49 protein-coding genes and 1 pseudogene (2 of these 50 running past the window's edge) are annotated in these 57,671 nt (G+C 67.3%); 27 read left to right on the forward strand and 23 right to left on the reverse strand.

Features of this window, described 5'->3' with window-relative positions:
• The 6 genes and pseudogenes from ABZ016_RS13575 to ABZ016_RS13600 all read left to right on the forward strand — a co-directional run.
• Positions 1-1,069, forward strand: partial view of a MerR family transcriptional regulator gene (locus ABZ016_RS13575; protein ID WP_356916832.1) — the 3' portion only. It extends 5 nt beyond the left edge of the window; 1,069 of the gene's 1,074 nt are visible here — the last part of the coding sequence; the start codon falls outside the window, past its left edge; the stop codon is at positions 1,067-1,069.
• A gap of 22 nt (positions 1,070-1,091) precedes the next feature.
• Entirely contained in the window at positions 1,092-1,601 is a 510-nt protein-coding gene (locus ABZ016_RS13580) for a hypothetical protein (protein ID WP_356916737.1), read from the forward strand.
• Positions 1,598-2,595: pseudogene (locus ABZ016_RS13585) on the forward strand (IS481 family transposase). Before ABZ016_RS13580 ends, ABZ016_RS13585 begins: the two are co-directional and overlap by 4 nt.
• Positions 2,596-2,982: 387 nt before the next feature.
• The gene (locus ABZ016_RS13590) at positions 2,983-3,708 is read left to right on the forward strand and encodes a hypothetical protein (RefSeq protein WP_356916738.1); all 726 of its coding nucleotides are present in this window, start codon (positions 2,983-2,985) and stop codon (positions 3,706-3,708) included.
• The gene (locus tag ABZ016_RS13595; protein WP_356916739.1) at positions 3,678-4,061 is read left to right on the forward strand and encodes a hypothetical protein; all 384 of its coding nucleotides are present in this window, start codon (positions 3,678-3,680) and stop codon (positions 4,059-4,061) included. Before ABZ016_RS13590 ends, ABZ016_RS13595 begins: the two co-directional genes overlap by 31 nt.
• A gap of 6 nt (positions 4,062-4,067) precedes the next feature.
• A complete protein-coding gene (locus tag ABZ016_RS13600; protein WP_356916740.1) occupies positions 4,068-4,667 on the forward strand; it encodes an XRE family transcriptional regulator in 600 nt (199 codons plus the stop codon).
• Positions 4,668-4,803: 136 nt separating this feature from the next.
• Here the strand turns inward: ABZ016_RS13600 and ABZ016_RS13605 are convergent, their stop codons facing one another.
• From ABZ016_RS13605 to ABZ016_RS13615, 3 genes are all read right to left on the reverse strand, one after another.
• Positions 4,804-5,196, reverse strand: coding sequence for a DUF6281 family protein (locus tag ABZ016_RS13605; protein WP_356916741.1), 393 nt, complete (start codon positions 5,194-5,196; stop codon positions 4,804-4,806).
• An 11-nt stretch (positions 5,197-5,207) separates the two neighbouring features.
• On the reverse strand, positions 5,208-5,408 hold the full coding sequence (locus ABZ016_RS13610) for a matrixin family metalloprotease (protein WP_356916833.1): 201 nt from the start codon (positions 5,406-5,408) through the stop codon (positions 5,208-5,210).
• Between the two features lie 64 nt (positions 5,409-5,472).
• Complete coding sequence (locus tag ABZ016_RS13615; protein WP_356916742.1) at positions 5,473-5,616, reverse strand: hypothetical protein; 144 nt, start codon at positions 5,614-5,616, stop codon at positions 5,473-5,475.
• A 226-nt stretch (positions 5,617-5,842) separates the two neighbouring features.
• On the opposite strand from ABZ016_RS13615, the gene ABZ016_RS13620 reads away from it, so the two are divergent.
• From ABZ016_RS13620 to ABZ016_RS13635, 4 genes are all read left to right on the forward strand, one after another.
• Positions 5,843-6,100: a hypothetical protein gene (locus ABZ016_RS13620; RefSeq protein WP_356916743.1), complete on the forward strand. Its 258-nt coding sequence runs from the start codon at positions 5,843-5,845 to the stop codon at positions 6,098-6,100.
• Entirely contained in the window at positions 6,097-6,468 is a 372-nt protein-coding gene (locus tag ABZ016_RS13625) for a fic family toxin-antitoxin system, toxin component (protein ID WP_356916744.1), read from the forward strand. Before ABZ016_RS13620 ends, ABZ016_RS13625 begins: the two co-directional genes overlap by 4 nt.
• A 252-nt stretch (positions 6,469-6,720) precedes the next feature.
• Positions 6,721-6,963: a hypothetical protein gene (locus tag ABZ016_RS13630; RefSeq protein ID WP_356916745.1), complete on the forward strand. Its 243-nt coding sequence runs from the start codon at positions 6,721-6,723 to the stop codon at positions 6,961-6,963.
• Positions 6,964-8,229: 1,266 nt separating this feature from the next.
• On the forward strand, positions 8,230-9,288 hold the full coding sequence (locus ABZ016_RS13635; RefSeq protein ID WP_356916746.1) for a cytochrome P450: 1,059 nt from the start codon (positions 8,230-8,232) through the stop codon (positions 9,286-9,288).
• 265 nt (positions 9,289-9,553) lie between these two features.
• Here the strand turns inward: ABZ016_RS13635 and ABZ016_RS13640 are convergent, their stop codons facing one another.
• Together ABZ016_RS13640 and ABZ016_RS13645 are read right to left on the reverse strand one after the other, a co-directional pair.
• Positions 9,554-10,882 (reverse strand): hypothetical protein, encoded by a 1,329-nt coding sequence (locus tag ABZ016_RS13640; RefSeq protein WP_356916747.1) that lies wholly within the window; start codon positions 10,880-10,882, stop codon positions 9,554-9,556.
• 338 nt (positions 10,883-11,220) lie between these two features.
• Positions 11,221-11,829, reverse strand: coding sequence for a hypothetical protein (locus ABZ016_RS13645; protein WP_356916748.1), 609 nt, complete (start codon positions 11,827-11,829; stop codon positions 11,221-11,223).
• A 607-nt stretch (positions 11,830-12,436) separates the two neighbouring features.
• Between ABZ016_RS13645 and ABZ016_RS13650 the strand changes: the two genes are divergently transcribed.
• The 3 genes from ABZ016_RS13650 (at position 12,437) to ABZ016_RS13660 (ending at position 15,658) form a co-directional block, all read left to right on the forward strand.
• The gene (locus tag ABZ016_RS13650) at positions 12,437-12,967 is read left to right on the forward strand and encodes a hypothetical protein (RefSeq protein ID WP_356916749.1); all 531 of its coding nucleotides are present in this window, start codon (positions 12,437-12,439) and stop codon (positions 12,965-12,967) included.
• A gap of 5 nt (positions 12,968-12,972) precedes the next feature.
• On the forward strand, positions 12,973-14,157 hold the full coding sequence (locus ABZ016_RS13655; protein ID WP_356916750.1) for a hypothetical protein: 1,185 nt from the start codon (positions 12,973-12,975) through the stop codon (positions 14,155-14,157).
• Between the two features lie 133 nt (positions 14,158-14,290).
• Positions 14,291-15,658: a cytochrome P450 gene (locus tag ABZ016_RS13660; RefSeq protein ID WP_356916751.1), complete on the forward strand. Its 1,368-nt coding sequence runs from the start codon at positions 14,291-14,293 to the stop codon at positions 15,656-15,658.
• Between the two features lie 265 nt (positions 15,659-15,923).
• On the opposite strand, the gene ABZ016_RS13665 is transcribed toward ABZ016_RS13660, so the two are convergent.
• The gene (locus ABZ016_RS13665; RefSeq protein WP_356916752.1) at positions 15,924-16,640 is read right to left on the reverse strand and encodes a hypothetical protein; all 717 of its coding nucleotides are present in this window, start codon (positions 16,638-16,640) and stop codon (positions 15,924-15,926) included.
• Positions 16,641-17,125: 485 nt separating this feature from the next.
• Between ABZ016_RS13665 and ABZ016_RS13670 the strand changes: the two genes are divergently transcribed.
• The 4 genes from ABZ016_RS13670 to ABZ016_RS13685 all read left to right on the forward strand — a co-directional run bounded on the left by ABZ016_RS13670 (position 17,126) and on the right by ABZ016_RS13685 (position 21,014).
• Positions 17,126-17,404 carry a hypothetical protein gene (locus tag ABZ016_RS13670; protein ID WP_356916753.1) on the forward strand — a complete coding sequence of 93 codons (279 nt, stop codon included), beginning with the start codon at positions 17,126-17,128 and terminating at the stop codon, positions 17,402-17,404.
• A 582-nt stretch (positions 17,405-17,986) separates the two neighbouring features.
• Positions 17,987-19,099 (forward strand): bifunctional DNA primase/polymerase, encoded by a 1,113-nt coding sequence (locus ABZ016_RS13675; protein ID WP_356916754.1) that lies wholly within the window; start codon positions 17,987-17,989, stop codon positions 19,097-19,099.
• On the forward strand, positions 19,096-20,616 hold the full coding sequence (locus tag ABZ016_RS13680) for a phage/plasmid primase, P4 family (RefSeq protein ID WP_356916755.1): 1,521 nt from the start codon (positions 19,096-19,098) through the stop codon (positions 20,614-20,616). Before ABZ016_RS13675 ends, ABZ016_RS13680 begins: the two co-directional genes overlap by 4 nt.
• A complete protein-coding gene (locus ABZ016_RS13685) occupies positions 20,613-21,014 on the forward strand; it encodes a DUF6009 family protein (RefSeq protein ID WP_356916756.1) in 402 nt (133 codons plus the stop codon). Before ABZ016_RS13680 ends, ABZ016_RS13685 begins: the two co-directional genes overlap by 4 nt.
• 659 nt (positions 21,015-21,673) lie before the next feature.
• Here the strand turns inward: ABZ016_RS13685 and ABZ016_RS13690 are convergent.
• From ABZ016_RS13690 to ABZ016_RS13705, 4 genes are all read right to left on the reverse strand, one after another.
• On the reverse strand, positions 21,674-22,282 hold the full coding sequence (locus ABZ016_RS13690) for a response regulator transcription factor (protein WP_356916834.1): 609 nt from the start codon (positions 22,280-22,282) through the stop codon (positions 21,674-21,676).
• Positions 22,276-23,313, reverse strand: coding sequence for a histidine kinase (locus ABZ016_RS13695; protein WP_356916757.1), 1,038 nt, complete (start codon positions 23,311-23,313; stop codon positions 22,276-22,278). Before ABZ016_RS13695 ends, ABZ016_RS13690 begins: the two co-directional genes overlap by 7 nt.
• A gap of 249 nt (positions 23,314-23,562) precedes the next feature.
• Complete coding sequence (locus ABZ016_RS13700) at positions 23,563-24,327, reverse strand: ABC transporter permease (protein ID WP_356916758.1); 765 nt, start codon at positions 24,325-24,327, stop codon at positions 23,563-23,565.
• Positions 24,324-25,283 (reverse strand): ABC transporter ATP-binding protein, encoded by a 960-nt coding sequence (locus ABZ016_RS13705; RefSeq protein ID WP_356916759.1) that lies wholly within the window; start codon positions 25,281-25,283, stop codon positions 24,324-24,326. The genes ABZ016_RS13700 and ABZ016_RS13705 overlap by 4 nt, the downstream gene beginning before the upstream one ends.
• 240 nt (positions 25,284-25,523) lie before the next feature.
• Here ABZ016_RS13705 and ABZ016_RS13710 point away from each other — a divergent pair, with 240 nt between their 5' ends.
• The 10 genes from ABZ016_RS13710 (at position 25,524) to ABZ016_RS13755 (ending at position 33,584) form a co-directional block, all read left to right on the forward strand.
• Positions 25,524-25,697, forward strand: coding sequence for a hypothetical protein (locus ABZ016_RS13710; protein WP_356916760.1), 174 nt, complete (start codon positions 25,524-25,526; stop codon positions 25,695-25,697).
• Between the two features lie 45 nt (positions 25,698-25,742).
• Positions 25,743-25,913, forward strand: coding sequence for a hypothetical protein (locus ABZ016_RS13715; RefSeq protein WP_356916761.1), 171 nt, complete (start codon positions 25,743-25,745; stop codon positions 25,911-25,913).
• 85 nt (positions 25,914-25,998) lie between these two features.
• A complete protein-coding gene (locus ABZ016_RS13720) occupies positions 25,999-26,169 on the forward strand; it encodes a hypothetical protein (RefSeq protein ID WP_356916762.1) in 171 nt (56 codons plus the stop codon).
• 55 nt (positions 26,170-26,224) lie between these two features.
• Positions 26,225-26,398 carry a hypothetical protein gene (locus ABZ016_RS13725; protein WP_356916763.1) on the forward strand — a complete coding sequence of 58 codons (174 nt, stop codon included), beginning with the start codon at positions 26,225-26,227 and terminating at the stop codon, positions 26,396-26,398.
• Positions 26,399-26,576: 178 nt separating this feature from the next.
• Positions 26,577-26,756, forward strand: a complete 180-nt coding sequence (locus ABZ016_RS13730; RefSeq protein WP_356916764.1) for a hypothetical protein — start codon at positions 26,577-26,579, stop codon at positions 26,754-26,756.
• Positions 26,757-27,142: 386 nt separating this feature from the next.
• On the forward strand, positions 27,143-28,777 hold the full coding sequence (locus ABZ016_RS13735; protein ID WP_356916765.1) for an alpha/beta fold hydrolase: 1,635 nt from the start codon (positions 27,143-27,145) through the stop codon (positions 28,775-28,777).
• Positions 28,774-29,391, forward strand: coding sequence for a hypothetical protein (locus ABZ016_RS13740; RefSeq protein WP_356916766.1), 618 nt, complete (start codon positions 28,774-28,776; stop codon positions 29,389-29,391). The genes ABZ016_RS13735 and ABZ016_RS13740 overlap by 4 nt, the downstream gene beginning before the upstream one ends.
• 130 nt (positions 29,392-29,521) lie before the next feature.
• Positions 29,522-30,286 carry a class I SAM-dependent methyltransferase gene (locus tag ABZ016_RS13745; protein ID WP_356916767.1) on the forward strand — a complete coding sequence of 255 codons (765 nt, stop codon included), beginning with the start codon at positions 29,522-29,524 and terminating at the stop codon, positions 30,284-30,286.
• A gap of 101 nt (positions 30,287-30,387) precedes the next feature.
• The gene (locus ABZ016_RS13750) at positions 30,388-32,109 is read left to right on the forward strand and encodes an ABC transporter ATP-binding protein (RefSeq protein ID WP_356916768.1); all 1,722 of its coding nucleotides are present in this window, start codon (positions 30,388-30,390) and stop codon (positions 32,107-32,109) included.
• The gene (locus tag ABZ016_RS13755; RefSeq protein ID WP_356916769.1) at positions 32,106-33,584 is read left to right on the forward strand and encodes an NAD(P)/FAD-dependent oxidoreductase; all 1,479 of its coding nucleotides are present in this window, start codon (positions 32,106-32,108) and stop codon (positions 33,582-33,584) included. The genes ABZ016_RS13750 and ABZ016_RS13755 overlap by 4 nt, the downstream gene beginning before the upstream one ends.
• 490 nt (positions 33,585-34,074) lie before the next feature.
• Here ABZ016_RS13755 and ABZ016_RS13760 read toward each other — a convergent pair whose 3' ends face one another.
• From ABZ016_RS13760 to ABZ016_RS13820, 13 genes are all read right to left on the reverse strand, one after another.
• Positions 34,075-34,821, reverse strand: a complete 747-nt coding sequence (locus ABZ016_RS13760) for a nucleotidyltransferase domain-containing protein (protein WP_356916770.1) — start codon at positions 34,819-34,821, stop codon at positions 34,075-34,077.
• Positions 34,822-34,887: 66 nt separating this feature from the next.
• On the reverse strand, positions 34,888-36,144 hold the full coding sequence (locus tag ABZ016_RS13765; RefSeq protein ID WP_356916771.1) for a hypothetical protein: 1,257 nt from the start codon (positions 36,142-36,144) through the stop codon (positions 34,888-34,890).
• Complete coding sequence (locus tag ABZ016_RS13770; protein WP_356916772.1) at positions 36,141-37,205, reverse strand: S66 peptidase family protein; 1,065 nt, start codon at positions 37,203-37,205, stop codon at positions 36,141-36,143. The genes ABZ016_RS13765 and ABZ016_RS13770 overlap by 4 nt, the downstream gene beginning before the upstream one ends.
• A 1-nt stretch (position 37,206) precedes the next feature.
• On the reverse strand, positions 37,207-39,216 hold the full coding sequence (gene thrS / locus ABZ016_RS13775) for a threonine--tRNA ligase (RefSeq protein WP_356916773.1): 2,010 nt from the start codon (positions 39,214-39,216) through the stop codon (positions 37,207-37,209).
• 35 nt (positions 39,217-39,251) lie between these two features.
• Positions 39,252-40,019 (reverse strand): class I SAM-dependent methyltransferase, encoded by a 768-nt coding sequence (locus ABZ016_RS13780; protein WP_356916774.1) that lies wholly within the window; start codon positions 40,017-40,019, stop codon positions 39,252-39,254.
• Positions 40,010-40,801, reverse strand: a complete 792-nt coding sequence (locus ABZ016_RS13785; protein ID WP_356916775.1) for a hypothetical protein — start codon at positions 40,799-40,801, stop codon at positions 40,010-40,012. Before ABZ016_RS13785 ends, ABZ016_RS13780 begins: the two co-directional genes overlap by 10 nt.
• A gap of 295 nt (positions 40,802-41,096) precedes the next feature.
• Entirely contained in the window at positions 41,097-42,098 is a 1,002-nt protein-coding gene (locus ABZ016_RS13790; protein WP_356916776.1) for an amino acid--tRNA ligase-related protein, read from the reverse strand.
• A gap of 150 nt (positions 42,099-42,248) precedes the next feature.
• Complete coding sequence (locus tag ABZ016_RS13795) at positions 42,249-44,471, reverse strand: lantibiotic dehydratase (RefSeq protein ID WP_356916835.1); 2,223 nt, start codon at positions 44,469-44,471, stop codon at positions 42,249-42,251.
• A gap of 137 nt (positions 44,472-44,608) precedes the next feature.
• Positions 44,609-45,400, reverse strand: a complete 792-nt coding sequence (locus tag ABZ016_RS13800; RefSeq protein ID WP_356916777.1) for an alpha/beta fold hydrolase — start codon at positions 45,398-45,400, stop codon at positions 44,609-44,611.
• 70 nt (positions 45,401-45,470) lie between these two features.
• Positions 45,471-50,927: an SDR family NAD(P)-dependent oxidoreductase gene (locus ABZ016_RS13805; RefSeq protein WP_356916778.1), complete on the reverse strand. Its 5,457-nt coding sequence runs from the start codon at positions 50,925-50,927 to the stop codon at positions 45,471-45,473.
• Complete coding sequence (locus tag ABZ016_RS13810) at positions 50,924-56,227, reverse strand: amino acid adenylation domain-containing protein (RefSeq protein WP_356916779.1); 5,304 nt, start codon at positions 56,225-56,227, stop codon at positions 50,924-50,926. Before ABZ016_RS13810 ends, ABZ016_RS13805 begins: the two co-directional genes overlap by 4 nt.
• A 58-nt stretch (positions 56,228-56,285) precedes the next feature.
• Positions 56,286-57,068 (reverse strand): ABC transporter permease, encoded by a 783-nt coding sequence (locus ABZ016_RS13815; protein ID WP_356916780.1) that lies wholly within the window; start codon positions 57,066-57,068, stop codon positions 56,286-56,288.
• Positions 57,055-57,671, reverse strand: the 3' portion of a protein-coding gene (locus ABZ016_RS13820) for an ABC transporter permease (RefSeq protein WP_356916781.1). It continues 175 nt past the right edge of the window; the window shows 617 of its 792 coding nt (coding positions 176-792); its start codon lies beyond the right edge, outside the window; the stop codon is at positions 57,055-57,057. Before ABZ016_RS13820 ends, ABZ016_RS13815 begins: the two co-directional genes overlap by 14 nt.

Here is a 57,671-nt window from a genome sequence, read left to right on the forward strand (position 1 = left end):
AAATTCTGAGCTGATGCCCATCGGAGTCTTTGCCCAGCGCAGTGGTCTGACCTCCAGCGCGTTGCGGTTCTACGCCGACTCCGGGCTGCTGCCCCCTGCCGAAGTAGACCCGGTCTCGGGCTACCGCTACTACGGCGCTGACCAGGTGGCGCGGGCCACCGCGCTGCGTCAGCTTCGTGAGATCGCCATGCCCCTCGCTGAGGTAGAGGCGGTTCTCGACGCCGGGACCGACGAGGCGGCACTGCTGGTTGACCAGCATGTTGCCAAGATCGTCGGGGATGCGGCGGTTGCACGGCAGAAGGCTGCTGTCATCAAGTCCGCGATCGGCGGCGACATGCCCGGTCTGCTGATCGCCACGTTGAAGGGGCCCGTGCTGGCGGATGCGGTCGATCAGGTCTTGACCACGACCGCGTACGAGCCGGGGATGGCGGTGCTTGCTGGCTTGCACATCGAGGCGAGTCATGAGGCGATCATCCTGACGGCAACCGACCGCTACCGGCTCTCCACCCGGACCCTGGTGCCCGCACGGCCGGCGGAGCAGACGTGGGTCGGCACGGTCGACGGCGACGACCTGCGGGTCGCGGTCTCCGAGATCCGACACAGTGCGCTGGTCCGCATCGAAGCGGTACCGCACGGGATCCGGCTGCGCATGGCCGAGCGGGAGGACCGGCACTGCCGGTTGCTGTCCGAGGAGTTCCCCGATCACCGGCTGATGCTCGCGTCCCTGGGTGAGGTCACCACCCGCGCAACGGTCTCGAAGGAGTTGCTGCTGCGCGCCCTGGAAGAACACCCCGGCGAACGCGTCGCGCTGCACATCTCCAGCCACGGAGTGAACGTCCGGCCTCCGAACGACGAACACCCCGGCATCCCGTTCCCCGCCAGCGTGACAGGCGAGGCCCTCCAGATCCAGTTCGAGATGACCACGCTCTATCCCGCAGTAAGCACGGCCATCGGCCCTGACGTGATGCTCGACCTAAGGGGACACGACCGGCCCGTCACGATCCGCTCCGCCGACCGCGGCGATCTCACCACCCTGGCCATGCCCGTCAAGATCGACCGCTCATCCTGAGAACGACAACGAGGAACACTTCATGCCTACCGCACCCGCCAGCTCCGACCCGACCATGGAAGCCATCGGCCAAGCCGTCACCGAAGGCCGAACGGGCAATACTCTTTCTGCCCGCCGCAAGCTCCTGAACCTGTGGTCGGCGATCGGCGCCACCGGCGACCCGCTGCACCGTTGCTCACTCGCCCACTACCTGGCGGACCTCTACGAAGACCCCGCCCAAGCCCTCGCCTGGGACGTCCGGGCCCTGGACGCTGCCGACGCCGTGACCGAGCAGCGCGTCCAGGAGCACCACGCCAGCCTCCACATCGCCGGGTTCTACCCCTCCCTCCACCTCAACCTGGCCGACAACTACCGCCGACTCGGGTCCTTCGATGCAGCCACCGAGCACATCAACGCGGCCAAAGAGCACGCCCCCAACCTCCCACAGGACGCATACGGTGCCCTCCTGCGCACCGCCCTCGACGAGGTGGCAGAGGCCATCGCCCGGCGGGACACCACCAAGCGACCCTCCGCACCTGGTCACACTGCATGACGCACCGGAACGCGCCCCTCACCGTCGAGGGGCGCCGTCGACTGGTCGAGCGTTGCCGGACGAGGCCGATTGCGCACGTCGCAGCCGAGATGGGGGTGTCCCGCGCGTGCGCATCGAAGTGGGTCAATCGCTATCGGAGCAACGGCGAACTCGGGCTGTAGGACCGCTCGTCCTCGCCGCACCACCAGCCGACCACGACACCGCCCGAGGTCCTCGTACTCGTAGAAGAGCTGCGCCGGACCCACAAGTGGTCCGCTGCCAGGATCGCCTTCGAGCTGGCCCAGTCCGGGACGCCCATCAGTCGAAGGACCGTGAACAGGCACTTGGCTGAGATCGGCATCAACCGACGCCGGTTCATCGACCCCAATGGTGAATCCAACCGACAGCCGCGGAAAATCCATGCCCGACGGCCCGGCCACATGATCCACCTCGATGTGAAGAAGGTAGGCCGCATCCCCGACGGCGGCGGCTGGCGTGCACACAGACGCGGCAGCGACCAGGCCAAAGCCGTCAACCGGAGAAAGAAGGCTGAGCGCGGCGGCTACGTCTATCTGCACCGGCCATAGACGGGTACAGCCGTCTCGCCTACACCGAAGCACTGCCTGACGAGAAGGCCACCACCGCGATCGCCTTCCTCCACCGTGCCCGCGTCTGGCTGGCCGCACACGGGACCACCCGCATCGAACGGATCGTGACAGACAACGGCGCCTGCTATCGGGCCGAGATCTTCACCCGGGCCCTCCTCGGCGCCAGGCACCAGCGCATCGCGCCCTACACCCCTCGCCACAACGGCAAAGTCGAGCGATACAACCGCATCCTGGCCGAAGAGTTCCTCTATGCCCGGACGTGGACGTCGGAAGCCCAACGTGCCCACCTCCTGGGCCGCTGGATCGTCCACTACAACTACCACCGCCCGCACACCGCGCTCGGAGACCAACCACCCGCAGCACGACTACCAGGCGGCGTCACCAACGTCATGACCTCCTACACTTAGGCACCGTTTCCTTTGGTGCCGGTGATGGCTTGAGTCCTCTGCCAGCGTTCGGGGCCAACCAGGGAGGGCAAGGCTCCCCGCCTGGCGGCGGCTCAGGTAATCGCAGCCGCGAGCGCATCGGGCACAGGGAGCGGTTGAGGGCCGCATCCCGTCCTGGAACGCTGCAGACGCGCGGGAGTGAGACGACAAAGACAACCCAAAGATCCCGTCCATGCCGGACCTCGCCCGGTACCTGGGCAGGTACGCACAGCTGGTGACGACGCCGCGCGGCACCGCGTCGACCACCGGCCTCGAGCTGATGACCGCGCTGCGCCCGCCGACCCGTGCCAGAAGAACGAGACCACCGGGGAGTTCGAGTGTGCGTTCAATACGGACGCGCTCACCGCGGTGTACGACGTCGCGGAGTGCGAGGTCCCGGACGAGCGCCCGATCCTGAAGGGCAAGTTCGAGCACCACCACCTGCGGACCCCGGCAGAGATGCTGATGGAGGAGCCGTACGACTGGTGCCGGCCGCTGACCGACACCGAGTGTATGCAGCCGTACCTGGTCGCCGTCGACATCAACATGTCGTTCGCGGCGGCCGCCAACGGCCTCACCGTCGGCCTGGACGGCCCTACCCATCTGAAGAACTACCCGGCGTTCGACCCGGAGCTGCCCGGCTCGTGGCTGGTCGACCTCTCCCATGTCGACCTCTCCCGCGTGCAGATCAACGGGCGCACCGTCGACGCCGACCGGCTCCCCTCGCCCTTCACCCCGAAGGGCGACCGCCCGACCGGACCGGCCTGGTACGCGACGCCGACTCTGGCCTACGTGGTGGAGCTCGGCTTCGAGGCCGCTCCAATCGAGGCGTACGTGCGTCTGCAGACCGGCCGCTACCTGGACCCCTGGTACACCCTGCTGCGCGACGCGTACGTCGCGACGATGGCCGACCTCGGGGTCACCACCGGCATGGGCGGACGCGAGTTCCTCGAGGCGATGGCCCGCTCCAAGAGCGTCGACCCGACGATGGCGCTGCTCGCGAAGGCGATCAAGGCGACCGCGAAGGGCGGCATCGGCAAGCTACGGCAGCCCACCGGGGCCAGGTGCCGTACTACGAGCCGTGGCCCGCACTGAAAAGGGAGACGTGGCGCCCGGACATCCGGGCCGCCGTGCTCGCGAACCAGCGGATCGGCATCCACCGGAAGCTGATGAAGACCGCCGCCGCGGCCGACCTCTACCCCGTCGCGATCGGCACCGACGCCGTCGTCTACCCCTCCCCGGGCCCGTCCCCGCTGGACATCCTGCCGTACACCGACGATGGCAAGCCCGCCCCGGGCACCTTCCGGCTCGGAGCCTCGCCCGGGATGGTCAAGCACCAGGGCACCCAGACCGTGCTGTGGGCGGAAGCCCAGTTCGAGGAGGCCCGCGCCGTGTTCAACGCCGCCAACCTCATCAAGAACGACCCGACCGCCGGAGAAGGGGAGTAGCCGACGATGGCCGACTCGATCGGGGACAGCTTGGATGCTGCGCTGGAGAGGGCGTTCACTCGCCGCATCCCGGAGAGCGCCCAGGCACAGATGAAGTACCTGGTGAAGCAGTTGAAGGGCACCATGGCCACCTCGCAGGCCCTCGGGGTGTCGCAGCGCACCGTGGAGCGGTACGTCAAGGGTCAGCTCAAGCGGCCCCGCCGCGACCTGCGCGACCGCATAGAGCGTGAGGTCAAGAAGCGGTGGCAGCCCCAGATCAGGGCGAAGGCCAAGAAGCGGGCCGCGAGCACTGGCGGCCTGGTCGTCTCCACCCGCGCCCGCTTCGGCTTCACCACCGCCCCCGACACCACCGACGACGCCCGTATCCGCGACATCACCCAGGCCCTGCCCCCACACTGGGCGGACCGCCTCTTCGAAGCCCGCGACGCTGGCGCCAACGAGCAGCAACTCCAGCGCATCGCCGCCGAAAGCCTCGCGGAGATGTACTTCCGCAACAACAACACCCGGGCCCACGGGCTGGGCGTGGAGTTCACCGACTGGAGACCATCGACATCAAGCTCTAAAGATTGCTCCGCTCACAACAGAGCGCCTTGTCCCCGGCATTGAAGCTGCCGGGGACAAGGCGCTTTCTCGGACGAGCTCAGGAGCCACGGCGGCAACCGCAAGGAGTCGGTCCCGATGGAGCGGGGCGCAGATGCGCAGCGTCAGGGGCTCAGCCAATCATCGTGCCTCTGACCGATTTTCATGGGCTGGAGATCAGCTTCTTCACCTCGGAGGGCAGTTCGTTGCCGGAGTAGACCGCGACGAACTTGACGTCGTCGGGTGTGTCCCCGACGGCGATGGCGACCTTCGGAGAGACCCCGTCCACGGCATAGGCGGTCTCCGTCGTGGACGGCTCGCCGCCCTCGCCCTGGTCGCCGGTGTCGTCACACGTCGGTTGGGTCGCTGCACCGAGTTTGCTGCCGACCGTGAATTCCACGTTGGCGACATCACGGTAGGTGCGTCCGTCGTAGGTCACCTGGTAGACGCACGACGCCGCGTCCTCCGCGCTGTTGTCCTCCGACGTGCACGCGGCAACTGATGCCGCTACGGCTGCTGTCAGCAGCGCGCTCACGGATCGTTTGGCCCAGCTCATGAACGGCCTCCTCAGTAGATGCTGCGAAGGGCGAGGACGTCGCCCTTGCCGAGCGTCCTGGCCTTCGTGGTACAGGTGAACGAGTTGGTGTACATGGTGAGGTTTTCGTGGCCCGAACCGAGGTGTTCCAGTCCGAAGACGTGTCCGGCCTCATGAGTACCGACGGAGCGGATGTCGTATTTGTTCGAGCACCGCTGGTTGGAAGTCCTGATCGCGGGTGTTGAAACGGACGTCGCCCTCGCGCAGGTCGTTCTTGATGCCGGGCTGTGGCCAGGTTCAGGAGCAGGCCATAGCGACGTGGTTGCCCTTGAGGTCGCCCGCGTCCCACGTGCTCAGCTCGTCCCGGTCGGTGCACGGCCTTCCCTCCGTGATCTGGAAGGTCGTGGCCCTCGCCGCGACCTCCGCCGGAGACATTGGCATCACCTACGCGCCTCCTGGTCCCGCCTGATAGATGTCGAGACGGGCGTGCCAGCGAGGCCGCATCGAGGACACCGACCGCTACGCGCCGAGGGCACACGCCGCGTAATGGACCTGCGCATCGACATCCCCTGGATCCTGCAGGTCGCCGAACTCGCAGGCGCAGGGCCCCGGGCCCGTCCACTCTCGCCCCTTCCCAAGGTTGCTACCACCCTGCTACCATCACGGTGTGACTTCCACCAAGAAGCAGACGCAGGTCCGGCTGGAAGAGGATGTGCTCGCGGCCGGCAAGGCCGCCGCGGCCGCCCGCCGACTGGACTTCAACAAGTACGTGGAGCGGCTCATCATCGAGGACACCACCGGTGCCCGCGCCGCCGGCATGACGGCCGCCCAACGGCTCATCGATGACCATGGCGCCTTCCTCGACGACCTGGAGCAGCGGCTCGACGCCCCCTACGCTGATCCACAGCCCGGCGCCGCCGCGTGATCTTGCACGTCGACGAATCCTGGATCCTCGAAGTAGCCGAGCGAGCCGGCCACCGTGACCCGGCGGCCGACGACTACGGCGTGCCCATCGCCGCCGTCGCCCGCCACCGCGGCGAACTCCTCGACACACCCATCTACGACGGCGCCTACGCCCGCGCCGCCGCCCTGGTGCACACACTTGGCCGCTGCCGCTGGCTGGAGCGCTCCAACCTCACCGTCGCCTGCGCCGTCGCCGTCATGTATCTCGAGGCCAGCAACATCCCTGTCAACCCCACCCGCGAACAGCTCACCGCAGTCGTCCACGAGCTGAACAACCCGCGCTGCAGCACCGCCCGAATCGCCTCCTTCCTGCGCACCTGGAAACCCTGAAGCCCCGGCCCGGGCGGTGATCACCCCGCGCTTCAATGCAGGTGCGCCCCGGCAGTGGCGTCGGCGAGCGTGCGCTGGGGCGTGCACGACTCGGCCAGAGTGGGCGGGCGAGATGCGGTCGAGGAGGTCGAGGGCAGCTTGAGGTCCGCGGTCGCAGCGGGAGGCGGACCCCTTCGTCCAGATCCCAGGCCATACCGCTATCACTAACACTGACGGGCAAGAACGCCCCATCGAGACGTGAGGACGCCGGCCATGGCCTCCACCACCAGTGACGCCAAAGAGTGGGCGGGCACCACCGAGGACACGCACGATCTGCACCGCTTCGGGCCCGACCAGCGCGCTCGCTGCAACCGCAGCATCCGCACCTACAGTCGGATCACCGACCGCGACGCCTACCGCGAGCCATACATGACTCTGCGCACCCGCGCCGAGATCGAGGAGCACTGGGCCGCGTACATGTATCGGTTCTGCCCAGCCTGCACCACCGAGAAGTGAGCACCCACATTGTGAAAGCCAAGATCGGCTCGTCACCGGATCTGCGATAGGCGCCCTGCGCTCTCTGACCGTGCGGTAATCGCCTTCTCAACGGTCCGTCGGATGACGACCGCTAGCCAGCATCGCGAGCACGGGCGCTGGACTGATCCTCCAGCCGGGTGGTGTCGTTGGTCCGTCAGCGGCCCCCACCACGTGGCGGCAAGTTGGAGGAGCTCCTCGACGAGTGGGACACAGGGGGGGAGCTTCAGGTCGAGGAGGCTCGTGGTGCGGCAGACGAGGAACATGCCTCTCGTCTTGTCCCGGCGGATCACGGCCCTGGTTTTGTAACCGGCAGCAGCAACGTTTGTTGACGGTTTCGGGATGATTGCCCTTTCACGACCGGTTCCGGGCCTGTAGTGTCCGGCACCGCCTTGGCCCTGGTGATGGCCATGAACGGACGCGCTACTGCAAGGACCTTGAAGGCGACGGTGTGGACGTACTCCGCAGCCGCTGTGTGACAGCGTGACGCGAGGCCGGGCCCCAGTCCGGCCTCGGGCCAGTGCCCCACGGGCAGTACTTGGTCGGCCGTGGCTTCTTCCTCGGATCCGGCCACGCCGATTCCAACGCGGCTCTCACCGTGCGGAATCCCACTCCGTGCTTCGCGCATCAAGGCCAGGTACGGCATCCCTGCCCGGGCATCACGGCGGATCTCCGCGTACAAGTCGACCTTGGACTTCGGTGGCGCTATCGCAGCCTCATCCCGCAGAGCACCGCCTTGCTCGCGGTCCCGACTGTGAAATCTGCCAACGGTCAAACAGGATGCTTGCAGCGTTTGGTCTCGGAACGCACTGCCGTACCGAACTCGCCATCACTATGGGAGAGTTGATCAACGCAGTGGGTGGAGCGGTTACGCACCTACTGCCGACATCTGCCCGTTTTCCATCCCGGCAAGCCCCTCCGCTGGGGGCCCTATTTCGTGGTGCGTGCGCTGACTGCAATACCTGTTGTCTTCATCACCACCGAGCACGACATCCGCCGGACTCCTGTCAAGCCTGTCTTCGGAGGCACTGCATGCCCCTCACCGAGCCCCGGTTCACTCCCGCCCCTCACGAGCTGGAACTCGGCCACCCCTTATACCGCATGGACCCCAACGGACACGACTTTCCGGGGGAAGGACATGACCTCCAACTGCTTGGGCCGATCGTCCCGGTGGAGCTCGCAGATGGCGTGGCTGCGTGGGCAGTAACCGGACATCACGTAGCCGACATAATGCTGACTCACCCCGATATGAGCAAAAACCCGCACAGGCACTGGAAGGCTTACAAGGACGGCCTCATACCCAAGACCTGGCCCCTTCTACAGATCATCACTACCCCGACCATGCTGACCATGGACGGTGAGGACCACGCTCGGCTGCGCCAGCCGATCCAGCGTGCCTTCACCAGCCGTCGAATGGAAGCCCTGCGCCCGCGCATCGAGCAGATCACCCGCGAGCTTCTCGACGCGCTCGCCGACCTCGCGCGCGCCACCGCAGTCGACCTGCGCGCCGAATTCGCCTTCCAGCTTCCGATGCGAGTGATCTGCGAGCTGTACGGCGTCAACGACCCCGATGTGCGCCGACGACTCGCCATCGACACCCGCCTGCTGTTGAGCAGCACCACTCCTCCCGGCGAACGGCTCAGCGCGCAAGCCAGCATCTTCAGCCAGATGGCCCAACTGATCGTGGCCAAGCGCAGCCAGGACAACGACGACCTGACCACGGCGCTCATCCAGGAGTTCGACACCGGCCGCATCTCTGAGCAGGAGCTGGCCGGAACCCTCTTCCTCATGCTGATCGCGGGCCAGGAAACCACGCAGAACCTGCTGGTCAACGCAGTCCGACGACTGATACAGCACCCAGACCAACTCACCCGCATCCTGGCTGCCGGAGCCGACGAGGACCCCTGGCCTGGAGTCATCGAGGAGTCGCTGCGCTACGACGCCCCGGCCGCGACCACCATGTTCCTCTTCGCCGTGCGCGACGTGCAGGTCGCGGGAGTCACCATCCGCGCCGGTGACCCCGTCATGATCTACACCGCCGCGATCGGCCGGGACGAGGAGGTCTTCCCCCACCCGCACGTCTTCCTCACCGACCGGGCCAACGCCCGCCAGCACCGCGCCTTCGGCCACGGCCCCCACCACTGCCTCGGCGCCCCCCTGGCACGACTTGAGACTCGCATCGCCCTTCCGGCGCTCTTCGGCCGCTTCATCATCACGCCCGCGGAACCAGTGGACGGACTACCGGAGATGGATTCGCTGTCGAGCAACGGCCCCGCTCGCCTGCCGGTCTACGTTCAGGAGCGGTAGCCGGCCCCGTCGCACGCCCCTTCTGCGGGTCAATGGAAGACGCCGCGATGCTCAGCGTGCCGGATCCAACCAACGCACCCGCACCTTCGGTAACGGCGTACCGCTGACAAGCCGATGCTGCGCGCCCAGCAGGAAGCGGGAGAAGCCCCGGGTGATCTCGGGCCCTCGAATGTTGCTGTGTCAGGCGATGTGCCACCCCACCGGGGCTGCGGGTGCCGATCTGTGGGTCTGCTCGGCGGACCCAGTCTTGCCAGCATCGGTGCACTCAGTGAGCAGGGTCTGAGGTGAGCTTCGTCAGCATCCGTGGCGGGAACAGAGCATGCGAGCTGCGCCCTTCGCTCAGCGCCGTACCGGCGACTTCCAGCGGTACGGCGTTGTGCTCTGCCGGAGTGAAGACAACACGCATGCTGCGCAGCTGGCGCAGGATGACGGATCCTCCCCAGTCCACCGACTGGTCGTCCTCCAGTTGCATGTTCCGGCAACGGGCCACGAAGCGGTCGATGGCGCTCTGAGTGATGGTGTGTGCCAGCCGTTGGGCGCCGGTGGGACATTCGTGGGCACCCGTTCCGAACGCCCAGTGGTATTCGTTGCCGAGGTCGTATGTACGGGAGGGAGCACCTCCCGTGGCGTGTGGGTCGGCACTGGCTCCGGCCAGCCCCAGTACGAGCAGAGCACCGCTTGGAATCGGGTAGTTGCCCAACTCGCCTGCGGCCAGGTCGCGCAGGGGGAAGCGGCCCATGACGTTCTGCACCGCAGGGTTTGTCCGGTGTGTTGTGTTCATGATCTCTGCGATGGAGGCTTTGCCAGCGAGGTAGAGGGAGTACAGCTCCTCGCCGCAAACGATCTGTTCCAGGACGTTGGCGATCCAGCCGGCGGTACCCCCTGCCCCGGCCATGGTCGCCACCCAGATCAGGTTGGTGACCTCCAGATCGCTGAGCGCAGGTCCGTTGACAACCGGCCCGTGGATTGCCCAGGAGGCGAAGTCCCGTTCGGGTTTGGCGCGTCGCGCGGCCACCAGTTCACTGAGAATCTCGTGGATCGCCTCGTTGGCCTTCTGCGCGCCCGGTCCGCCTTCCAGGAGCTGGAAGATCGCGGGCAGCAGGTCTTCGCCTGCTTCGTGCGGCAGGCCCATGAGGCGCAGCATGACCAGCATCGGAAGGGGCGCGGCGTAGTCGGCGACGGCGTCGGCGCGGCCGCCCGGCGCGAAGCGGTCAATCAGCCGGTCGGCCACCCATTCGACGAAACGGCGCGTCCTTTGTCCTTCGACCTCGTTCAACCCCGAGGACATCAGGCTGCGCAGGCGGGTGTGGGCCGGGCCGCTGAGGAAGCGGGGGTTGCCCACCTGGAAGATGATCTGGGGCAGGAGGGGCCAGGTGTCGGGCACCCGTCCGTTTCGCAGTTCGCGCCAGGTCCGGGAGTCGGGGGTGTAGAGAGCCTCGTTGCGGCCCACCTCCTGGACTTCCCTGTGTCCGATTACCAGAAAGGCTTGCACGCCGCCGTCGAGTTCGATGGGGACGACGGGACCGTGCTCCGCCCGCCACGTCTCGTACATATCTCCCAGATCATCCAGCATGGCATCACTGCTCAACTGCACGCTGGAGACGGGAGTGGGACAGTCAGACGAAGCTAATGGAGCGGCAGGCGGGTCGGACGGATCCGGGGAGGCGTAGGTCATCGCGGCACCGTTCTCGCGTGTATGGACCGGCGGCCAGCGGCTACAGGGGCCGCACGGCGCGTTCTGAGGTTCGGGTAAGCCGCAGACTGTACGATCGAGCGGCGTTGGGTCGGACCAGATCTTGGTGCACCCCTCAAGGGGTGGTCAACGGTAACGAACGGCCGTACAGGGTAGGCGGGTTGGGGCACCGGGCCGCCTGCCCCTACGCAGGCGGCCCAATATTGGCCGGGTGGAGAGCTACTGGCGGTGCGTAGACGTCAGGCGTTGGGGAACTTCCAGATGTAGGGCTCGCCGTCCTCCTCGGACCAGTGGACCTCGACGTTCTTGGCGTTCGCCGGGATCACATAGGTCTCGCAGAAGACGTGGCTCTCGCCCTGCTTCCAGCTGTCGACGTCGTACGGGTCCTCACAGCCCTTGGCGTCCTCGGAAGCGCCGATGAGGACGGTGCCGCGCTGCCCATCGGCGAATACCGTAGTCCCGTCGTGCACGTCGGAACCGTCGGTGAGGGCGGGGCCGCTCTTGTGCGTGTACTTCAGGTACGCGGTCGCCAGCACCTTGCCCTTGACCTTGTCCGGCTCCGAGACGGCCTTGGCGGCCTCGGCCTCGGTGCCCACGTCGACCTTCTGCGCCAGGATCTCGTAGCTGACCCGGCCAGGGTCCTCGTCTACCTTGCCCGTGGCGCTCTCGCCGGTCTGCATGGCGCCGCCGGAGGTGGGTTCGGGCGACGGGGAGGCCTTGGCCTGGGACGTGGCGGCGTTCTTTGCGCCGGCATCGGCCTTGTCGTCTCCGCCGCCACATGCGGAGACGGCGAGGGCAAGGACGGCGACGGGCGCGGCGAGACGCAGCGCGGTGGCGTGGTGGGGCACGACAGACTCCAGATCCAATGGTTGCGGGTCGGGTGCGGCCGCAGCGGTAGGCGGCCCAATCTCCCCTACAGGCAGCCCGCGTTAGGCGGGCAGAGGGTGGTCACACAACTCGGACGTGCCGATCGCGACCACCGGCTGCATGATCTTGACGCCCCGCAAGCAAAAGTGTCAACAATTGTGATCGAATTGGATGGGTCCTTGGGGCTGGTACCGGACCCCGCTGAGTAGTTGCCGCCCTGGCCGAAATACGCGGGCGCGGCGGCACGGCTTGCGGAGCGACAGCCTCCGCCGGTGTATGCGCTGATAATCTCCCTGCGTAGGGCAGTTGTGTACGGCCCGCCACAGTGTGAGGGGATGGGGAGCGTGTACCGGCCCATAAGGAGTGCCGCCGCCCAGGCAGCAGACCGCCGTGCAAGGCCCACGCCACCCTCCGGTCCTGTCGGGTCTAAGGACATATGAGCGGCCGGATATGGAACCTTCGATAGCCGCCGTCCCGGCGGCCGCCACCGCGTCGTTGCGTAGTTCGCTCATGCTGAGGCTCAGACGGCAGAGAGTTGTACGCATCGCGAAGAGCCTGGGCCTGCGACCGGACCAGGGCCTGGACGCAATGGTGCAGAGCATCAGGATCCTGCGCGGCCAGCCCATCAAGATCTCCTATATGCCGATGGACAAGGCCACGACAGGGCTGTGTTTTTTCGGCGACGGGCAGGACACCATCGTCGTCAACGAGGCCGCGGAACCACTACACCGGATCCTGATCGTCCTGCATGAGCTGTGGCACCTCATTGAAGACTTCGTGGGACCGAGCAGGCCGGCCCGCCTGTGGCGCACGTGCATCATCCGGCCCCTCGAGCGCTGCGGCCTGCGCCGACCCGACACCCAGAAGTCCACCTTCGGCGATCATTCCGTGTTCGAACTGGACAACGTGCCTGAGCTGCTGTCCGCCCTGCCGCCCGAGCTTGTGCACGCCGCGCTCGTCGAACGCCGGCCGGTGAGAATGCGCGGCGAGCACAACGACAACGCCGATCCGGCCGAGGTCTTCGCCCGGCAGATGCTGCAGATGCTCGACTTGGGCGAAGACACCACTGGTACGGGCTCCATCACGTCGTCGTTCGCCCACCGCCGGACCGGCATCTGACCCGCATGCTCGAAGTCGTCCTCACTGCGGTCAACCTGGTGATCTTCAGCGTGTGCTTCGCCGTCGGCGCCGCCAAAGCCGCTGCCGCCCGCAGCGACCGCGACACCACACTGCGCATCACTGCCTCCGTACTGCTGTGCGCCTCGGTGGTCTACCTCCTGTCCGCACCGGCCGTCTACCGTTTCGTCGGCGCTGCCGCAGGATCGCCGAGCCTGCCGTCGCTTATGGTCAGCATCGCGATCCTGCTGTGTGTCGGACACGCCCAAGCCCTGACCCTCCTCTGGCACCCCCGCCGCCGCACCAATGCCTGGCGGCGGTCGGTCTCCGTCTGGGCACCGATGTACGGAGTGGCGATCATCACGATGATGGTGCTCTTCTGGATGGCCGACCTCTCCGGACCGGCGTATCCCCTCTCCTTCGCGACCTCCTACGCCCATGTGCCGGCGCAAGTAGCCTTTCAGATGGTCTACCTCGCAGCCCTGATCGCCGGGATCATCGCCACCGTGCGGCAGTGCCGCGGACCCGACGGTGTGATCGCCCTACCCAACCGTCCTGACCTCGCAGACAGCTTGCGCCTGTTCGCCGCGGCCGTAGCCCTGGACCTCGCATACGTCATCTGCACCGGTACCGCCGTCCTGGCCGTGGCCCGAGGCAGTCACTCCATGAGCTTCCTCGCCGCCGTCGGCTCGGCGGCCAGCAGCACCAGCGCCCTGGTCGCCAGCTACGGCCTCTCCAAGCCGGTTCTCGCAGCCAGGCGTGCCGAACGCGCCGACCACACAGCCCTTCTGCGATTGTGGGAAGCCGTCACCGACAGCTCCGCCAAGCCGCCTCGCATGACCTGGTGGAACCGCCGCTACGCCCTCTCCGACCTGGTCGCCCAGAACCTCGACGGCACCTACCGGCTCCGCCCCTGGATGACCGCAGCCCCCGCTGATGCCGTGCGCTCCCTCGCCGAGAACCACCCGGCCGCCCAGAACCTCGACCTCGAGGCACTACAGGAGGCCGCAGTAATCCGCTACGCCCGCCACCTCCGCGATGCGCCCGAACTGGCTCGCCGGAAGGCAGCGGACGATGTTTCCGCCACGCCTCTCAAAATGACTCCAGCCAGCCGCGCCCGCGAACGACAGGTGCGCATCTCCGCACACCTATCCCACCCCCTCGTCGACGAGGCACTCGACCGCATCGCCTAGCACCAGCATTCGTATTCAGCTCCCCAAACCGCTGGAGCCGCGTGGCGCAGCACACGCATCTTTGTGGATTGCACCCGGGAAGGAACTGGGAAGCCATAGGGCTGTGTTCACTGTGAAGGGAGCATGACGCCCCGTGACGCTCGTACCGCCCCCCATACCCAGAGCGGCAGGATCGTTTCCGCTACTCGGTCACGCGATACAGCTCATGCGCGACAACCTCGGTTTCATCGCCTCACTGCGCGAGGACTACGGCCCCTTGGTCGAGATCACCCTGCAGCCAGGCACCCGCACCATCGTCGTCCAGGACCCCGACCTCATCCGCACCATGCTCGTCGACCTCGCCCCCACACTCGACAAAGGCCGCTTCTTCGAAAAGATGGGCCACATCCTCGGCGACAGCGTGGTCACCGCCGCCGGACAGGAACACGTACGCAAACGGCGCCAGTTGCAGCCAGCATTCGCCCGCTCCGAGATCGCCCGCTACGTCGACATCATGCGCAACGAAGTCACCGCCGCTACCGACACCTGGCAACCCGGCCAAAGTCTCGACGTCCGCGAGGCCATGGTCAAACTGTCGCTCGACATGCTCGCCAAGACCGTGTTCTCCGACAGCCTCGACGAGGAGACCTTCCGTCGGCTGCGCCACGACCTCTCCGTGGTGATGACCGGCGTCGGCGCACGCATCATGCTGCCCGACTGGGCCGAGCGAGTGCCGCTTCCCTTCAACCGACGCTTCAACGAATCACGGGACGCCGTACGGGCCACCATCCACCAGGCCGTCGACGACCTCCAAGCCACCGGACACGACACCGGCGACATGCTCTCACTGCTGCTGCGGGCCACTGACCCCGACACCGGCGAGCCGCTGACTACCGACCAGATCTGCAGTGAGATACTCACGCTGGCCGTAGCGGGTACGGAAACAACCGCCAGCGTCCTGTCCTGGATCCTGTACGAGCTTGCCCGGCACCCCGATATCGAAGCCCGGGTCCTGGACGAACTGCACGAGGTCCTCGGCGAGCGTCCCATCGACTTCGCCGACGTCACCCAACTCCCATATCTGCGGCGTGTGGTGACCGAAGCCACGAGATTGCATCACACCGGATGGCTTGTCACCCGCAGGACAACCACCGAGATCCGCCTGGGGGAGTGGACCCTTCCCGCCGGCACTGAGTTGGCCTACTGCCAACACGCGTTGCACCGAGACCCCACGCTCTTCCCCAATCCCCTGGCGTTCGATCCCGATCGCTGGCTGGACAGCGCCCAGCCGTCGCCCACCGGGGCGTTCCTTCCATTCGGCGCGGGCAAGCACAAGTGCATCGGCGACCACTTCGCGCTCACTGAGCTGATCACCGCGATCGCGACGATCGTCCGCAGAGTCCGGTTCGGCCTCTCCGCCGGCCTAACCGTTCGTCCCGTAGCCCGGGCCACCGTCCGGCCCAGAACCCTGGTCATGACCGTGCAGCCGCGAGAGGAATACACACGGCCAGAGGCCACCTGACCCCTCACACACGCAGGCAAGAACGGGCCCGGATCAACGGGAAGTGGTATCGCCGCAGTCGACAAGGGAAGACACACTCGATCCCAGGATCAGATCAGGAAGGACCGTCCCACATGTTCCCTCTCTCGGTTCCACCGAGCGTCGCCCGGCTCACAGCGCTCGGCCGGGCTTGCTCGCGACTCATGGACAAGCTGAAGCCATCGAGGTCCAGGTAAGACGCCCGAGTAGCAGTGGGGCCGCCGCCCCACTGCTGCTCAAGACAGGTCTAGTCAGCCCCATCCTTATTCGCGGCGATGAAGGCACTGAAGATCGCCCGCATCGCGTTCGGATCTCCGCGTAGGTCTTCCGTGCTGCGGGCCGCAACTTTCGTGACTCCGCGTGCGCGCGCCCCAGCGATCTGGTCAAGAACGTCCAGTTGCCGCACGATTGGGCGCAGGAACTGGGTCAGCGCCTCTTCTTCGGTGTAGGCGCTCCAGCCAGGTAGAACGCCGAAGAAGCGCTCGATGGCGGCGATCGTCTCCGTACCCGAAATCCGGCCCTCGTCGAAGATGTAGTACACCGTTGCCCTCGGGACGGTGACACCCTTGAGCCCTTTGGCGATCTCGCCTGGTGTGAAAGGCCGCAGATCCCGAGATCCCGGCCTACGACCTTTCGGCTGCTTCAGACGCGTGCTCCGGAGGAACCTCAAACGCTCAACGATCCGGGCTTGAGCGGCTTCCTTCGACTCGTTGCACTCTGGAGGAGCCCCCTCGAAGAGAGCCGTCACTCGCTCGGGCGGATAGATGCCGGTGGCATGAGTGACCTGCTCCGGGGCCACGAGGCGAGACAAGTGCTCGCGTGCCGCAGGCGGTAGAAGCTGCTCCAACCTCTGCAGCTCGCCGAGCAGCTCAGCAAGCTCGTTGCCCTCCGCTGCCGCCGCCGACTGTGCCGCAGCGGCATGCGCACCCTCTATCGCTGCCGGCTCATCAGCCGCACTGTTCACCTGAACTCTCCATTGCTGGCCAGACAGGACGGGGCTCAACGAGGCTACCCCGACGGGTGCCCCGTGCAACCGAGGCGCTGGCCGAGATCGTACGGGTCTCACCCCTCCCAGAGCCACAATCGATCACAATCATTGACACTTTCGCTTCAGGTCCATCAGGATCGGACCCCGACCGAAGATCGCACCATGCACCCAGGCTCGCCCTTGACGCGAAGCGCAAGATCACGTCACCACATGTTCTTCGCTGGGAGCGGAGAACATGTGCCCGCAGGAGCAAACAACAGGACGAGCGCCGGACGGAGAGACAAGATGCCAGGACCACATTCCCAAGATGCCCTGGCCTGTCTCTCGCCTCATGTCCCGTCCATGAGCCCGCCACCACTGAACGGGCTCCCGTCGAGGCCCGAAGGGACTGTTATTGCGGTGCCCGCCACGCGCACGCCATCCCCTCCTCTCAGCCCCTCGGTAGCCCACAGGAGGACCTGTTGATCACGCCGCAGTTGCACACCGAGGACTTCACGCAGGCCGACGTCGAAGAATTCCACCGCCTGATGACGACGCTGCTCGCAACCTGCCGCACCATCGCGAACGAACACGCCCCGGACGGGGCCTGGACACCGAACAACACCGACTTGTTCGACCAGTTCGGCGAGTCTATGCAGCTGATCGCAGCTGTCTCCCGGACGCTCAACAGCACCCGCGGCGGGATCCGCAGGATCGGCGACCGGGCCCGGCAGCGGGTACACGAACGAGGCGCCACTTAGACCACTGACCTACAGCTCCCTCAACGACCCTTCATCGCAAACCGACGCCTGCGGCGAAGCGAAAGTCACGCAAAGGCGGCACTTGGCTCGGACTGGCGACGGAGTCTCCCGTCGGGGTAGGTCTACTGGTTGCCGGGCTTTGATCGCTTGAGTCGCTGGCTGGCAGGGCAGCGACTCAACGGTCAGCGACTGAAGGTACCTACGGTCGCTACTGCGTATGGAAGGAACCGCAGGTCAGGTGGGTGGTTGCTAGCATGCAGCGACTGAAGCGACTCAGACTTGGCATATGTGAGCCCCGTAGGGTGTGTGCGTGTGCGTGATATATCGAAAGCTTCAGTCGCTTCAGTCGCTAAGTGGGTTCACAAGCACCCCTTGACCTGGGCTTTCTTCTCTGAACTGGTAACAGCGACTGAACGGCCCTGAGTCGCTGTGCTCGCTGTTAGGTCGCTGAGAGTCAGTCCTCCAGGCCGCACCGGAAGCACGGTGCTACGGATGTTCCGCATGTGCTACACGACCCCACCAGCTATGTTCGCTAGTCTATGTCCGTCGTTGAGTCGCTTCGGTCGCTGATTGGGGGTGTGCATGCCTGCTGAGCTGCGCTTTTCTCACAGCGACTCAGAACTCTCTATGCCCAACGCTGCAGTCGCTGCCCCGAGCCTCCTCACAGCACAGTGGTGCGCCCGCCGGGGCTGGCCCGTCCACCCCCTGGCCCCAGGACACAAAACCCCGCCAGGGAACTGCAGCAACTGCCGCACGAACACTCACGCCCCAAGCGACTGCCCCTGCCTGCCAGCCGGCCGCTGGTGCCACAGTTTCTACGCAGCAACCCTCAACCAGCACCGCATCCAACAGTGGTGGGGCAACAACCCCGCATTCGGCATCGGCGTTTCCTGCGGCCCAGCTCGCCTCATCGTCATCGATATCGATGCTCACGAGGCCGAGCCCCCCGCCCGCGACCGCATCCTGCCCGGCATCCCCGTCGGCGACCATGTCGACCTCACCGGCCTGGCCACCGGCTTCCACACCCTCGCAGTCCTAGCTGCCCTCCGCGGACAGAACAGCCCAGCCGAAGACACCAACACCCTGCGCGTGCGCACCCCCTCAGGCGGACTCCACGTCTGGTACCGAGCCACCAGCAACCGCCAATGGCTTTCCTCCGTCGGCTCAACCCCCGGACGCGCCCTCGCCTGGCAGGTCGACATCCGCGCCCACGGCAGCTACATCGTCGCCCCCGGCACCACCACCCACCACGGCACCTACACCCCCCTCGGCGACACTCGCGAGCCCGCTGCCCTGCCCCTATGGCTCGCCCAGGAACTTGACCGCACCGGACACCTTCCTGCACCCAGCATCCCCGCGCCCCGGCCTGTCCCACCACGCGCCCAACAAGCGGTTCTGGCTGCAGGCGGCGGCCGTCAGACAGCAGAGAACACCCTCGCCTCGATCCTCGCCCCCGTCGAAGCCTGCGGCCAGGTCTCCGAAGGCGCGGGCTTCTCCGACGCCCTCAACCGCGCAGCCTTCACCCTCGGCGGCCTCATCGCAGCCGGCCGCCTCCCCCAAGAAGCCGAACAAACCCTCAAAGACACCGCAGCCGCAGTCCGCCCGGGTCAGGACATGCGAATCCAACAGATTATCCGCAGCGGCCTCGCCGCCGGCATGCAACGACCCCTCCACTCCAGCGGGAGGCGCTCGTGACGTCGCCCCGCAACGAGACGCTCTTCGAGTTCGACCCCGAAGCCGTCGCCGCCCAGATCCGTCATCAGGCCGCCTCCGTGCCGGTCCCCGCCCAAGCCGCCACGGAGAGGCCACTGGGCGAAGCGACCGCCAACGGCCTGCTGCCCGACACCCTCACGGACCGTGGCAACGCCAAACTCTTCGTCAAGCTCTACGCCTCCGACTACCGACACATCTCCAGGATCGGCTGGTTCCGATGGGACACCACCCGCTGGCAGATGGACGAGGACGACACCGTCCTGTGGGCCGCCGGCGACCTTGCCGAGAACATCGCCACCCATGATCCCCGTGGCCGCTTCACCACCACCGCCCTGGAAAAGCACCGCCGCCGAGCTCTCTCGACCACCGGCATCAACGCCATGCTCGCCCAGGCCAAATCGGCGCCCGGTATGTCACTAAACCCCGACCACCTGGACGCCGACCCATACGCCCTGTGCACTCCCCGCGGAGTCGTCGACCTGCGAACCGGGTTGTTGTCGGCCCCCGACCCGACCAAAGATTTCCACTCCCGCTCCACCACCGTCGGTCCCCAGTACATGCCCACCCCGCGCTGGCTGCGCTTTTTGACCGATACCTTCGGCGACGACACCGAAGGCCAAGAAATGATCGACTACCTGCACCTACTGCTCGGATACTCGATCACTGGCGACGTCGGCGCCCAGATCCTCCCCTTCCTCTACGGCAAGGGAAAGAACGGCAAGAGCGTCCTCCTTGACGTCACGATGAAACTGCTCGGCGACTACGCTGACGCAGCCCCGCCTGGCTTCCTGATGGCCAAGCCGTTCGAAGGCCACCCCACCGATCTTGCCGAACTCCACGGCCGCCGCATCTACGTCTGCTCGGAAATCAAGCCCGGCGACAAGTTCGACGAGGCCCGGGTCAAACTGCTCACCGGCGGCGACCGCATCAAAGCACGCCGTATGCGCCAAGACCCCTTCAGCTTCGAGCCGACCCACAAGCTCTGGCTGCTGGGCAACACCCGTCCCGAAGTCGGCACCGGCGGCTTCGCGTTCTGGCGCCGCATGCGCCTGCTCCCGTTCGAACGGATCGTCCCCGACGAGCGCAAGATCGACAACCTGGCCGACATACTCGTCACGGAAGAAGGCCCCGGCATCCTCAGCTGGCTCATCGACGGCGCACGACGCTACCTGGCCGGCGCACGCGACCTCACCGGTCCCGAACGGGTACGCATCGCGACCACCGCCTACGCCGAGACCGAGGACCACACCGGCCGCTTCTACGAAGAGTGCTGCCGCCTCGGCCCCGACCTGCGCGCCGAGCAAACGGCGCTCTATTCCGCCTACAAGGCCTGGTGCAACAATGAAGGCGCACTGGTCATGTCCTCGCGCGCTTTCGCCTCCCGCACCCGGGAACTCGTCGGACTGGCCTCGCCCAAGGAGATGATCCTGTCCAATCAGCGCAAGCACTACCCGGGCATCGGATTGCTCACCGACGACGAGAGGGACACCGACTCATGAGTTCCCTGATCAGCGCGGACGAGATCAGCCACGAATCCGAGATCGTGTGGCTGGAGGACACCGACCAGCTCGACTACGTCCGCCAGAGCCTGGACCGGCTGTCCACCCGTAAAGGCAAGCCGGCCTACCACCGCGACGGCCGCATGGTCGGCTACGCCATCCTGGGCCCCGACGCCAAGCCCTCCCGGGCCTCCGGCACCTTCCGCCGCCGCGTCTTCTGGCTGCTGCCCCACGACCGCGACAGCAAGCCCGAGGGCCTGTACGCCAAGAGCGCACCCGCCGAAGCCGTCGACCCGCGCACCCTCGAGCCCCGCGTCAAGGGCTACAAGACCGAACGCTCCGAAGGTGGCCCACCCTCGGCTGCCATGCAGGAACTCGGCATACAACTGCCGCTGTAATCTGCGACCGCACCGACCGGTCCACGTCCCTGACCAGCCTCACCAGCATCTCTGTTCTCGAGGTTGAGGTGGCCCGTGCCGAGTGGGTTCGACACGGGCCAGGGGCGAGCCTACGCGGCAGCCCGGAACGCGTGAGATTGATCGGTAGGCAGGCACGTGCCGCGAGTGACAGCTGCAAGACTGAACGCGTAGCCCGTGACGACGAGCAGCTCGTCGTGACACTGGTGACAGAGCACTGACGAAACACCCCACAACGTATCGGTAGGTACCCCGGGTCTCACCATGCGTGGACGGCAACGACCCGCCGTATCCATTTCTATTGTCCTGTCTCCGGCCACGTTGGAATCATCGCGTTCTCGGGGCGCATGGCGCAGACGCGCGGATCCGGCGGAGTAGAGGCCACGCACAGTACACGCCGGGCAGGGGCGGTGCGCAATGTGCAGGATCAGGTGCATTCCCGCCCGCCTCCTCACCCCGGCAGCACCGCACAGCTGGGAATTATCTCAACGCGTCGTTGCAGACCACATGGCCGAGACGCCGAGCGAGGGATCCGCTCCACATCGACGCCCGTCCTGTTCGGCTTGGATGGAGTGCCAGAATCTCGGCGCGGTGCGGGGAAGGAGCGGTGAGCCGAAGACAAGGGCACAGCCGTGGTCTCATCAGATCCAGCCCCGCTCACGGGCGATGTGGATGGCTCCATAGCGATTTTCGGCGCCCAGTTTGTTGGCGGCGGACGAGAGATAGTTGCGCACAGTGCCGGCGGACAGTGCGGCGCGCTCGGCGACTTCATTGATGGGGGCACCGTCGGAAGCAAGCGTCAAGATGTCGGCCTCGCGGGGGGACAGAGGGCAGTTTCCGACGCTGATCGCATCGGCGGCCAGGAGAGGATCGATGTAGCGGCTCCCCGCGTGGACGGTACGCACGATCTGGGCGAGGTCCTGGGCGGAGACGGTCTTGGGCACGAAGCCCCGCACTCCCGCTTCCAGCGCCCTCTTGAGGTGACCGGGCAGACCGTGGCTGGTAACGATGAGGGGGTTGCAATCCGGCACGGCCTCGCGTAGCCATGCGGCGACGGCGATACCGTCCTTCTGTGGCATCTGCAGGTCGAGTACGGCGATGTCGGGCCGGTGCTTGCGGGCTTTGGCGACCGCTTCGGAGCCGGTGGAGGCCTCGGCGACCACGTGCAGGTCTTCTTCGAGGTCCAACAGCATGGCGAGTGCGCCGCGGGTGAGGTGCTCGTCATCAGCGAGCAGGATACGGATCACGATGACGCTTTCTGCTCGATGGGACTGGGAAGGCGGATCATGAGCCGGTACGTGTTGTCAGGCCTTGGACCGTGCTCGAGGGTTCCGTCAAGCGGTGCCAAGCGCTGGGCGAGGCCGCTTAGTCCAGTACCGGCCTGTGAACCGGGGGAGTGAGCCCGATCGTTGATGATGAGGAGTTCCGTACCGTCGTTGCCCGCGATTCGGATCGTGCAGTTCCGCGCGTCCGAGTGGCGGAGAATGTTGGTGACTCCCTCACGGATGGCCCATCCGAGCACGGATTGGGCCTCGTGGGACAGCCCGGATGGCAGATCGTTCTCGACGGTGCTGGCGATTCCCGCAGCCTGGAGGACGGAGCGGGCCCCTGCCAGCTCGCTGGTGAGGTTTGTGGTCCGGTAGCCGCGTACGACGTCACGGATCTCGTTCTGCGACTCCCGGGCCAGACGCTGGACTTCCGCCATCTCGGCGCCGGCCCGGGGATCGTTGGCCTCGTTGAGGCGCGTGGCGAGTTCGCTCTTGAGTGCGATGACGGCGAGGTTGCGGCCCATGACGTCGTGAAGATCGCGTGCGAATCTTAGCCGTTCCTCGGCGACCGCGAGTTGTGCCTGGGCTTCGCGGGCCGCGTCGAGCTGCCACATGACGGACAGGTACCAGACGGAGGAGCGCAGGGCCAGGCCGATCAGCAGCCACATCGCGGCGACGGCCGCAGCGGTCAGCAAGGCGTTGTGGAGGGAGGAGCCGACTATCACCACGGCCACGTGGGCGTAGGCGCACACGGCCGCGCCGGACGCCGAGAAGGTACGCACGGTGGTGGTGTTGAGGACTGCGGCCAGCGGCGAGGCGGCCAGCATGCAGTAGGAGCCCACGGCGTCGGCCTCGGCGTGCCAGCCGAGGCGGTACAGCACGGGTATGACGGCGAGTTGGAGGCAGGAGAGCACGACGACTGCCGCGCTCAGACCGCGACGGGTGCCGCGGTGGCCGATCCAGTGCGCCAGGACGACGGTGGCGGAGACTGCCTGCGCGACGAACGTGGCCACCACGGCCCATAACAGCGCCGCGGAGACCGGTTCTTTCCTGAGGCTTTCGGTAACGGGTTCGGCGAAGGACAGGAGAAAAAACCAAGGAATCGCACACAGAGCCCACCGGGTGGAGCGTGTGACGCGCTGTATCGAGGTGCGGTGTTGCCGAGCAGCAGTGACTCTGAATGGTTCGGTTTTCTGTCCCATACGTCCGTTCTCCTGGTGTCGCGTCTGGGCATGAACCGGCCGGTCGGTGGAGCCGATGGTTCAGCTGCGTGGTTCCCAGCGGAACCACCTTTTGACCGCCAGGACCGACAGCGCGCTCCAAGTTGACGCGATCATGAGGTTCAACACTGCCTCGCCTCGGGTGCTCTCGCCGTTCCAGCCTGTCTGGATCAGTTCGATGGCGGGGGTGAGGGGCAGCCAGGTGCAGACGGCCTGCACCGGGTGCGGTAGCGCTTCGAGGGGGAAGAGCATCCCGGAGCCCATCAAAAAGATGATCATGCCTGGGATGATCGCGACTTGTGCGCTCTCGGCGGTCCTCGCCATCGCCGAGGTGGCCGCGGCCATCACCGTCATCACGACGATACCGAGCAGGACGCCGAGGACCGCCAGGTGCGGATCCTGCGGCGGGGGAACGTCTGCGACGAAGGAGATCCCCAGCGCCAAGAGAAGGCATTGGAGGAGTCCCGTGAGTGCCATGGGAACAGCGGCGCCCAGGAGGATCACCGCATCGCTGACCTCACCGGTACGCAGCCGCTTGAGCAGGAGCTCGTCGCGGCGTGTCGCATAAACTGGGGTGAGTGTGTTGTAGACGGCCATGACCAGGACGATGCCCAGGGACATGGAGATCAGGACCGCTCCTGCCTCTTTGCCCGCGTCCGCCTGGCCCGTCATCGTCATCATGGGCTTCAGGGCGACGGTAAGCAGTACGGGCACGAACAGCACGGTGAAGAGATTTGTCTTGTTGCGGGCCAGCAGCGTGAGTTCGGCACGGCCGAGAGCGGTCAGATGGGTGAGAGCCGTGTTCATGACCGGTTGGCCTCCGTCTCCATGGATCCGTGCCTGGCGATGTGCATGAAGGCCTCCTCAAGCGAGGCGGACCGGGCGTTCAGTTCGGCGAGTTCGATGCCCTTGTGGCGGGCCCAGAGCAGCGCTTCGGTCGTGGTGTGCTGCAGTTCTGTGGTGGATAGTTGGACGGCGTTGCCCTTCCCGCTGGTAACCGTGGCGCGGAGGTCTTGCGGTGAGGGAAGGTCTGCAGAGCTGAAACCGGGCGGCAGCCGGAAGGTCAGCATCGAAGGATGGGCGGCGACTATGCCGGCCACGGTTCCCGAGGCCGCGATCAGGCCCTCGTTCATGATGGCCAGGCTGTCGGCGAGGAGTTCGGCCTCTTCCAGGTAGTGCGTGGTGAGGACGACCGTCGTGCCGCTATCCCGCAGCTCGCGGATGATCTCCCAGGTTTCCCGGCGTCCCTGGGGGTCCATCCCGGTGGTCGGCTCGTCGAGGAAGAGCACCTCCGGGTTGCCCAGGGTGGCCAAGGCCAGATCCAGTCGGCGCTTCTCGCCCCCCGAGAGGTTCTTGACGCGTACGTTCGCCCGGTCGTCCAGGCCCACGATCGTGAGTGCCTCGGTGATCGGCCGCGGTTGAGTGGTGCAGCCGCTCCACATGCGCAGGGTTTCGGTCACCGTGAGATCAGAGGCGAACCCGCCTTGCTGCAGCATGACTCCGGTGCGCGGCCTCACCCTCTTGCGCTCGTGGTAGGGGTCGTGCCCCAAGAGACGGATGGAGCCTGCAGTAGGGCTGGCCAGGCCTTCGAGTAACTCAACGGTGGAGGTCTTGCCGGCGCCGTTGGTGCCAAGGAGCGCGAAGAGCTCGCCCTGGGCAACGCTGAAGGAGACTCCGCGAACCGCGTCGAAGCCACCAGGGCCCTTGTCGCCGTACCGCCTTCGAAGGTCTGTGACCTCAATCACATCACGGGTGGGATTCATGGCTCCATCATGCAGACCATTATGGCCGTCGGCCGATTAGATCCCTCATGACTTTGCCTGACAAATGTCACGGCTTCGAGTGACAAATGTAATGGCCCTGGAATTATGAATTCCACTTTTCGGTGTGATCTGCGTCATACCGCACTCCTTTAGGTGATGCTTGCATTTCTCCTCAGCAGCCGCCGGGCGCCCGGCGGCTGCTCCCGCGAAAACCATAGGTACCCGTCAAGGGAGGCCAAGATGCTCGGCGAAGAATTCGTAAGGCAGCTTGAGGGCCTCGGGGAACTCTCCGAGGAAAACGCCGGCAGCATCGAGCAGGGCATGTCCCCGGTGCTGGCCACTCCCGCACTCGCCTTCACCGCGGGCGCTGCCCTCGTCACCGGCGCGTACGCCGTCGGCAAGACCGCTGGCTGACCGAAACAGTCGAAGTAAAACAACAGCGGAAAAAAGGAGAAGTTGATGTACGACATCGTTGAGTACCTCAACGAGGACGCGGAAATGGCGGCCATCGAGGTCGAGGACGTCGAGGGGACCGTCTTTCGCAGCCAGGAACCGGTTCTGGCCACTCCCTTTGCCCTAGTGCCCGCGGCCGCTATCGGCGGATTCGCCGTCGGCCGGGCCGTCGGCTGATCAGGAAAGCCGCACGCCAGGAGTTCCGTCCGGCGGCTGACCGAAACAGTCGAAGTAAAACAAGAGCGGAAAAAAGGAGAAGTTGATGTACGACATCGTTGAGTACCTCAACGAGGACGCGGAAATGGTGGCCATCGAGGTCGAGGACGTCGAGGGGACCGTCTTTCGCAGCCAGGAACCGGTTCTGGCCACTCCCTTTGCCGTAGCGGCCGCGACCTTCGCCGGCGGATTCGCCGTCGGCCGGGCCGTCGGCTGATCAGGAAAGCCGCACGCCAGGAGTTCCGTCCGGCGTCACAACAAGGAAAGAAGGCATGGTGGAAGAGATCACCGCGTACCTGAACGACGACGCACGGCTCGACGAGGTCGCAAGCGAGCAGACCAAGGGCACCGTGCTGGTGGACCACGGCGGTCCCGTGCTGGTGACCCCGTGCGCCGCGATCGGGGTCGCCGTCGCCACTTATGCCCTCGGCAAGGCCATCGGCTGATCTGGCGCAACATCGGCCCGTCCATGGCGCGCCACCATGCGCTCTCGGGTCATCCACACCGTCCTGGTGGAACGGGGTGGCCCCGCGCTGTCGGCCCCCGGCCCTTCGCCGGGTTCGTCGTGGAAGCCGTCTGCGGCCGACTCAGCCCGACGCATTCGACATGCTGAAAGGAGACGCAATGACTGAACTCACCATGCAGGTGAACGAGTCCGCCCGCCTGGCGGAGACGGAAATCTCCGCCTCCGAAGGCCAGGTCTTCCCGGGCGCCGCTCCGGTGCTCGCGACGCCCTCCGCCTTCCTCGGCGGCGTGGCGGTGTCCTGCGCCGTGGTCGGCGCCTTCGAGGCCGGCCGGGGCTGACCCGGACGGGTGCCTGGCGCGCCCGAGCCCGACGCACAGAGCTCTGCCGGGCCAGAGAGCAGGTCTGGCCCGGCAGAGCCGCGTTACCCAGTTGTCCCCTTGAAGAAGAGTTCACAGATTGGGTTTGGGAGGCCCTCGTGAAGCTGCCGAAGAGAATCTTATCCGCGTTGACCGGCCCGATCCCTGTGACCAGGTCGCGTGCGATCGGTGTCTCAGAGCGCCTGTCCGCTGTCACCACGCTGACGGCCTCGTTAGAGTATCTGGCCCAGCGTAGGCAGACGCAGCCGGGCGGACTCAACCACTGGCCGACGGCTCGGGGTTCGCAGGCGCGGTCGACCCCCGTCACCCGCAAGCTTCTCGACATCGTCAGCGGAGAGAAGACCACCGTGGCGCTGCACACGGCCCGTGCCGTGGTCAGCGTCGGCATGCTGCTGCCCGGCAGCAGCCGCTGGCGCGGGGCGGGCAACCTCTTCCTCGGTGCTACCACCGCCGCGCTCTACCCGCGGCACCGCTATGGGACCGACGGCTCTGACCAGGTGTCGGTTCTGGTGCAGACGGCCACCGGCATGGCTCGCCTCTCCACCCGCCCGCAGACCCAGGATGCCCTCCTGTGGTATGTGGCACTGCAGGCCAACGCCTCGTACCTCGTATCCGGCTGGGTGAAACTGCTGGGCACGGCATGGAAGGACGCCACCGCACTGGGCGGTGTCATGCGGACCAGAACCTACGGCCACCGGCCCACCTACGAACTCACACAGAGATATCCGCGGGCGGCGAAATACCTGACCCACGGCGTGCTCGCGCTCGAGTGCCTCTTTCCCGTCGCCTATCTCGCCGGCGGCAGGCTCGCCCGGCCGGTGATTGCCAGTGCCGGAACGTTCCACCTGGCGAATGGTCTGGTCATGGGCCTGGGCCGGTTCGTCACCGCGTTCACCTCCATGCACCCCATGGTCGCCTACACCTCGACCCCGAAGGCGCACCCGTCGGTGGCCGACCGCGACGACCGCCTCCTTCAGGCGGGTGCCGTGCTGCTGACGGTAGCCGCCTCGGTGGCCGGTCTGGTCGCGGTCCAGCGGCGCATGCGCACGCTCGAAGGATGGCCGCACTCGCGCCGACTGACCACACGCCACGGCAATGAGCTCCAGTACGAGATGAGCGAGGGGGACGACGAGTCCCTGCCGGTCCTCGTCTTCGCCGCCGGGCTCGCCTCCACGTCCGAGCACTTCGGGTGGATCACGGAGAAGGTCGCCCTGGACAGTGGCTACGGCCTGCTCACCTACGCCCGCGCCGGATACGCCGGAAGCAGGCGCCGCAGCACGTCCCTCTACCACCTGGGCGAATCGGTCGACGATCTGGCCGACCTGGTCCGCGGGGCGGTCCCGGAAGGGCGCAAGGTCGTGCTGGTCGGACACTCGCTCGGCGGCGAACTGGCCCGCCGTGCCTCCGAACACCTGGGTGACAGGCTGCACAGCATCATCTATCTGGACTCCTCCCACCCCGGCGAGCTGAACCGGTCGAACCAACAGAGCGAAGCGGCCGAACGCCTCGCGAGCGGAATGAACACCCTGGTGCGGTCGCTCAAAGCCGGGCTCGGCATCCTCATGGCACGGCCCGACTGGCTGGAGGCTCTGCCCGCCAACTGCCGTGACCGGGTGTTCGCACAGTACACCGACTCCCGCCTGTGGGAGGCCGGCCGTCGCGAGTGGGCCGCCGTCGAGAAGGAGTTCCGGGCCTTCGATGGGAAACTGCCGGCGATCGACTCCCACGCGCTGGTGGTCTCCGCACAGCAGACCGTCGACCGTGACCCGGAGCAGTTGCTGATGCACAACGAGATCGCCGAGGCGCACCGAGGCCGGGGAAACCGAGTGGAGAGCGTCGTGCTGGAGGAGGCCGATCACGACTCGCTGCTGACCAGTGCCCGTTTCGGCACCGAGGCCGGCCGCCGCATCATCGCCTTCCTCGACGGGGCCGAGGCGGACGCCACAGTGCAGGTGCGTGTCGCGGAGGAGGCAGGGCAGTGAAGCAGTTGGTAAAAAACGTCTTCAGCGGTCCCGGGGCGGCAGCGCGGATCTCCGGTGCGGCGATGCTGGTCGGCACTCTCGCCGCGCAACACCCGAATCCGACCTTCAACCGGCTTCAGCTCAAGGACACGTTCTCGTTACTGCCAAACTGGCGGTTCTTCGCGCCCGAACCGGCGACGCACGACTATCACTTCTTCTACCGCACACTGAACACCGCGGGCGAGGCGTCGCCGTGGCAGGCGGTCGACGTGATAGAGGGGCGGCGGTTCCGGCAGATCGCCTGGTTCCCTAGCAGGCGCGCCGAGAAGGCCGTGTTCGACATCTGCAGCGAGATGCTGCAGCTGCTCGACAAGGGCTTCTCCACGGTCGTCCGCACACCGGGCTATCGGGTCATCGTCGGTCATTTGCGGGCACGGATAGCCGATGAGACGGCGGGCGATGTCAAGGGTTTCCAGTTCGCCCTGGCCCGCGCCACCGGCTACGACACCTCCACGACTCCGGAGATGATTTTCGTCTCCCCCTACACGCCGATGAACCCGGCAGCCGCCTCCTCCCGCCCTCGTGTCCGGCAGCACAGGCGCACGCACTCTGCCCCCGTCTCCTCACGTCCCTAGGAAAACGCCATGAGTAATGCGGCCGTGTACATCGTGATTGGCATCGGCGCCTGCATCGCGGCAGTCATCGCCTACCGGAGTCTGAAGAAGTAACGATCCGTCGACCCAGCGGCGAGGAGGAGGACGCAGCATGACGCGCATCGATGACATTGGTTACGGCCGTCAGTTCGACGGATGGTACGACCGGCTCTTCCCCAAGGACGGCCTGGCTGACCAGACGGCGAAGCAACTGGCGTCCCTGCACCCGGACCACGCCCTCGGCACCCTGGAACTGGGCGTGGGAACCGGCCGGATCGCCATACCGGTCTCCCGGCAAACCGGCCGGGTTGTAGGGGTGGACTCCTCCCCGGAGATGCTGTCGGAGCTGGAGAAGGACGTGGCGGCCACGGGCGCCGACGTCGAAGGGGTGCGCGGTGACATCCGCACCTACACCGACGACCGTCAGTACGGGCTGGTCTACTGCGTGTGCGGCACCCTGTCCATGCTGCTTAACCCCGCCGACCAGCAGCGAGCGGTCAGCCGTGCGGCAGAACGGCTCGCACCCGGCGGCGTCCTCGTCGTAGAGACGCACAACAAGTCCGGCGTGCTCGCCTTCCATGGAGGACAGCGGCGGATGACCTACTTCGTCCCCTATCCAGAGCCGGGCACAGGTCTGCAAACTCACTCGACGCTGGATCCCGAGCAGGACCTGTGGCAGTGCTCGCACATCTGGTTCGAGGCGGACGGCACCTCGAGAATCGGCACCGAGCTGAGCCGCCTCACCACGCCCGAGGAGGTGGATGCCTACGCCGCTGCCGCCGGCCTGACGCCGCGGGCCCGAAACGCCGCCTGGGACGCGTCCCCGTACACACCGCAGGGGCCGATGTTCGTCAGCGTCTACACCAAGGACGCCTGACACCTGCAACCGACCAGGCACAACCGCACCAGGACGAGGAAGGGGTCAGTGGTGGCAGCACGTGGCCTGATCGCCGCGATCGCGGCCGGCAGGGGCAGGCAGTGAACACATCCGCGATCGTCCGCCGCCAGCAGACGCTGCTCGGCACCGGCATCATGCTCGGTCTGGCAGGTACAGCCGCCACCCTGCTCCAGCCTCTTCTCATCGGAAACCTGATCGAGGCCGTGGCGGCGGGCGCCTCGAAGACGGGTCCGATCGCCCTCGTCGCGGCGCTGTTTCTCGTCGACGCGCTGCTTGCCGCTGCCCACTTCTACCTGATCGGACGTGCCGGGGAAAACATCGTCCTCGACATGCGCTCCACCCTGACCGGCCGCTTGTTGAACGCGCGGATCCGGGACTTCAACAGACTCGAACATGGTGACGTGCTGACCCGCACCGTCTCCGACACCTCCCTCGCCCGGGTCGCGCTGTCCTCCTCCGTCTCCCAGATGGTCACCTCGGCGTTCACCGTGGTCGGCTGCGTCGGCGTCATGGCGTGGATCGACTGGAGAATGCTGCTGGTCACCGCTGCCTGCCTGGGCACCGCCTCGGCGGCCGCCCTCGGTCTGGCTCGCGCCGTCCGCAGGGCAGCGGTGGCGAACCGTCAGGACACCGGGGAGTACGGGTCCGCTCTCCTGCGCATCCTGGGCGCACTGACCACGGTGAAGGCCTCGCGTGCCGAACGGCGCGAGGCCGACCGCATCGGGAAGCTCGCCGCCGCCGCGCGGACCAGCGGGCTCCGGGTGACCCGGCTGTCCGCAATGTTCATGCCCGCCATGAACGTGGGGACGCAGGTCTCCCTCGCTGTGGTGATCACCTGGGGCATGGCACGCACCGCCACGGGTGCGTTGCCCATCGAGGATCTCACCGCGTTCGTCATGTACCTGTTCTACCTGGTCGCCCCGCTCGTGACCCTGTTCATGTCGCTCGGTGAACTCCAGCAGGGCCGCGCCGCCATCGACCGGGTCAAGGACCTGGCCCGTATCGATGTGGAAACCACCACGGCGGCCGCCGCCGGCGCGCCCGTGCCAGCCGCCCCGGCCATCGAGTTCGACAACGTCAGCTTCTCCTACACCGACACCGGCCCTGCCGCCCTGCGCGGAGTGTCGTTCGCGCTGCCGCCCACCGGGATCACCGCCGTCGTCGGCCCGTCCGGCGCCGGCAAGACCACCCTGTTCCAGCTCATCGAGCGCTTCTACGCACCCGACCGCGGCACGATCCGCCTCGCCGGAGTGGACACGGCCGCAATGCCGCTGCGCGAACTGCGCGGTCGCATCGGACTGGTCGAACAGGACGTACCGCTGATGCGCGGCACCGTCCGGGAGAACCTCCTCTATGCCCGCCCCGACGCCACCGCCTCCCAAATCGAGGCGGCGGTAGCGGCGGCCCACCTCACCGAGGTCGTCGACGCCCTGCCGGACGGCCTCGATACCCAACTGGGTGAAGGGGGCCTCGGCCTCTCGGGAGGACAGCGGCAGCGGCTCGCCATCGCCCGTGCCCTGCTCACCCGCCCCGACGTGCTACTCCTGGACGAGGCCACCTCCAATCTCGACTCCGACTCCGAGACGACACTGCGCAAGGCCCTCACCGCCATCGGCGCCCACTGCCAGGTCCTCACCATCGCCCACCGCGTCTCCAGCACCATCGACGCCGACCGCATCCTGCTGATTGAGGGCGGACGGTTGCGCGCGAGCGGCACCCACGCCGAGCTCATGGACCACGACAGCACCTACCGGCGCCTGACCGGACAACAGCTGACGCACGCGAGGGGAGGCGCGTCATGACGGACGCTGCGATAGTCGGAACCGGGCCCAACGGATTGGCCGCCGCGGTCACCCTCGCTCGGGCCGGACTCAAAGTATCGCTGCACGAGAAGGCCGACACGGTCGGGGGCGGGCTGCGCACCACGGCGCTGTTCGACAGCGACGTACGGCACGACATCTGCTCCGCCGTCCACCCGATGGCCGCAGCCTCCGCGTTCTTCCGCCGGTTCGACTTGCCCGCCCGGGGCGTACGGCTGCTGCAGCCCGACCTGCCATACGCTCACCCCCTGCCCGACGGCCGGGCGGCAGCCGCCTGGCGGGACCTGACCCGCACCGCCGAGCACCTGGGCGCGGACGGACCGCGCTGGGAGCGCCTCATGCGGCCCCTGGTATCCCGCTCCACCGCAGTCGTCGACCTGATCCTCGCCACCCAGCGCACCCTGCCGGGCGATCCTGTCACCCCACTGGTGCTGGCGCCCCGGATGCTGGCGCACGCCACGAACCGCACCCCGTTCACCACCGACGAGGCCGCCGCGCTGCTGACCGGCGTCGCCGCGCACGCCGTCGGTAAACTCCCCTCCCTAGCCTCGGCGGCCGTGGCCATGCTGCTCGCGCACACCGCCCACAGCAGCGGCTGGCCGCTGCCACAGGGCGGCAGCGCCCGGATCGCTCATGCGATGGTCGCCGACATCGCCGCGCACGGCGGCACGGTGCACACCGGGCACCACGTCCGCGACCTGGCGGAGCTGGGTGACGTCCCGCTAATCCTGCTGGACGTGGGCCCCAAGGAGTTCCTCGCGATCGCCGGGCAGCGGCTGCCCGCCGGCTACCGACGCTCTCTCGGCCGCTACCGGTACGGCCCCGGAGCGGCCAAGGCCGACTTCCTCGTCGACGGGCCCGTCCCCTGGGCCAACCCGCTCGTCGGCCGGGCTGGCACCGTGCACCTCGGCGGCACCCGCGCCGACATCCTCCGGCAGGAGACCGCCACCGCCGCGGGGGAGCGTGTCCCTGATCCCTTCCTGCTGGTCGTTGACCCGGCCGTGACAGACCCGTCCCGGGCCGTGGGCGGCAAACGGCCCGTGTGGGCCTACGCCCACGTCCCCAACGGCGACACCCGCGACCCGGTCGAACTGATCCGCAAACGCATCGAGCGGTACGCGCCCGGGTTCACCGACACGATCGTCGCCTCCCGGGGCCGCTCAGCCGCCGAGTTCGAGGCCTACAACCCGAACTACGTCGGAGGTGACATCGCCGCCGGCGCCCTGACCCTGCGCCAGTCCCTGGCCCGGCCGACGCCACGCTGGAACCCCTACACCACACCGCTGCCCGGCGTGTACCTGTGCTCGGCAGCTACCCCGCCCGGGCCGTCCGTGCACGGCATGTGTGGTCACCTCGCGGCCCTGTCCGCCCTCAGTCGGCATCACAACATCCGCACAGCGCCGGATCTGTCGCCGGGGGAGAGGGTGCCAGCGTGGGAGGAGCCCGACCGCCCCTGACCGGGACCGCAAGTAGGGCGGTCGATACGAGGCCGAGACTCGGAACGCCCCGGCCGGTGCACGGGGCGGACGTCGCGGTGATCGTGACGAACGGCGGGGTGAGCGGGCCGGGCGTCACCTTCGCCAGGCAGCAGCGGCTGCATGTGGTGGACCGCCAGACGCTGGCGACGTGGGCTTCGGGCTCGCGGCCGTTGTGGGAGCTACTTCGGGCCGTTCCACCTTCCCAGACGGCCCATGTCTCTGAGCTGAGTGGCGGAGCTCGGTAGGCGGAGGCCCCACGGTTGAGGCGAACCGACCGCGCCCGCGGCATCGACCCCCGCCCGGTCGTCCGCCGCGCGCTGCCCGCTTCAGCCACCGTCCGCGCCGCTTTCCGGCGAGCCTGTGGACCGCTCCGTGGTGCCGCCAGCCCGGCCGCCTCGGAGACGGACTAGGTATAAAACTGGCGGACGTTGTTGACACCTGGGTCGCTAGCTCCGTAGGGCAGTGCGCTTCAGCGTCCGACGCCAGTGGCGACGGACTCGATGACTCCGTGCCAGGCCCTGCTGTAACCCTCACGGAGATGCCCGCCGGCGAGATCGAGGATCTTCGAGGCGGCCTCGATGAGGCGGTCCGGGGCCCTGGTGTCGCACAGGTGCAGGTGCCCGCCGAGCAGGGCAGCTCCAAGTTCGGGGTCTGCTTCCAGCAGGCGCCGCGGCAGCCACTTACCGCTACCCGTCCACGCCCGGTGGTGGTCGCACAGAAGGTCGGCGGCAGCGTTGAGGACGAATCCGGCCACGACAAGGCGCTCGATGGGGTCGGTCGCGTCGCCCAGGTCGTCCAGGGCGTCGGTCAACCCGTAGCGCTTGGTCTCCACCGTTTCTCGGTCGAGCGCGGGCGGGCCCTTGCGAAGGTCGGCGTCTGCAAGGGACCGGGCGCGTTCGACCTCCCCTTCCACGTCGATCAGGGTGAGGCCGGTGGCGTACATGCTCTGCAGGACTGCACGGCGCGTGGCGACATCCACGGCGAAGAGGTCGCTCAGGCCGGCGCGGGTGTGTATGAAGAGCTCCACGACACGTCCCTCGAAACGCAGGGTCTCCCGGCGTGTTTCGCCACCGCTGCCGATGAGGATTGCGATGTCGAGGTCGCTGCTGGCGGTCGCCTGCCCGGCGGCGACGGAGCCCGCCAGTACCGCGCCTCGAGCGTCCGGAAAACGGTCGTGCACGATGCGTCGTGCTTGGTCGATCGAATCGTGAGCCATGCACGTCACAGTTCCATAGATCACGGTCAGCAGCGACGAGTATTTCTACATTTATCTAATTGGATGTCACTCCATGTCCGGGATCTTAGGGCGTGAAGAACCATCGCGGTAAACGGATGCGCCGAGCGCCGGGATCCGCTCGACGCCGTCGATTTCGAGTTCGGCGGGGTCGCGGTGGCTGAGGAGGCTCCTGAGAGCCTCCTCCAGGGTCACTTGAGCGATGCTGGCACCCAGGCAGAAGTGCCGGCCATAGCCGAAGGCCATGGAGGTGGCATGGGGCGGGAGAGCGCCTGACTCGGCTGCATGACCATCGGTTTCCGCGTCGACTGCGGCGGCCCAAGCCACTACACCGACGACGCGTTCCCCGGGACCGACGTGGTGGCCGTGAAAAGTGATCGGGCACTGGGACCGACGGGGTGCGAAGTGGAATCCGGTGTCGCGGCTGAGGCACCGGTTGACGAGGCCGGCGAAGTCTCCGGCGGCCATCAGCCCCCGTGCTTCCGGCGCGTGCTTGATGCATTTCAGCGCACCGATGAGCGCGTTCGATGTCGGGTCCAGGGCGCCGGTGACGATCTGCATGTACACGGCCGCCAACTCGCGCGATGTCAGCTCAACTCCCGCCGCGTTCAACTCGTTCAGCAGCCAGTCGTCCTGGGTACGGCCACGCGCGCTCAGCCATGCCTCAAGGTCCATGATGCGGGTAAGGGCGGCTCGGGCAAGTGCCACGTCTTGGCCGTCGTGAGCAAGGTACGTGATCGTCGGGGCCGTCATCGCCCGCAGCTGGTTCACCTCCTCTACGGGCAGCCGCAGCAGCAGGGAAAGCGTGACCTGGCTGACGGGCTGCGCGAATGTGGAAACAAGCTTTCGGCTATCGGCCCGATGGACGATCTCCGCGAAGGCTTCGCGGAGGGTCGGCCGCAGGCGCTCGGCTTGCGCCCGGGAGAAGTGCTTGCGTAGCGCCTGGCTGGCAGCACGCTGGATGGGGGCGTCGGAGAAGACGGGCCAGCACCCCAGGAATGCTTCCAGTTCCAAAACGGCCTGCGCCCCCGGGGCGTCGTCCAACGCGGGCTCCAGAGGGGAGGCGCCCCGCGCGACGAACCGCCGGTCCGTCAGCATCTCGCGTATGCGTGCCGGGTCCGTGACGTACCAGGAACGCGTCGGCTCGTGCCACACCGTCCCGTCGCCTTGTGACCACAGGAGGGCGTACGCCTGGTAGGGATCGCTGACAAGCAACTGGTCGACGTTCCCCTGGACAGGGCAGCCCCCGCCGCTTTGCGGTGCCTCTTTGGCGACATCTTGGATCGGATGGGATGGTGCGGTCATGAGTAGGTGAACCTTTCTCGGTGTCCTCGCCGGGCGGGTGAGCTCGGTGAGGCGTCCGGGACGGCGCCGAAGCGCAACGACACGTGTCCGTTCGTCTCCGCCGTCAGCACCGCTGTCCTGCCGAGGGGGATCGACATGATGGGGTCGACATGGCCGAAGGGCAGGTCGGCCACCACGGTCATGTCCGTCCCGTGTGTCACCTCACTCAGTCGCTTGAGTACCGTGTCCGGGTCGATGCCGATGCCTCGTGGTATCCGCCCAAGGGCGAGTCCCGAGAGCATTCCGAACTCCTCCTGTTGGCTGAGCTGGTGAACAAGCCTCAAGGCCTGCCACTCCAGGGCGCTGTCGGAGATCTCGACGAGGAGGATGCGTCCGCTAAGGCGGGGCCAGTGTGGCGTCCCCGCGTGGGACATGAGCGTCTCTAGGTTGAGCCCCAACACCTCACCATGAGCTGAACCCTCCTTGATGACGAGGGGGCCGGGGCTCGGGACCGCCCTCCTCGGTACGGTGTCGTCTGTCTCCCACGGGCGTCTCTCATCCACTCGTATCTCTGGCCACGACACCTCGTAGGCTCCACCGCGGGTGGCCTGAAGGAGCGAATCCAGGGAGTACGGGAGGACACCCCTTGGCTCTCCGAACTGCGGCAGAAGCGCCGGCCCGTAGACGCTGGCCAGACGCGCTCGCTCACTGAGGAGGAGGTGGAGGGAGCTGGTGTCGCTATAGCCGATGAACCATTTCGGGTTCGCGCGTACCAGATCCAGATCTACGGAGTCGAGGACCTGGTGTGAGGCCCAGCCTCCGATGACTGACATGATCGCCGATACGTCGGGGTCGGCGAACCCTCGGTGGAGGTCGGTGAGCCGGGTGGCGATGGTCTCCGCGCCGGGGCTCCGGTGGTCGGCGACATGGGAGCCCAGGCGGACCCGAAACCCCCTTCTCTCCAGTTCCCGAACGCCCCGCGTCAGCCGGCGGCTGAACCGCGAGGCGGTGTTGGAGGACAGAGATATCACCAAGATCCCATCGCCCGACTTCAGCGGTGGCGGAAAGGTGATTTCTGGCATGTCACATGTCTCGCTCCGCCTGCGGAGCAGCGGTGGGGCTGCTCGTCTCGCGAGAATCGATGGTCCGACGGATGAGGTCCCCGATCTCGGCGAGCGGCACGTCCTGCTGCTGGGAACCGTCCCGGAACCGGAGCGCCGCCGTCCCGGCGGCCACGTCGCGGTCACCGGCGACGACCACGAACGGAGCGCGCAGCCGCTGAGCGTTAAGGATCTTCTTCGGCAGGCGGTCACTTGACGTGTCAAGGTGGGATCTGACGCCCGAGTCGCAGAGCTTTGCCATGAACTTCGAGAGGTACTCGATGTGGCCCGCCTCGGTGTCTGCGCGCACCGGGATGCCCGCCACATGGATGGGGGCCAGCCAGGCCGGGAATTGCCCGCCGTAGTGCTCGATGAGGACGCCGAGGAACCGCTCCAGGGAGCCGAAAAGGGCGCGGTGGATCATCACAGGGCGGACGCGGGATCCGTCGGCGGCCTGGTAGGCCAGCTCGAACCGGGCTGGCGTCTGGAAGTCGAGCTGGATCGTGGACATTTGCCAGTTCCGGCCCAGCGAGTCCTTAACCTGCACGCTGATCTTGGGACCGTAGAACGCGGCGCCACCCGGGTCGGGGACGAGTTCAAGACCGGTGGAGTCGGCGGCGGCGGCTAGGGCTTGGGTGGCCGCCGTCCAGTCTTCATCGCTGCCGATGAACTTGTCGGAGTCGTCTCGGGTCGACAGTTCGAGGTAGAAGTCGCGCAGGCCGAAGTCGCGCAGGAGGTCGAGCACGAAGGCGAGAACCGTCTTCAGCTCGTCCTGAATCTGCTCCATGGTGCAGAAGATGTGCGCGTCATCCTGCGTCATGTTCCGGACCCGGGTCAGGCCGTGGAGGGTGCCAGAGCGCTCGTACCGGTGCACGGAACCGAACTCGAAGAGCCGCAGTGGTAGTTCCTTGTAGGAGCGGCCGCGGTTCTTGTACACCACCGCGTGCATGGGGCAGTTCATGGCCTTGAGGTAGTACTCGCTGCCGTCCACCGCCATGCCGGGGAACATACCGTCGGCGTAGTAGGGGAGATGGCCCGAACGCAGGAACAGCTCGTCCTTGGCGATGAACGGGGTGTTGATCAGGGTGTAACCCGACCTGCGGTGCTTGTCGAGCGAGTACCGCTGCATCTCGTCGCGGATGGCCGCGCCGTTCGGCAGCAGGATGGGCAGACCTGGACCGATCTCGTCGGCGAAGGTGAACAGTTCCATCTCGGAGCCGAGCCGACGGTGGTCGCGGCGAGCCGCCTCCTCCTGGAGCTCCCGGTGACGGCCGAGGGCCTCCTCGTCGGGCCAGGCGGTGCCAGTGATTCGCTGGAGGCTCTCGTTGCCCTCCACACCCTGCCAGTACACCGCAGAGGAGGCGGTCAGTTCGAATGCCGTGACGTAGCCGGTGCCCGGGGCGACGACGCCGGTGCCGAGCCCGGTCCACTGAGGTGCGGCGCCGTTCTGGCCCACCGTGTACACATACAGGTCCGAAGACTCCTGCTGGAGTTCCGCCTCAGCGAGTGCTTGTGCGAACGGATTGCCTGCAGCCGGACCCGAGGCCTCCCCTGCAGATGCGAGCCGTCGGGCATCAATGGGGAGGCCGCGCTTGGCCAGTCGGCGCATCCGCTTGTCGAGCTTCTTCAGTACCTCGGGCGTGACCGGCTCAAGGTGCGCGAAGTCGCAGGAGAAGCCGTCCTCGGTCAGTGCGGAGCCGGCAGGCAGGGCGTCAGGGAACTCCTCCCGTACGGCCATGGTCAGGAGCAGCGCCGCGGTAGTGCGCAGGACGCGCAGGCCGCCCTCACTGCCGGCCGTCACGGTCCGGGCCTTGCCCGCCTCGGCGAACACCTGACGCAACGACTGGGCCCGGCCGCCGGCTTCGACCGCGACGACCGTACGAGGGCCGCCAACCGTGCGGGCCTCGCCCTGAAGGAGGGAGAGGGGGGAAGCCTCGGCTTCCACGGAGAGGTGGAGGTTGAGGTCCTCATCGAGGACTGGTGCTTCAGTCATGCCTTGTGACTCCGTCGCGGTGACTTGGTTGGTGATTACTTGCTAACGAGATGGAAGACGAGGTCCCCGGGATAGTCCCCTTCGCCGTAAGGGGTCCCCTTGTAGTCCGAGTCGATCCGGTCGATGTCGAACCCCGAGCGCTGGAGGAGCGGAATCACCTCGCCGAGGAAGTACCACCTGGTCTGGTAGTGCCAGTGGAGGTCGTAGCTCTGGCCGTCAGGGGTGGTGACCGTGTAGTCCTCTTCGATGAGCTGCGTCTGCCGGAAGTAGTCTCGGTCGTTGACGGTGACCCTGCGCTCAACGCGGTATCCGTCGTCGTCCTTGAACACCTGGGAGGCGATCACTCCGGTCTTGGAGAGCAGAGGGATCGAGGGGTTGAACAGGTCGAAGACGAAGCGGCCGCCGGGACGCATGCTCGAGGAGACCTGTCGCAGGCAGTTCTCGAGCTCACCTAGGTCGAGGACGTGCTGGAACACCCGAAAGGGGGCGATGGCCATGTCCACGTCATGGCCTTCAAAGTGCTGGATCAGCTCGCACCGGGTCCGGACGGAGCTGATGCCCCGGGCGCGCAGGGCGTCGTCGAGGACCTGGACCTCGTCGGCGTCCATGTCAACCGCCGTGATCTGGGTGTGAGGGAGCCGCTGGGCCAGTTCGAGGGTGACACGTCCGGTGCCACAGCCGAATTCCGCGAGGTGACTCGGGTTAGCCTTCGCTACCTGCTGCAGATAGAACTCGACGTCTTCGGTGCGTGCCTCATACACGAGGTCGTACACCGATGCGACGTTCTTATATTTCAGGTCCACAGATTGCTCTCCATGTATTCCGACCATATGCTGCTGAAGTCGGCACCAGTGAATCCCTCCGCCGTGTAGAGGCCGTGGAGCCATTCCGCGGTCTCAGCCCGGCCGATATCGGTCTTGTAGACGACCGAACGACACGCCTCCAGGTACTTGCGCAGGAGCTTGGTCCGTGCGTTCTTGTTGCAGGGCCGCAGGCCCTCGCTCCATAGCACCGCCGAGACCAGGAACGCGTCCTGGGCGTGGCGGTTGGACCAGTAGCCGGCGGTGAGCGGGCGAGGGAAGGCGAAGGCGTCCAGAACGTGGTCGAGGCCCAGCCGCGCCCGGAGGACGGTCGTGTCGCCGAAGCCGATCTCGGTGAACGGCTCCGTGACGGAGCCGGCTCCGTCACAGGTGAAGTCGATGTAGTTCCCGACGTCGTCGTACTGCCCCGTCAGGGGATGCCGCAGGGCGACGTTGAAGTTCACGCCGTGGACGCCGGGGAGGCCGACGGTGTGCGTGTAGTACTTCGGCGGCCTGCTGTCCCATTCGACCCGGACCTTTTCGGCGAAGACCTCAATGGCTGGGAAGAGGCTCGAGTGCGCGCGGCTGGCGCGGATCAGGACGTCCTCGGGAGCGAAGCCGCAGCGGTCGAGGAAGAACGCGCGTGTGTTCTCCGCGGGGACGGCTCCCGCCCCTGCGGGCAGGACGACCGAGAAGTTGGTGAAGTAGCCGCCCCAAGTGAAAGGGGTGGTGGCGTCCCCGAGGGCCTTGAGGTTTTGCGTACGGACCGCGGGCTGGATCGCCACGACCCCATCTTCGGGAAGCCCTCCGGGGATCCAGGGTTTGAGAGTGCTGATTGAGGATCCGATGAGGTGAACGGAACTGTCGTAGCCGGACGACACGGGGACCGCCGGCACCAGGCGGGCTCGGGGGAAGGAGTCGGCGAAGTCGAGTGGTATGCGCCTCCTCATGGTCGTTGGGGGGGCTATGCGGCCCTCCTGCCGAGGGGCGGAGGCGACGAGAAGTGAACCGGCCATGGTGGTGGTCCTTATCGGGTTGTCGAGGGCCTCTTGGCAGGGCGGCCCAGTACCGACCGAGGGCTCAGGGCGCCAGGGTGATGCCGTTGAGGCGGGGCACGAGCTGAAGATCCCGGATGTCGTCGTGGCGCAGCAGCCACATCAGCCATCGCTCGACGCCGAGGCCGAATCCGGAGGTCAGCATGGGCCGCTCAGTCTTCATCCGGACGTACCAGTCGTACTCCTCCTCCGGGACCTCGTGGTGGGCGAGAGCCTTGCGGGTCTGCTCGCCATCCACGTGGCGCTCGCCGGCGCCGACGACCTCGCCGATGCCGAGGAGCAGGTCGGCACAGCGGGCCTTGTCCGTGCCGGATTCGTACGCCTGGTAGAAGGGGACGGACAGGTGATCGAAGTGGGTCAGCCACAGCACCGGGCTGATCTCGTCCATCAGACGGCGCTCGCCGGCCCTGGAGATGGTGCGGAACCCGGCTGGGTCGTGCCGCACGCACTCCGGGTCGTTGCCCAAATGCTCGACCGCCTCGTCGAAGCTGATCTGGGGGACGATCTCCGTTTCGGCCATGCGGACGATGTGGTCGACGGAGCCGGCGACCGAGGCGAGCTCACTCTCGAACTCCCGCAGGGCGGCGCGCGCCAGCGTGCGTGTGTACTGGCCGACTACCTCTTGGACGTCGGCGAGGCCGCCGATGATCTCTGCCTCACTGTGGAAGAACTGGTTCAGGTGTGTCTTGTCGGCTTCTTCGCCGCGGAAGCTCGGCATGAGGTACCAGGCGCCTTCCGGCGCGATGCGGCAGCCGTACTCCAGGAGGAACTGCATCGAGTCGGCCAGGTATACCTTCTGGCCGAACAGATCGATCTGTACCGGGAGGCTGTCGCTGCCCAAGCCCATCGGGCTCGAGACGGACCCGGTGGTGATCGGCAGGTGGAGATTGAGCGCGCGGCGCTCCTTCCAGAATTCGGCTGTGGTGTGGAGGAGCTGGTCCTGCAGGCGCACCAGCAGTCGCATGGCCGGGTCGTCGAGGATTTTGATGAAACGGTCCGGGTCGGTTATCTGGGCGGCGGGCTTCATGCTGGATGCACCTCTCGATCAGAATAGGTCGATGACCCATGTCTTCTCATTGGATTGAAAGAACACTACAGAGGCTTTGACTCTGTAGTCAATATTACTGTCAAGAACAGTCAGGGGGATCGATCATGTGGCCGCGAGGAGCTGGGAACGTCAGCGCAGCGGGTCCTTCACGATGACGCGTATCTCGGAGGTGTAGCGCTCTCCTGCGGCGTCCCGCAGCCACGCCTGGTCGAGGTCGGGCAGCATCTCCGACAGGCCGAGTGTCGCGTCGGTTGCCTGGTCAGCCGCCTGCCGGGCCACCTTGCAGAAGGCGTTGACCAGGGGGATCGAGGAGAAGTCAAGGAAGATCGGCTTCGGCTCGGTCGGTGAAGTGAAGAACACCCGCTCCGGCAGCCCTCGAGAGGCCCGCCAGGCACGCGCCCGCAGGAAGCGGTCCCGCTCGTTCTTCGTACGAACCCAGTCGATATCGGCAGCGCGCACCGTCCACGACGCACGGGACAGGACCAGCCGGTCGATGGTCACACGAGGCCGGCGGGCCGCCGGACGCAGCGGCTTGAACGCGTTGACACTGACGTTGGACAGCGGCTCGCTCAGCATCTCCAGGAGTCCCGCGCGGAACGAGCCGCCCCGCTCCCTGACAACCAGCTCCCCGTCCTCCAGGTGGACGTAGAGGCTTACGAGAGAAGCCACCGGCCCGGACGCGTCCACACTCGGTCTCCGCAGTGACCAGTACGTGTAGTGCGGCGACAACGTCGCAGAGGGCGGAGCCAGCCGCGAGGTGACGGACGACCAGTCCTTGGGAGGTATCAGGTAGATCCGGCGGTCACCGTGATCCGCCGCGTCCGCCGACCGCACCCAGTCCGGGCAGGCGTGCTGCTCGACGAAGAGCCGGCTCTCCAACGAGTTGAACGATGTGTGCAGTTCTCCCAGTACCGTCAGGTACTCGCCGCGGGCCACGGCCTCGGGAGACTCCGCGGCGATCATGAGATCTGGTGCGTGGTGCACCGCCGTCGCCCAGGCCGGCGGCGTGGCCGGGAAAAGGGCACGCATCCGCTCCGCCAACTCGCCTGCCGAGAAATTCCGCGGCTCGTCGTCCGCCGCTTCCCCCAGAACGTCCGCCCAGCGGTCCTGGAACGCCGCCACCGCCGCCCTGACGGGTGCGGGCAGCGCTCCGATCTGGAAGTACAGGTACGGTGTCGCGGCGCCGAGCAACCGTGACAGAGGCATCTCCTCCGAGCCGTTCTTCGCCGACCAGGACGTATACAGACGGCGGAACAACGCCTGGTACTCCTCGCCGATTCGCCCGAGCAGCCAACGCGCGCTGTCCAGCACGAGCCCCATCGGTCCGGCCAGTTCGTCGAGAAACGGCTGGCCCAGTTCGGCCCGTACGTCGCGGACCGTGTCCTCGTATACCAGGGTCCGCCCGGCATAGGTGCGACCGTGATGCCGAACCGCCTCCTCGCCGGTGAATTCTCTGAACACGGCATTGAGCCGGTCGATCGCGGCGCCCAGCTGCTCGGCGTCACCGCCGGCCGCCCCGACTGCGTCCCGGGCCTCGATGACCCGCTCCAGCATCCCCGTCAACCGTTCCTGCACGACCGGGTCGTCGATGCGCTCCAGCTTCTTACGCAAGGTGTCCTCGGGCCATGCCTCGACGGGCCCCTCAAGGTCCAGCCAGATCAGTTCCCGGTCCCGCAGGTCCGTCAGCACGCCCAGGACAGCCCTCTCCGATTCCAGACCTGGCGTACCGCGCACCGACGGCTCAGCGGCCAGCTCGCGGGCTGTGCGCTTTCCATCACATAGCGCCAGCACGGCGGCCTCCGCCCCTGTGACCGGCAGCGGGAGTCGGTCGGGTCGGTGCAGAAGTCCCTGCCGCAGTACGGAGCTGTTGTCCCGCGCCGGGACTAGCCAGGGCAACACCGCGGGGTCCGCGGCGAAGGCACGGGCGAGTGCGTCCACCGCCCAGGTCTCGAAGTACACCGTGCGCCGGGCGAGCAGCCGCTCGCCCGGTTCTACGGTGAGAGCGTCGGCGCTGTCCGTCAGGGACGCCCAGCCCACGGGACCGAAGAAGCCGATAGTGTCGTTCTTCAGCGCATACCGCTGGAGATGACCGGTGATGGCCAGTTCGTGGTTTCTCCCGCGGACATTGCGCGGCTCGCCTTTGACCGCCTTGTCCAGGCAGTTGGTGACCAGGCTGCGGTTCTGCCAGGTCACGGCTTCGCGAAAGAGCGGATCGCCGGCCGTTGTGCGGATGGTCGCGGACAGGCTCTCTGCCGCAGCGTCGAACGCCCCCTCATATGCCCCTCGGGATCGAGTGCCCGCGATCAGGCCATCAGCCGCGGCGGCCAGTTCTGGGGAGGTGAGTCCGAGCATGCGGGAGGTGGGAAAGCCAGCGCTGCGCAAGGCCGCGTCGCGCCAGAGCAGCCAGCCTGACGTGCCGAGGGGGATCAAGTGGTGGGGCAGGGGCTTATCAGTCACGTCGATTCCGTCTCGTCGGCGTTAGCAGGTGGTTAGAAGGAGCGTGGCCGTGCGTCGGGGCGACGACTGAGGTCAGAGGCGAGGTAGGTCGCGATGGTCGCCGCGACTGCTGGCGCCGCGTCACCCAGCAGGAAATGACCGGCCGGGAGCTCTTGACGGTGTATGCCGCCGGTAGTGAACGCGCCCCAGCCGCTACGGCTGGTTTCCGGCATGATCCGATCGTGAACCCCCCGCAGCACCAGAACGGGCGCCGACACCGTGCCGAAGTCGGCGCTGCTCCAGGTCTCCACCGCAGCGAAGTCAGCGCGCAGCGTAGGCTCGAGGAGGGCGAACAGAGTTCGGCCGTCCGGCCCTGAGTCCATGGCGCCGGCAGCGACGAGCGAGTCGAATAGCTCCTCGCTGGACAGCTCGTGGGTGTACGTGCCCGCGGCGACACCGCCGGGGATGGGAGCGCTTGCAGTGATGAGCCGAACAACCTCCCGGTCGCCGCGCTCCTCCAAGAGCTGGGCGGCCCGGAATGCCACCGGTCCGCCGAAGCAGTGGCCGAAGAACGCGACCGGCCCCGGGCCCAGGGGAAGGGCGTCCACGATGTGCCCAGCCATTTCCTCGACCGTGGTCAGCAGCGGTTCCCGAAGGCGGCTCTCGCGCCCCGGAAGCCGTACGCCCACCACGGAGACCCAGTCCGGCAGGAGAGTGTTCCAGGAGCTGAAAGGGACCGTTCCGGCACCCGCATGCGCGATGCACACCAGTGAGACGCGGGGTTCCACGGACCCCCGGAAGGTGACGAGGGCGGGCCGGGGCTGGGTCGTCCGAACAGTAGTCATGGTTTACGCATCTCTCTTTGCGACTCTCCGTGCGCGGCCTGTAGAGAGCCCGCGCACGGATCGGGTCCGATCAGCGGTTCTGCCGCACCATGTCAGCCAGTAGGGCGAGGGTCGGGCACTCGAAAAGAAGGGCGACGCTCAGCTCGACGCCGAACTGCTCGCGGATTCTGGCCATGAGCTGGATAGCTGAGAGGGAGTCGCCGCCGAGTTCGAAGAAGTCGTCGTCGTCCTCGATCTCCTCCAACCCCAGCGTCTCCGCCCAGAAGCCGCGGATGACGGCGGCCACCTCGTCCTGCTCGGCGGCCGCGGCGGGCGCCGGGGTGACCGCGACCGCAACTGCTGCCGGGGCCGGAGCCGGGCCCACGACACCGGGCGAGGGCGCGGCAACCGGTGTGGGCGCTTCGTAGCGCGGTTGTGGCTGAGCACTCGTCAACGCTGTGGCCGGCAGCGCGGTCGGAACGCCGCCCTCGTAGGGGCGCACCAGGACGTGGGCCGGAGTCCGGGAGTTGAGCAGCCGCAGGAAGAGGTCCACTCCGGTGCGGGGCGGCAATCCTTCTTCACCCGTCACACCGCCCGGCAGCACGCGCCGCTGACCATCTCCGTCTGCTTCGCGCAGCGCACTTTCCAGGGCATTCCGCTCGACCGGCCGCAGAGCAAAGCCCTCGATGGCTACAAGAACCCGGCCGTCGGGATCGATCAGGTCGAGATCGAGGAGCAGAATCTGCTCGTCCTCGCGACGGTAGCGCAAGTGGACCATGAAACGGGCCGGCAGCGGTGCGAAACATGTCAGTGCCCGGTACATGAACGGAAGCCGGTTGGCGGAAACGGGCCGCTGCGCGCTTGCAGTGGCACCGTCGAGCAGCGCCGGGTGCAAAGGGTGGTAAGGCAGGTCGCTACAGAACTCGCCCGGCAGGGCGATCTCCACCAGATCGGCGGCGGCTCCACGCACCGCTCGGCCAATATTGGCCCAGCGCGGGCCGAACGAGACCACGCCCGTCGCACTCGCATGGGGCGCGGCCGGTGGCTTCTGGGCGGCCAGGGACGTCTCCAGCGCCGACAGATCGACGTGCCGGGAGAGGGGCTCGACAAGCCGTACGGCACCCGTGGTGTGCTCCGTCCAGGCTCCTCCGGCAGCCGAGCGGGAGAGCAGGGAGAACCGGTCCACGCCTTCTTCGACGCTCGAAACGATCCGCACCCGACGCGGGGCTGGCACGGCCAGCGGTCGTACGAAGGTAACGTCCTCCAGCCGAACCGCGGCGTCCTGGCCGGCCCGGGCCTGCCAGGCACGCACGATCATGTCGAGTTGGCCGGTGCCGGGCATGACGGGAACATCGCCGATGCGGTGTTCGTCCAAGGCCCAGCAATTTTCCGCTGTGAGGACCTCCTCCAGCACGACGGTGCCAGAGACGTCAACGCCCTCTCCTTCCTGGGAAGAGGCGGCCATGCCGACCTCCCGCCAGGTGGGCCACCCAATGCTCAGGTGCCGGGAGGCTGAGCCAGCGTTGGCCGCGAGGGCGTCGAGGAAGGCGTTGGCGGCGGAGTAGTCGCCGCTGCCGACGAGGCCATGAGTGCCGGAGCGGCTGGAGAAGGCGACAAAAAAGTCGGGCCTGCGCTGGTCAGCGAGCGCTTCTTGGAGCAGAAGGGCGCCAAGCACCTTGGGCCGCAGGACGCGCTGGAAGTCGGCCGGGTCACGAAGTTGCAGGACCCCGTCGCCGGCGATGCCCGCACTATGCACCACACCGTCTATAGCCCCAAAAGCCTCGCGGACCGCGCGTAGCGCCGAATGCACCTCCTGCCGGTCCGTGATGTCGCAGGAGAGGGTGAGCACTTTGGCGCCCAGGGCCCGCATCTCCTCGACCGCACGCTGGACGCGCGACGCGGCGGGACCCGGAAGTGGCCTTTCGCCGTCGGGGGTGCGGCGGCCGAGGAGAGCGAGGTGAGGGCGACGACCTGTCGCAACGAGACCCTTGGCGATCTCTAGGCCGAGTCCGCCAAGGCCCCCCGTGATCAGATAGACCCCCTCCTCACGGAGGGCGGCTGTGTCACGGGTCATCGGAGTGAGCGCTCGCTCGGCGCTCGTCCAGCGACGGTGGCCGCGCCACGCAACTACGGATTCGTCCCCGCTGTGGACGAGCTCAGCCGCGAGGGCCTGCTCCTCGACCGCACAGTCCATGTCGATCAGTCGGCAGCGAACTCCTGGAGCCTCCTGCGGGAAGGTTCTGACCAGGCCCAGAGCCATGCTCTTGACCGGGTGAACGCGCTCGGACCCCGACACGTCGAGGGCATTGGACGAGAAGACCACAACCTCGGGCAGGCTACCGTCCACCGGGCGGCGGGTGCCCTCTCTGATGAGAGTGAGCAAGCTCAGGCAGGCGTCCGCTATCTGGTCATCGGCGTTCTTCGCGACGACGGGCCCCCACGGCGACAACGCCCAGGCATGCACGAGGGTGTCAGGGTGCCAACCGCGGCGTTGCAGTTCGCTCAACACGGCGGCGAGGTCATCCGGGACCGCCGGACGAACCGTGAACTCCTCTTCGCCCAGAAGAAGCTGATCGCCCGGGCGGACTCGCATCACGTGGTGGCCACTGCGATGAAGGGCGCTCAGCAGCCCTGCGCCGTGCTCGGCTTCGGCTGGCAGCAACACCAGGGCACGCCGCGACGGCGCGGCGGGAGCGAGGGGCGGCAGCGGAGTCTCTGCCCAGCTCATGACGGTGAACGGCGACACGGGGTTGTTCTCCTCGGATGCGGAAAGGGGCGGTTTGGTCGCGGATTGCAGGGTTGCGGCAGGAGCGGTCGCGTCGCCGGCGGCCGTGGCCGCGTCAAGCCAGTAGCGCTTGCGCTGGTACGCGTAACCAGGAAGGGGAACGCGACGGCCCGGTCCGTCCAGTGGCAGGGACAGATCGTGGCCCTCGACGTAAATGGAGCCCAGCGCCGTGAGGAAGGCGCGCAGATCGGCCTCGAGCTCAGGCTCGCGAGGGGAGAGGGGCACCACGTCGCTCTCGCCACGCATCACGTCCCGGTGCTTGCGAAGGAGGCTGGTCAGGGCCTGCGCCGGGCCGACCTCCACGACGAGCGTGGGTCCGTCTACGAGAACCGCGTCGACCGCTGCCCCGAAGTACACCGGCTCGGTGAGTTGCCGGGCCCAGTACTCCGGGTCTGTGCACTCCACTTCACCGACGAGCCGTCCCGTGGCCGCCGACACGAGCGGGATACGGGGAGGGTGAAGCTCCATGCGCCGGAGCTCGCGCTCAAGACGGTGGGCCGCCTCGGCCATCGCGGGGCTGTGAAAGGCGTGCGAAGTGGTGAGCAGCTTGCACGCAACGCCCTCGGCCTCCAGCCGCTTCTTGAGCGACGCGATCGCTTCGTCTGGCCCGGAGACCGTCGTCTGTCCGGGGCCGTTGACAGCGGCGACCGTAACGTCGGCGATGTTCAGACCGGGGATGCGCTTGGCCTCGAGCGCGACGGCGAGCATTGAGCCGCCCGGCATTCCCCCCATGTGCCGACCGCGGGCGGCGACCAGGCGTACCGCGTCGGGCAGGTCGAAGACACCCGCGACGGCCGCAGCGGTGAGCTCACCGAGGCTGTGGCCCAGCACGGTGGCGGGCCGGACGCCGGCGGCGATGAGTGCCCGCGCCATGGCGTACTCAACGGCGAACAGGGCGGGCTGGGCCAGGGTTGTGTGATCCAACGCTTCGGGCTCACCCGAGATCCAGGACTCCCGCAGTTCGACACCGTGCTCAGCGAATAGGTCGAGGCACTCGTCCATCGCCTCGGTAAACCCGGGCACCGCGCGGTAGAGGCCGTAGGCCATACGTACCCGCTGTGAGCCCTGTCCGGGGAAGGCGAAGCAGATCTCGCGACGGGAGCTGTCGCCTGAGCGCAGCATTTCACGCCCCTCTCCCAAACGAGCCGAGCGGCCACCACCGTTCGAGCGGCCTGCGCCAGTCGGGTCGATCGCCTCGGCGACCTCCGAGGCGGAGGAGGCAATCACGGCGGCTCGGACCGCATGGTGCGTGCGGCCCACTTGCGTGGTGTACGCGGCGGCGTCGAAATCAGCGGGGTCGCATTCCGCGAAGTAGCGGCCGTATGCCCGCCCGGTCGCATCCCGGGCGGCCTCGTCCTGGCCAGACCACACCACCAGGCGGGGGCGGCCGGAGTTCGGGTTGGGCTGAAGGGCGGGCGGCTCCTCAACCAGAACGTGGGCGTTGGTACCGCCGACACCGAAGGAGCTGACAGCCGCGATGCGAGGGCGTCCAGGCGTACGGGGCCAAGGCCGGGCGCGGTCGACAACCTCAAAGAAGGTGGCGTCGAAGTCGATCGCGGGGTTGGACTTCTCATAATGGAGGGTGGCAGGGATCCGCTCGTTCTCCATGGCGAGGAGGGCCTTGATCAGGCCAGCCACGCCAGCAGCTGGCCCGAGATGGCCAATATTCGACTTCACGGAGCCCAACGGGATGCTTCCGGGTGCGAGGTTCGCGCCACCGCTCATCTCTTCGTACGCCTGGGTCAGCGCCGTGATCTCCAGTGGGTCACCCAACATGGTGCCGGTGCCGTGCGCCTCGACGTACCCGATGTCGCGGGGGGAGAGCCCGGAACGGCGCATGGCTTCTGTAATGACGGCGGTTTGACCGGAGACGCTCGGAGCGCCGAAGCTCACCTTGTCGGAGCCGTCGTTGTTGACGGCCGAGCCGCGGATGATGCCCCGAATGGGATCGCCGTCCGCCAGCGCGTCGGAAAGCCGCTTGAGGACGACGACTCCAACGCCACTGCCGAACACAGTGCCGTCGGCAGCCGCGTCGAACGGGCGGCACACTCCATTCTGGGAGTGGATACTCCCGGGTGACCAGGTATATCCGTGGCGGTACGGGAACTCGATCTCGATGCCGCCAGCCACGGCCAGGTCGCACGACCGCTCATGCAGTGAGCCAATCGCCATGTGCAGCGCCACCAGCGAGGTGGAGCAAGCAGTGGCGACTGCGACGCTCGGGCCGCCCAGCGACAGCTTGTACGAAGTCAGCGTCGGCAAGTAGGACGCGTTGGCGGCGATGCCCAGGGCAGTGGCGTCCATCTGCGCGGCGGCCGAGTTGCCCCACAGGTGGTACTGGGCGTAGCCGCTGGCCGCGCACCCGCCGAAGACGCCCGTAGTGTGTGGGACCGCGAACGGATCGTATCCCGCGTTCTCCAGCGCGCTGTGGACCGTCTCCAAGAACACCCGGTGCTGCGGGTCCCGGACGGTCGCTTCGCGCGGCGTCATGCTGAACAGACGAGCGTCGAAGAGGTCGGCGTCCGGCATCATCGCAACGGCCGGGACATAGTCAGGGCTGGCGAGCTCCTCCTCCCGAACCCCGGCGTCGCGCAGCGCGGTCGGGTCCTGGTGGACGATGCTATTGCGTTCCTCCGCCAGGTTCCTCCAGAACTCAGTGACGTCGGCGGCCCCCGGGAACCGTCCCGCAAGACCCACCACCGCGATAGGTTCGTACGCCGTCGCTTGCTTCTGCTCGACGCCGGCGGTGTGTTCGGTGCTCAAGACGACTCCTTGCCTTCGATGCTCTCCAGCAGTTCGGCGAGGACGCCGATGCTCGGATGGGTGAACAGCGCGGTCGTGGGCACGGTGGCCCCGAGCCGACTGGTGATCTTCTGATGCAGCCGCAGCAGCGTCAGCGACGTCAGCCCGGCGTCGAAGAAGTTGCTTTCCGGCGGGATCTGGTGCCCCAGCACCTCGCTGACCAGGTCCTGGAGCAGGCGGACGGTGCGCTGCGTCGCGGCCACGCGTGGAGGGGCCGGCCGCCGGGTTTGGGTGGTCTCCGCGATCCGTCCGGCCGGGAGGCCCGGTCCGACGGAAGTACCGTCGGTCGCACGCCACTTGTGGTTAGTGTCCAGCACCAGGGCGTGGCCCCCGGAACTGATGACCGTCGGAAGGGCGTATCGGGGCAGTCTGGCCCGCAGATGAGTGCGGAGGGCTGCTGTATCCACGTCTCGCCCGCCGGGCCCACCTACAGCCAGGGCCAGCACAGGACCGATGGGGGTTTCCTGCAGCGTGGCGCGGGCGGTGGCCACACCAGTGAAGGACAGGGCCACGGCCTCGACGCCGGAAAGTTCGACGCGGTGGCCGCCCAGTGACACCTGCCGGTCGAGCCGGCCGGTCACCACGACCTCTCCGCCTGGCGTGAGATACCCAGCGTCACCGGTGCGGTATATCCGATCGTCCGAGCTGTCGGGCGCGTCGGCGAACCGGTCTGCGCGCCGCGTCCCGCTCAGATAGCCCAAGGCTAGATGCCGACCGCGCACCAGAACCTCCCCGCGTTGGCCGGGTGCCAGCGGCCGCCCTCCGGGAGTGGCCGGATACACGGCGCGCCCTGCCACGCCGTGCCCTACCGGTAGGACTTGGTGGTCCGGGAGGTCTTCCCCGGGGCGCTCCCCGGCCGCCAGTACGGTGGCGCGGGCCGCGATCTGTGGCGTCTCCGTCGCCCCGTACACGTTGGTGACCGAAGCCTCTGTGAAGGTCCTTGTTCTGCGGAGATGACCGATCGTCAAAGAGTCGCCCCCGCAGATGATCTGCCGTAGGGAGGTCAGTCGCCGCCCGTCCGCTCCGGCCGCGACCAAGTCCAATAGACCAGGGGTCGCGTGCAGGATGGTGACCCCGCTGTCGATGAGCCAGGCGAAGAGCAGGTCGGGGCGCTGGGCCAGGCGAGGAGGCGGAACACACAGGGTTGCGCCGGTGATGAGCGGCACCAGAATGTCCCGGAGCACCGGGTCGTGAGCGGGGCCCGAGAGCAGCGCGAAGCGGTCGGTGGACCCCACACCGAAGGCATCGACATACCAGTCGAGGGTCTCGGCGAGGGCTTCGGGCCCGACCAGAACGCCCACGGGGTCCCCTGTGGTGCCCGAGGTGAAGAGCACATGGCTCGTCTCGCCGGGGCCGAGCCAGACATCATTCGCGCCACCCTCGGGGAACGCCGACGTCTCGCGGGCACTGTTCCGTGCTGCCCTCCCGGCGCTGCCCTCCAGCTCCTCTTCCAGCAGGTCTTCGACACTCAGCACACCGGGATCAGGCGTGTCTGCCGGGTCGAGGGCGAGGCTCGCCCCAACAGCGGAGAGGCACTTCTCGCGGTGACGCATCGGAGCGTCCGCCGGGATGAGGGCGATGGTCGCGCCGGTGTGCCAGACAGCTAGCAAGGCGGTGGGCAGGTGCGGGTCGGCTCGTGCCCAGATTGCCACGGTGACGCCGGGGCTTGCCCCATGCCGGCGCAGGGCCCGGGCGAGCCGCCGTACGGACGCGGCCTGCTCACTCCGGCTGAGAGTGCCTGAAGCACCGATCACAGCAGCGGTGCCGGGATCGGCGGCCGGTAGCGCCGCCAGTGCTTGCCACAGTCGTCCGTCATGGCGGCTTGATGCCGGGGCGGGCACGTCGCCGGCCGGAGGCTCGCCGTGCTGCCTCGCGCGGTCGGCCAGAGCCAGTTCGGCCAGCGGGGTGCCGGGGCTAGCTGTCGCCTCGGCGAGTAGCGCCATGTACTGGCGCGCGAACTCCTCGACGACGGTCTCGCCGAAAAGGTCCTCCGCTCCAGCGACTACGATCTCCAAGTCGTCGCCGTCGCGCCGCAGGTACAGGCCGAGGTCGAACAGGGCAGAGGCTACGGGGACCGGCAGGGCTCGAGCCGCGCTGGACGGGGTACGGACGCGGCCAGTGCCGGTGAGATCGTTGAACCAGCACTGGAAGAGCGGGTTGCGGCCCGCCACGGTTGGTATCCCGAGGGCCTCCACGATGGCGTCAAACGGGGTGCCGGTGTGGTCGGCGGCCCTTAGAAACGCGTCTCGGCAGGCGCATACGACATCCGAGAGCATGCTGTCTCGGGTGCTCCGGCTGCGAATGACCAGCGTGTCTACGGCCATGGCGACAAGGTTCTGCTCGGCGGCTTCACGGCGCGCGTCTGCCGGCACACCGATGGTGATGTCGTCTTGGCCGCTCCATGAGTGCAGCAGGGCAGCGAAACAGCTCAAAAGGAAGCCGGCGCGGGTAGTGCTGAGTGTCGCTGCGGCAGAGTCCACGGCCGCGAGGAGCGCGACCGGTACTCGGCGGGCGCGAACGACGGCTCGGTGCGAGGCGATGGCAGGGCGCGGGCCGCGCAGGGGCAGGTTGATGCTGGTCGGTGCCCCGGCCAGCTCGGTGCGCCAGAACTCTAGGTCGGCCGTGCGGTCGTCGTCGCCCCGGGACAGCTCCCCGAGGATGTGCGTCCGCAGGGACGGCGCGGCCGGGAGCGGGGCGCCGGGGTCGAGCCACAGGTGCAGCAGCTCGCCCAGCAGGATCTCGGCAGCCCGCTGATCAGCGATCAGATGGTTCAGCGCCAGCACCACGCACGCCTTGTCGGGGCCGCGCAGGAGGAATGCGCGGAGCATCGGTCCGTCCTGCCGCACAGGGAGGCAGGCACACTCCCGGGCAAAGTTCCCGGGCGCCCAGGGGCCCGCACTGTCGTGAACCTCGACGCCGGGCGAGAGGTCGCCGGGGGAGGCGAAGCGCAGCGTAGGCGCCTCGGCACCTCCGTCCTCGAACTGCCCGCTCCCTGCGAGGTCGACGGTGACCCTCAGCGCGTCGTGGCGGGTGTGTACCGCGGCGAGGGCGTTGTTCAACGCTGTAACGTCCAGGGCGGCGCCGGACAGGGGCACCTCCGCCGCGGATACCACGTTGTACGCGGCCTGAGCCGATGGGTTGAGCTGTTCGAGGAGCCAGAGCCGCCGCAGGCTGGGGGGCAGTGGCAGGCTGTCGGGGAGCACGGCGCGGTCGCCGGTGGCAGTTTTGGCGCTCGTTTCATTCGCTGGGTGCTCCTGGACGGCCTCCCGCAGTTGGGCCAGCGTGATGTCGTCGCCCAGGAAGAGCGCAAAAGGAAGTCGGACGCCGAAGTGCTCCTTGACGGCGCCGATGATCCGGGCGGCGGCCAGGCTGTGCCCGCCTGCGCTGAGGAAGCCCGTGGTCTCGTCCGCGTCCGCCCCAACGGCTTCAGTCCAAAAGGCCTTCAGTGTGTCGCCGTTGCCACTGTCTCCCTTGTGCTCAACGTCGAGTCGCTCGGCTACAGCACGAGCCACCGCGGCACGGTCGGTCTTGCCAGTGCTGCCGAGGGGTACGGCGTCCCCCCATACGTAGAGGGAGGGCACAAAGGCGGGGGGCAGCCGCTCGCCGACGAAGGCGCGCAGGTCGCGGTCTGTCACAGTCGCCGTTTTGGCCGGGACCACCAAGGCGGCGAGTTCGGTATGGGCTCCCTCAATCGGACAGACGGCGGCGCGGGCGACGGCGGGATGTGCTTCGAGGACCTGCTCGATCTCGGAAGGCTCGATGCGATGGCCGCGAATCTTGAGCTGGTGGTCGGCGCGGCCTAGGTACTCCAAGGAGCCATCGGTCCGCCGTCGCACGAGATCGCCCGTGCGGTAGATCCGGGCTCCGAATCGGCCGAACGGGTCTGCCACGAAGCGTTCGGCGGTCAGGTCCGGACGGCCAAGATAACCGCGGGCCAACCCGTCACCGCCGAGGAACAGCTCCCCCTCTTCGCCGGGGCTGACCTCGGCGAGTCGGTCGTTCAGTACGTGAGTGGTGGTGTTCCAGATAGGCATGCCGATGCCGGGCGCGACGTTCTCGGCGACATCCTCGGCAGTGGACCAGATCGTGGTCTCGGTCGGTCCGTAGAGATTGGTGACGGAGACGGCGGCGCGAGCAAGGGAGTCCGCAAGCGCAGGTGGCAGCGCTTCGCCGCCAGTGAGAACGCGAATCTTCGCCAATGCGTCCGGGCAGGCAGTCACCAACATCCGCCACAGAGAGGGAGTGGCCTGGGCAACCGAGACTCCCTCTCGCCGGATGAGATCGCCGAGGCGGTCGGCGTCCTGGATGTAGTCCTGTCCGGCAATGACGACCGTAGCGCCGACGAGAAGTGGCAGGTACAGCTCCAGAGCCGCGATGTCGAAGCCGACGGTGGTGACGGCGAGCATTCGGTCAGCTTCGGTGAGAGCGAGGCGGTCCACCATTGCAGCAAAGAAGTTGGCGAGCGCGCGGTGCTCGATGACGACGCCCTTGGGCCGGCCGGTGGAGCCAGAGGTGAAGATGATGTACGCGGGGGTGGTGCCCTGCAATGGAGCAGTGCGCTCGGCGTTGGACGGGTCGGCCTCCGCATACGAACTGCTAACCGCGGAGCCGGGCTCCGGGAACGGGCTTGAGTCGAGCAGCAGCACGGGTGCCCTCGTCCCGGACACCGTGTCCCGAGCCTCGGTCACGGTGATCACCAGCCGCGGCTCCGCGTCCTCAAGGATCATCGCGATGCGCTCGGCCGGATGCGCGATGTCCAGGGGGATGTAGGCGGCACCCGACTTGAGCACCGCCAGCAGCGCGGCCACCAGGTTCGCCGTACGAGGGAGGGCGACAGCTACTCGGGTCTCGGGGCCGATGCCATAGGCGATCAGCGTGCGGGCCAGCCGATTGGCCCGGGAGTTGAGTTCCGCGTACGTCAGCGTCTCGTCCGCGGCGATCACTGCGGTCGCGTCCGGGACGCGGGCGGCAGTGGCCTCAATGCCGGCCACGACGTCCGAGAGGCCGACGGCATGGGCCGTACGATTCCATTCGGTGACCAGATTGGCCGGAGCCGGGTGGTCGAAGGCGGCATGTGCTGCGTGGGGGCGCATGTCGGTCCAATGAGCCGCCACATGGGCGACGGCGTCCTGGCGCGTACCACTGAACACGGACTGCCAGCCAGCGGGAATGGCAGCGGCCAAAGGCCAGAGGCTGTGCTGTCCGGCCTGGTTGACCAGGACCTGATGATCGGCGGTGCTCCCGCCATGAGAGGCGCTCATGCAGGGCGCTCCTGTCTGCAGAGGCGGCGTACGGATCTGAGGCGATGTGCGGCCACGGTCAGGCGAAGTCGTCGAAACCCTGCCGGTGCGCCCTGCGCACCTGGACCGAGACGATGAGGCCAGCCAGGAGCAGCCACGCACCGCCGACGGCCAGCTCGAGGCCAAGCTCACCGAGCCAGGGCTGTCCTTCCAATCCGGCCCGGACGGCAAGGAGCCCGTGCCGGGCGGGGAGCACGGAGCCGATCGCGTCAACCCAGGGCATGCGGCCCTCGGGGATCAGCACCCCGCTGGCGAGCAGGATCAGGTACGCGAGCAGGTTGCCCATGAAGGCGTCGGCCCGCCGACCCACGGCCATGGCCGCGCCGGCGAGCCCGGCTGCCGAAGTGGTCCAGGCCATAAGCAGGTACACCGGAAGCCAAGGCAGGAGCGGAAGGATCATGTCGGTGTTGCCGGTGAGTGGGGCCACGAGGAGCAGAGAGATCACGGCGTAAAAGAAGCCCAGAGCGGTGTAGGGCAGCGACCGCAGCACAAAAATGAGGAAGGGCGGTAGGACCCCCGACCGCACCCGGTGGAACGTGCCGGACCACTTGTCAAGCATCGGCACGTCCATGACACCAATGGCGCCGGACAAGGTCAGGATGACTGCCAGCGATCCGGTGAATGAGTAAGAGGAGTCGGCCAGGCCGACCACGGTGCCGAGCAGCGTGAAAAAGAGGCATTGCAAAATGGCCCGGGGCAGCATTGCGGTCAGGACGATCTTGGGTGGGTTCTCGACACGGAACTCCCACCAGCCGAACCGCGCCACGGCGCCGAGGCGCCACAGGACATCAGACGAGCTCAAGGGTGCCCTCCCTGCGGGCGTGGTCGATGACTCGGGCGAAGGCCTTGACGGCCAAAAGGAAGTAGACAGTCGTCAGTGCGACCAGCCAGATGAGGGCCTGCCAGGAGACCGTGCCGGCGGCGGCGTTGGTAAGGAACTCTCGCGCCCAGCGCAGGCTGATGAGTGACGGCAGCCAGTGCAGGAATCCGGGAAGCAGATCTGGAGGGACGAGCAGACCGCCCAGGATGAACACCGGATACATGAGTGCTGCCGAGACCTGCAGTCCGTACCGGGTCAGCAGCAGGATGCAGGCAAGCAGCATGCCGAGCGCTGCGCCGGAGCAGACGGAGGCGAGAAGGCCGAGGAGCATCCACCCGGGCCTATCGGCGGTCACCGGAGCCCGACTCATCAGCAAGGTCACGGCGACTGAGCAACTGATAACCAGCAGCGCCCGTGCGGTTGCCCCCAGGCACTTGCCGAGGAGGACTAGGAATCCCGGACGGAGGCTGGTGACGCTGCGGGCAAGCGTGCCGGAACGGAGCTCGCCGCGCAGGATGCCGCCTGCTATCCAGACGGTAGAAGCCCATAGCGTGGTCAGCAGCACTCCCACGGTCCAGCCGGTGA

The organism is Streptomyces sp. NPDC006372, assembly GCF_040612515.1.
In the GTDB taxonomy this organism is placed as follows: domain Bacteria; phylum Actinomycetota; class Actinomycetes; order Streptomycetales; family Streptomycetaceae; genus Streptomyces.

What these genes read in the sequence shown, in the direction of transcription:
- ABZ016_RS13580 (WP_356916737.1), top strand. Translation starts at nt 1,092, where the DNA reads ATGCCTACCGCACCCGCCAGCTCCGACCCGACCATGGAAGCCATCGGC.
- ABZ016_RS13600 (WP_356916740.1), top strand. Translation starts at nt 4,068, where the DNA reads ATGGCCGACTCGATCGGGGACAGCTTGGATGCTGCGCTGGAGAGGGCG.
- ABZ016_RS13605 (WP_356916741.1), bottom strand. Translation starts at nt 5,196, where the DNA reads ATGAGCTGGGCCAAACGATCCGTGAGCGCGCTGCTGACAGCAGCCGTA.
- ABZ016_RS13615 (WP_356916742.1), bottom strand. Translation starts at nt 5,616, where the DNA reads ATGCCAATGTCTCCGGCGGAGGTCGCGGCGAGGGCCACGACCTTCCAG.
- ABZ016_RS13630 (WP_356916745.1), top strand. Translation starts at nt 6,721, where the DNA reads ATGGCCTCCACCACCAGTGACGCCAAAGAGTGGGCGGGCACCACCGAG.
- ABZ016_RS13635 (WP_356916746.1), top strand. Translation starts at nt 8,230, where the DNA reads ATGAGCAAAAACCCGCACAGGCACTGGAAGGCTTACAAGGACGGCCTC.
- ABZ016_RS13650 (WP_356916749.1), top strand. Translation starts at nt 12,437, where the DNA reads ATGGTGCAGAGCATCAGGATCCTGCGCGGCCAGCCCATCAAGATCTCC.
- ABZ016_RS13655 (WP_356916750.1), top strand. Translation starts at nt 12,973, where the DNA reads ATGCTCGAAGTCGTCCTCACTGCGGTCAACCTGGTGATCTTCAGCGTG.
- ABZ016_RS13675 (WP_356916754.1), top strand. Translation starts at nt 17,987, where the DNA reads ATGCCTGCTGAGCTGCGCTTTTCTCACAGCGACTCAGAACTCTCTATG.
- ABZ016_RS13685 (WP_356916756.1), top strand. Translation starts at nt 20,613, where the DNA reads ATGAGTTCCCTGATCAGCGCGGACGAGATCAGCCACGAATCCGAGATC.
- ABZ016_RS13700 (WP_356916758.1), bottom strand. Translation starts at nt 24,327, where the DNA reads ATGAACACGGCTCTCACCCATCTGACCGCTCTCGGCCGTGCCGAACTC.
- ABZ016_RS13705 (WP_356916759.1), bottom strand. Translation starts at nt 25,283, where the DNA reads ATGAATCCCACCCGTGATGTGATTGAGGTCACAGACCTTCGAAGGCGG.
- ABZ016_RS13710 (WP_356916760.1), top strand. Translation starts at nt 25,524, where the DNA reads ATGCTCGGCGAAGAATTCGTAAGGCAGCTTGAGGGCCTCGGGGAACTC.
- ABZ016_RS13715 (WP_356916761.1), top strand. Translation starts at nt 25,743, where the DNA reads ATGTACGACATCGTTGAGTACCTCAACGAGGACGCGGAAATGGCGGCC.
- ABZ016_RS13720 (WP_356916762.1), top strand. Translation starts at nt 25,999, where the DNA reads ATGTACGACATCGTTGAGTACCTCAACGAGGACGCGGAAATGGTGGCC.
- ABZ016_RS13725 (WP_356916763.1), top strand. Translation starts at nt 26,225, where the DNA reads ATGGTGGAAGAGATCACCGCGTACCTGAACGACGACGCACGGCTCGAC.
- ABZ016_RS13730 (WP_356916764.1), top strand. Translation starts at nt 26,577, where the DNA reads ATGACTGAACTCACCATGCAGGTGAACGAGTCCGCCCGCCTGGCGGAG.
- ABZ016_RS13745 (WP_356916767.1), top strand. Translation starts at nt 29,522, where the DNA reads ATGACGCGCATCGATGACATTGGTTACGGCCGTCAGTTCGACGGATGG.
- ABZ016_RS13755 (WP_356916769.1), top strand. Translation starts at nt 32,106, where the DNA reads ATGACGGACGCTGCGATAGTCGGAACCGGGCCCAACGGATTGGCCGCC.
- ABZ016_RS13760 (WP_356916770.1), bottom strand. Translation starts at nt 34,821, where the DNA reads ATGGCTCACGATTCGATCGACCAAGCACGACGCATCGTGCACGACCGT.
- ABZ016_RS13765 (WP_356916771.1), bottom strand. Translation starts at nt 36,144, where the DNA reads ATGACCGCACCATCCCATCCGATCCAAGATGTCGCCAAAGAGGCACCG.
- ABZ016_RS13770 (WP_356916772.1), bottom strand. Translation starts at nt 37,205, where the DNA reads ATGCCAGAAATCACCTTTCCGCCACCGCTGAAGTCGGGCGATGGGATC.
- thrS (WP_356916773.1), bottom strand. Translation starts at nt 39,216, where the DNA reads ATGACTGAAGCACCAGTCCTCGATGAGGACCTCAACCTCCACCTCTCC.
- ABZ016_RS13790 (WP_356916776.1), bottom strand. Translation starts at nt 42,098, where the DNA reads ATGAAGCCCGCCGCCCAGATAACCGACCCGGACCGTTTCATCAAAATC.
- ABZ016_RS13795 (WP_356916835.1), bottom strand. Translation starts at nt 44,471, where the DNA reads ATGCTCGGACTCACCTCCCCAGAACTGGCCGCCGCGGCTGATGGCCTG.
- ABZ016_RS13800 (WP_356916777.1), bottom strand. Translation starts at nt 45,400, where the DNA reads ATGACTACTGTTCGGACGACCCAGCCCCGGCCCGCCCTCGTCACCTTC.
- ABZ016_RS13810 (WP_356916779.1), bottom strand. Translation starts at nt 56,227, where the DNA reads ATGAGCGCCTCTCATGGCGGGAGCACCGCCGATCATCAGGTCCTGGTC.